60 protein-coding genes and 1 pseudogene (1 of these 61 only partly in view) are annotated in these 53,871 nt (G+C 64.2%); 49 read left to right on the top strand and 12 right to left on the bottom strand.

The features are described from left to right. On the bottom strand, nt 1-859 hold the 5' portion of the coding sequence (locus tag IM760_RS14890; RefSeq protein WP_204430794.1) for an isocitrate dehydrogenase. The gene continues 149 nt to the left of window position 1, outside the view; the window shows 859 of its 1,008 coding nt (coding positions 1-859); its start codon is at nt 857-859; its stop codon lies off the left edge, out of view. A gap of 234 nt (nt 860-1,093) precedes the next feature. Between IM760_RS14890 and crcB the strand changes: the two genes are divergently transcribed. Next, the gene (gene crcB, locus IM760_RS14885; protein WP_204430793.1) at nt 1,094-1,486 is read left to right on the top strand and encodes a fluoride efflux transporter CrcB; all 393 of its coding nucleotides are present in this window, start codon (nt 1,094-1,096) and stop codon (nt 1,484-1,486) included. A gap of 3 nt (nt 1,487-1,489) precedes the next feature. Here crcB and IM760_RS14880 read toward each other — a convergent pair whose 3' ends face one another. Next, complete coding sequence (locus tag IM760_RS14880; protein WP_204430792.1) at nt 1,490-2,458, bottom strand: AraC family transcriptional regulator N-terminal domain-containing protein; 969 nt, start codon at nt 2,456-2,458, stop codon at nt 1,490-1,492. Between the two features lie 372 nt (nt 2,459-2,830). On the opposite strand from IM760_RS14880, the gene IM760_RS14875 reads away from it, so the two are divergent. The 12 genes from IM760_RS14875 (at nt 2,831) to IM760_RS14820 (ending at nt 18,492) form a co-directional block, all read left to right on the top strand. Continuing rightward, the gene (locus tag IM760_RS14875; RefSeq protein WP_204430790.1) at nt 2,831-4,015 is read left to right on the top strand and encodes an efflux RND transporter periplasmic adaptor subunit; all 1,185 of its coding nucleotides are present in this window, start codon (nt 2,831-2,833) and stop codon (nt 4,013-4,015) included. A 102-nt stretch (nt 4,016-4,117) separates the two neighbouring features. Beyond that, complete coding sequence (locus IM760_RS14870; protein WP_204430788.1) at nt 4,118-7,303, top strand: efflux RND transporter permease subunit; 3,186 nt, start codon at nt 4,118-4,120, stop codon at nt 7,301-7,303. After that, entirely contained in the window at nt 7,296-8,735 is a 1,440-nt protein-coding gene (locus IM760_RS14865) for an efflux transporter outer membrane subunit (protein ID WP_228235227.1), read from the top strand. Before IM760_RS14870 ends, IM760_RS14865 begins: the two co-directional genes overlap by 8 nt. 92 nt (nt 8,736-8,827) lie before the next feature. Continuing rightward, nucleotides 8,828-9,676, top strand: a complete 849-nt coding sequence (bla, locus tag IM760_RS14860; RefSeq protein WP_204430846.1) for a class A beta-lactamase — start codon at nt 8,828-8,830, stop codon at nt 9,674-9,676. An 82-nt stretch (nt 9,677-9,758) separates the two neighbouring features. Further along, on the top strand, nt 9,759-10,331 hold the full coding sequence (locus IM760_RS14855) for a TetR/AcrR family transcriptional regulator (protein WP_204430785.1): 573 nt from the start codon (nt 9,759-9,761) through the stop codon (nt 10,329-10,331). 352 nt (nt 10,332-10,683) lie between these two features. After that, complete coding sequence (locus IM760_RS14850; protein WP_204430783.1) at nt 10,684-12,036, top strand: short-chain fatty acid transporter; 1,353 nt, start codon at nt 10,684-10,686, stop codon at nt 12,034-12,036. Between the two features lie 31 nt (nt 12,037-12,067). Further along, a complete protein-coding gene (locus IM760_RS14845) occupies nt 12,068-14,032 on the top strand; it encodes an acetoacetate--CoA ligase (protein ID WP_204430780.1) in 1,965 nt (654 codons plus the stop codon). Next, complete coding sequence (locus tag IM760_RS14840) at nt 14,029-15,183, top strand: thiolase family protein (protein WP_204430777.1); 1,155 nt, start codon at nt 14,029-14,031, stop codon at nt 15,181-15,183. The genes IM760_RS14845 and IM760_RS14840 overlap by 4 nt, the downstream gene beginning before the upstream one ends. A gap of 2 nt (nt 15,184-15,185) precedes the next feature. After that, nucleotides 15,186-15,611 (top strand): Zn-ribbon domain-containing OB-fold protein, encoded by a 426-nt coding sequence (locus IM760_RS14835; RefSeq protein WP_204430773.1) that lies wholly within the window; start codon nt 15,186-15,188, stop codon nt 15,609-15,611. Next, nucleotides 15,611-16,786, top strand: a complete 1,176-nt coding sequence (locus IM760_RS14830) for a thiolase family protein (protein WP_204430771.1) — start codon at nt 15,611-15,613, stop codon at nt 16,784-16,786. Before IM760_RS14835 ends, IM760_RS14830 begins: the two co-directional genes overlap by 1 nt. A 33-nt stretch (nt 16,787-16,819) precedes the next feature. Continuing rightward, a complete protein-coding gene (locus tag IM760_RS14825) occupies nt 16,820-17,281 on the top strand; it encodes a MaoC family dehydratase (RefSeq protein ID WP_228233647.1) in 462 nt (153 codons plus the stop codon). Then, complete coding sequence (locus IM760_RS14820; RefSeq protein WP_204430770.1) at nt 17,278-18,492, top strand: MFS transporter; 1,215 nt, start codon at nt 17,278-17,280, stop codon at nt 18,490-18,492. Before IM760_RS14825 ends, IM760_RS14820 begins: the two co-directional genes overlap by 4 nt. A gap of 179 nt (nt 18,493-18,671) precedes the next feature. On the opposite strand, the gene IM760_RS14815 is transcribed toward IM760_RS14820, so the two are convergent. Further along, complete coding sequence (locus IM760_RS14815) at nt 18,672-19,106, bottom strand: MarR family winged helix-turn-helix transcriptional regulator (RefSeq protein ID WP_204430768.1); 435 nt, start codon at nt 19,104-19,106, stop codon at nt 18,672-18,674. Nucleotides 19,107-19,217: 111 nt separating this feature from the next. Between IM760_RS14815 and IM760_RS14810 the strand changes: the two genes are divergently transcribed. From IM760_RS14810 to IM760_RS14800, 3 genes are read left to right on the top strand one after another with little or no spacing between them, the layout of a single operon-like run. Next, nucleotides 19,218-20,000: a siderophore-interacting protein gene (locus tag IM760_RS14810; protein ID WP_204430767.1), complete on the top strand. Its 783-nt coding sequence runs from the start codon at nt 19,218-19,220 to the stop codon at nt 19,998-20,000. Between the two features lie 31 nt (nt 20,001-20,031). Then, nucleotides 20,032-20,310 carry a type II toxin-antitoxin system RelE/ParE family toxin gene (locus tag IM760_RS14805; RefSeq protein WP_204430766.1) on the top strand — a complete coding sequence of 93 codons (279 nt, stop codon included), beginning with the start codon at nt 20,032-20,034 and terminating at the stop codon, nt 20,308-20,310. A gap of 2 nt (nt 20,311-20,312) precedes the next feature. Then, complete coding sequence (locus IM760_RS14800; RefSeq protein ID WP_204430842.1) at nt 20,313-20,600, top strand: HigA family addiction module antitoxin; 288 nt, start codon at nt 20,313-20,315, stop codon at nt 20,598-20,600. A 161-nt stretch (nt 20,601-20,761) separates the two neighbouring features. On the opposite strand, the gene IM760_RS14795 is transcribed toward IM760_RS14800, so the two are convergent. Beyond that, complete coding sequence (locus tag IM760_RS14795; protein ID WP_204430762.1) at nt 20,762-21,238, bottom strand: YchJ family protein; 477 nt, start codon at nt 21,236-21,238, stop codon at nt 20,762-20,764. 142 nt (nt 21,239-21,380) lie between these two features. Here IM760_RS14795 and IM760_RS14790 point away from each other — a divergent pair, with 142 nt between their 5' ends. From IM760_RS14790 to IM760_RS14755, 8 genes are all read left to right on the top strand, one after another. Continuing rightward, nucleotides 21,381-23,009 carry an AMP-binding protein gene (locus IM760_RS14790; RefSeq protein WP_204430761.1) on the top strand — a complete coding sequence of 543 codons (1,629 nt, stop codon included), beginning with the start codon at nt 21,381-21,383 and terminating at the stop codon, nt 23,007-23,009. A gap of 51 nt (nt 23,010-23,060) precedes the next feature. Continuing rightward, entirely contained in the window at nt 23,061-24,284 is a 1,224-nt protein-coding gene (locus tag IM760_RS14785) for an ABC transporter substrate-binding protein (protein ID WP_204430760.1), read from the top strand. 65 nt (nt 24,285-24,349) lie between these two features. Next, a complete protein-coding gene (locus IM760_RS14780; RefSeq protein WP_204430759.1) occupies nt 24,350-25,222 on the top strand; it encodes a branched-chain amino acid ABC transporter permease in 873 nt (290 codons plus the stop codon). Beyond that, complete coding sequence (locus IM760_RS14775; protein ID WP_204430758.1) at nt 25,219-26,163, top strand: branched-chain amino acid ABC transporter permease; 945 nt, start codon at nt 25,219-25,221, stop codon at nt 26,161-26,163. Before IM760_RS14780 ends, IM760_RS14775 begins: the two co-directional genes overlap by 4 nt. Continuing rightward, nucleotides 26,160-26,939, top strand: a complete 780-nt coding sequence (locus IM760_RS14770; protein WP_204430756.1) for an ABC transporter ATP-binding protein — start codon at nt 26,160-26,162, stop codon at nt 26,937-26,939. The genes IM760_RS14775 and IM760_RS14770 overlap by 4 nt, the downstream gene beginning before the upstream one ends. After that, on the top strand, nt 26,936-27,640 hold the full coding sequence (locus tag IM760_RS14765) for an ABC transporter ATP-binding protein (protein WP_239549866.1): 705 nt from the start codon (nt 26,936-26,938) through the stop codon (nt 27,638-27,640). Before IM760_RS14770 ends, IM760_RS14765 begins: the two co-directional genes overlap by 4 nt. Nucleotides 27,641-27,725: 85 nt before the next feature. Beyond that, nucleotides 27,726-28,421 carry a TetR/AcrR family transcriptional regulator gene (locus IM760_RS14760; RefSeq protein WP_204430754.1) on the top strand — a complete coding sequence of 232 codons (696 nt, stop codon included), beginning with the start codon at nt 27,726-27,728 and terminating at the stop codon, nt 28,419-28,421. A 51-nt stretch (nt 28,422-28,472) separates the two neighbouring features. Beyond that, complete coding sequence (locus IM760_RS14755; RefSeq protein WP_204430752.1) at nt 28,473-29,315, top strand: hypothetical protein; 843 nt, start codon at nt 28,473-28,475, stop codon at nt 29,313-29,315. On the opposite strand, the gene IM760_RS14750 is transcribed toward IM760_RS14755, so the two are convergent. Continuing rightward, complete coding sequence (locus IM760_RS14750) at nt 29,272-29,895, bottom strand: flavin reductase family protein (protein WP_204430750.1); 624 nt, start codon at nt 29,893-29,895, stop codon at nt 29,272-29,274. The genes IM760_RS14755 and IM760_RS14750 overlap by 44 nt on opposite strands. Nucleotides 29,896-30,059: 164 nt before the next feature. Here IM760_RS14750 and IM760_RS14745 point away from each other — a divergent pair, with 164 nt between their 5' ends. Next, a complete protein-coding gene (locus IM760_RS14745) occupies nt 30,060-31,841 on the top strand; it encodes an alpha/beta fold hydrolase (protein ID WP_204430744.1) in 1,782 nt (593 codons plus the stop codon). Here IM760_RS14745 and IM760_RS14740 read toward each other — a convergent pair. The 4 genes from IM760_RS14740 to IM760_RS14725 all read right to left on the bottom strand — a co-directional run bounded on the left by IM760_RS14740 (nt 31,829) and on the right by IM760_RS14725 (nt 36,969). Then, on the bottom strand, nt 31,829-34,144 hold the full coding sequence (locus IM760_RS14740; RefSeq protein ID WP_204430743.1) for a TonB-dependent siderophore receptor: 2,316 nt from the start codon (nt 34,142-34,144) through the stop codon (nt 31,829-31,831). The two genes, IM760_RS14745 and IM760_RS14740, sit on opposite strands and share 13 nt — an antisense overlap. Nucleotides 34,145-34,211: 67 nt before the next feature. Further along, entirely contained in the window at nt 34,212-35,135 is a 924-nt protein-coding gene (locus tag IM760_RS14735) for a FecR family protein (RefSeq protein ID WP_204430742.1), read from the bottom strand. Continuing rightward, nucleotides 35,101-35,616 carry a sigma-70 family RNA polymerase sigma factor gene (locus IM760_RS14730; RefSeq protein ID WP_204430741.1) on the bottom strand — a complete coding sequence of 172 codons (516 nt, stop codon included), beginning with the start codon at nt 35,614-35,616 and terminating at the stop codon, nt 35,101-35,103. Before IM760_RS14730 ends, IM760_RS14735 begins: the two co-directional genes overlap by 35 nt. 150 nt (nt 35,617-35,766) lie before the next feature. Beyond that, nucleotides 35,767-36,969: an alkane 1-monooxygenase gene (locus tag IM760_RS14725; protein ID WP_204430740.1), complete on the bottom strand. Its 1,203-nt coding sequence runs from the start codon at nt 36,967-36,969 to the stop codon at nt 35,767-35,769. A gap of 146 nt (nt 36,970-37,115) precedes the next feature. On the opposite strand from IM760_RS14725, the gene IM760_RS14720 reads away from it, so the two are divergent. Beyond that, entirely contained in the window at nt 37,116-38,159 is a 1,044-nt protein-coding gene (locus IM760_RS14720; protein ID WP_204430739.1) for an AraC family transcriptional regulator, read from the top strand. Here the strand turns inward: IM760_RS14720 and IM760_RS14715 are convergent. Beyond that, nucleotides 38,120-38,680, bottom strand: coding sequence for a gamma-glutamylcyclotransferase (locus IM760_RS14715; RefSeq protein ID WP_204430737.1), 561 nt, complete (start codon nt 38,678-38,680; stop codon nt 38,120-38,122). The genes IM760_RS14720 and IM760_RS14715 overlap by 40 nt on opposite strands. A 204-nt stretch (nt 38,681-38,884) precedes the next feature. Between IM760_RS14715 and pdxH the strand changes: the two genes are divergently transcribed. From pdxH to IM760_RS14690, 5 genes are all read left to right on the top strand, one after another. Continuing rightward, the gene (pdxH, locus tag IM760_RS14710; protein ID WP_204430735.1) at nt 38,885-39,514 is read left to right on the top strand and encodes a pyridoxamine 5'-phosphate oxidase; all 630 of its coding nucleotides are present in this window, start codon (nt 38,885-38,887) and stop codon (nt 39,512-39,514) included. Nucleotides 39,515-39,797: 283 nt separating this feature from the next. Further along, nucleotides 39,798-40,616, top strand: coding sequence for a hypothetical protein (locus tag IM760_RS14705; protein WP_204430733.1), 819 nt, complete (start codon nt 39,798-39,800; stop codon nt 40,614-40,616). 90 nt (nt 40,617-40,706) lie between these two features. Further along, nucleotides 40,707-41,405 (top strand): hypothetical protein, encoded by a 699-nt coding sequence (locus tag IM760_RS14700; RefSeq protein ID WP_204430732.1) that lies wholly within the window; start codon nt 40,707-40,709, stop codon nt 41,403-41,405. Between the two features lie 465 nt (nt 41,406-41,870). Continuing rightward, complete coding sequence (locus IM760_RS14695) at nt 41,871-42,359, top strand: hypothetical protein (RefSeq protein WP_204430731.1); 489 nt, start codon at nt 41,871-41,873, stop codon at nt 42,357-42,359. Nucleotides 42,360-42,374: 15 nt separating this feature from the next. Next, nucleotides 42,375-42,785 carry a VOC family protein gene (locus tag IM760_RS14690; RefSeq protein WP_204430730.1) on the top strand — a complete coding sequence of 137 codons (411 nt, stop codon included), beginning with the start codon at nt 42,375-42,377 and terminating at the stop codon, nt 42,783-42,785. A gap of 76 nt (nt 42,786-42,861) precedes the next feature. Here IM760_RS14690 and IM760_RS14685 read toward each other — a convergent pair whose 3' ends face one another. After that, nucleotides 42,862-43,851: a LysR family transcriptional regulator gene (locus tag IM760_RS14685; protein ID WP_204430729.1), complete on the bottom strand. Its 990-nt coding sequence runs from the start codon at nt 43,849-43,851 to the stop codon at nt 42,862-42,864. 24 nt (nt 43,852-43,875) lie between these two features. Between IM760_RS14685 and IM760_RS14680 the strand changes: the two genes are divergently transcribed. The 17 genes from IM760_RS14680 (at nt 43,876) to map (ending at nt 53,277) form a co-directional block, all read left to right on the top strand. After that, the gene (locus IM760_RS14680) at nt 43,876-44,406 is read left to right on the top strand and encodes a DMT family transporter (protein ID WP_204430728.1); all 531 of its coding nucleotides are present in this window, start codon (nt 43,876-43,878) and stop codon (nt 44,404-44,406) included. Nucleotides 44,407-44,454: 48 nt separating this feature from the next. Then, on the top strand, nt 44,455-44,850 hold the full coding sequence (locus IM760_RS18920) for a VOC family protein (protein ID WP_239549865.1): 396 nt from the start codon (nt 44,455-44,457) through the stop codon (nt 44,848-44,850). A gap of 15 nt (nt 44,851-44,865) precedes the next feature. Further along, nucleotides 44,866-45,495 (top strand): type B chloramphenicol O-acetyltransferase, encoded by a 630-nt coding sequence (catB, locus tag IM760_RS14670; protein ID WP_204430727.1) that lies wholly within the window; start codon nt 44,866-44,868, stop codon nt 45,493-45,495. Then, nucleotides 45,492-46,034: a GNAT family N-acetyltransferase gene (locus IM760_RS14665; protein ID WP_338021405.1), complete on the top strand. Its 543-nt coding sequence runs from the start codon at nt 45,492-45,494 to the stop codon at nt 46,032-46,034. The genes catB and IM760_RS14665 overlap by 4 nt, the downstream gene beginning before the upstream one ends. 247 nt (nt 46,035-46,281) lie before the next feature. Continuing rightward, nucleotides 46,282-46,500 carry a hypothetical protein gene (locus IM760_RS14660; protein ID WP_204430726.1) on the top strand — a complete coding sequence of 73 codons (219 nt, stop codon included), beginning with the start codon at nt 46,282-46,284 and terminating at the stop codon, nt 46,498-46,500. 27 nt (nt 46,501-46,527) lie between these two features. After that, on the top strand, nt 46,528-47,076 hold the full coding sequence (locus IM760_RS14655) for a hypothetical protein (RefSeq protein WP_204430724.1): 549 nt from the start codon (nt 46,528-46,530) through the stop codon (nt 47,074-47,076). Between the two features lie 281 nt (nt 47,077-47,357). Continuing rightward, nucleotides 47,358-47,693, top strand: coding sequence for a hypothetical protein (locus IM760_RS14650; RefSeq protein ID WP_204430722.1), 336 nt, complete (start codon nt 47,358-47,360; stop codon nt 47,691-47,693). Nucleotides 47,694-47,786: 93 nt separating this feature from the next. After that, entirely contained in the window at nt 47,787-48,305 is a 519-nt protein-coding gene (locus IM760_RS14645; protein WP_204430720.1) for a YcxB family protein, read from the top strand. 72 nt (nt 48,306-48,377) lie between these two features. Continuing rightward, complete coding sequence (locus tag IM760_RS14640) at nt 48,378-48,872, top strand: NUDIX hydrolase (RefSeq protein WP_204430718.1); 495 nt, start codon at nt 48,378-48,380, stop codon at nt 48,870-48,872. Further along, nucleotides 48,869-49,435 (top strand): AAA family ATPase, encoded by a 567-nt coding sequence (locus IM760_RS14635; RefSeq protein WP_204430716.1) that lies wholly within the window; start codon nt 48,869-48,871, stop codon nt 49,433-49,435. Before IM760_RS14640 ends, IM760_RS14635 begins: the two co-directional genes overlap by 4 nt. 104 nt (nt 49,436-49,539) lie before the next feature. Next, nucleotides 49,540-49,911, top strand: a complete 372-nt coding sequence (locus IM760_RS14630; protein ID WP_204430714.1) for a hypothetical protein — start codon at nt 49,540-49,542, stop codon at nt 49,909-49,911. A 374-nt stretch (nt 49,912-50,285) separates the two neighbouring features. Further along, the gene (locus IM760_RS14620; protein ID WP_204430710.1) at nt 50,286-50,609 is read left to right on the top strand and encodes a hypothetical protein; all 324 of its coding nucleotides are present in this window, start codon (nt 50,286-50,288) and stop codon (nt 50,607-50,609) included. Between the two features lie 77 nt (nt 50,610-50,686). After that, a complete protein-coding gene (locus tag IM760_RS14615) occupies nt 50,687-51,115 on the top strand; it encodes a hypothetical protein (protein ID WP_204430708.1) in 429 nt (142 codons plus the stop codon). A gap of 151 nt (nt 51,116-51,266) precedes the next feature. Next, on the top strand, nt 51,267-51,722 hold the full coding sequence (locus tag IM760_RS14610) for a GFA family protein (RefSeq protein ID WP_204430706.1): 456 nt from the start codon (nt 51,267-51,269) through the stop codon (nt 51,720-51,722). A 39-nt stretch (nt 51,723-51,761) separates the two neighbouring features. After that, nucleotides 51,762-52,238, top strand: a complete 477-nt coding sequence (locus tag IM760_RS14605) for a GNAT family N-acetyltransferase (protein ID WP_204430704.1) — start codon at nt 51,762-51,764, stop codon at nt 52,236-52,238. A gap of 48 nt (nt 52,239-52,286) precedes the next feature. Further along, nucleotides 52,287-52,493, top strand: a complete 207-nt coding sequence (locus IM760_RS14600) for a ParD-like family protein (protein ID WP_204430702.1) — start codon at nt 52,287-52,289, stop codon at nt 52,491-52,493. Then, nucleotides 52,486-53,277: a type I methionyl aminopeptidase gene (map, locus tag IM760_RS14595; protein ID WP_204430700.1), complete on the top strand. Its 792-nt coding sequence runs from the start codon at nt 52,486-52,488 to the stop codon at nt 53,275-53,277. The genes IM760_RS14600 and map overlap by 8 nt, the downstream gene beginning before the upstream one ends. Here map and IM760_RS14590 read toward each other — a convergent pair. Next, entirely contained in the window at nt 53,260-53,586 is a 327-nt protein-coding gene (locus IM760_RS14590; RefSeq protein ID WP_204430698.1) for a nuclear transport factor 2 family protein, read from the bottom strand. The genes map and IM760_RS14590 overlap by 18 nt on opposite strands. 93 nt (nt 53,587-53,679) lie before the next feature. On the opposite strand from IM760_RS14590, the pseudogene IM760_RS14585 reads away from it, so the two are divergent. Next, a pseudogene (locus tag IM760_RS14585) lies at nt 53,680-53,871 on the top strand (hypothetical protein); the annotation flags it as partial.

Genomic DNA, 53,871 nt, shown 5'->3' with positions numbered 1-53,871 from the left:
TCATGCCGGCGCCCAGCATCAGCGCGGTGGGGTTGGCGACGCCCTTGCCGGCGATGTCCGGGGCGCTGCCGTGCACCGCTTCGAAGATGCCGCGGTGTTCGCCGATGTTGGCACCGGGGGCGAGCCCCAGACCGCCGGTGAGGCCCGCGCACAGATCGGAAAGAATGTCACCGAACAGGTTGGTGGTGACGATCACGTCGAAGCGGTGCGGGTTCATCGCCAGCTGCATGGCGCAGTTGTCGACGATCATTTCCTCATGCTCGATGTTCGGGTATTCCTCGGCCGCCGACCGGGCCACGCTGAGAAACAGGCCGGAGGTGGATTTCATGATGTTGGCCTTGTGCACCACCGTGACCTTGCGACGGCCCAGGCGTTGGGCGGCTTCGTAGGCGAAACGCATCAGCCGCTTGGATTCCTTGCGGGTGATGACGCTGCGCAGCTCGGCCCGTTCGCCGTCGTCGCTGACCATCTGGCCTTCACCGGAGTAAATGCCCTCGATGTTCTCGCGGATCGTCAGGATGTCCACGTTGTCGTAGCGCGAGCGCACCCCGGGGATGGACAGCGCCGGGCGCAGGTTGGCGAACAGGTCGAAGTGCTTGCGCAGGGTCACGTTGACCGAGCGGAAGCCCTTGCCCACCGGCGTGGTGATCGGGCCTTTCAGGGCCACCGTGTTCTTTTCGATCATGTCCAGGGTTTCCTGGGGTACCAGGTCCAGGCCCTGATCCAGCGCGGTCTGACCGGCGATGGCCCGGTCGTAGGCAAAGTCGCACTCCAGGGCGTCCAGCAGGCGCAGGGTGGCCGCTACGATGTCGGGACCGATGCCGTCGCCGGGGATGACTGTTACGCGTGTCTGCGCCATGGAAGAACTCCTTCGATTATCGGGTTGGATAATGGTTTGGCTGGCCTTCACCGTCGATACGACTTTCGCATCGCCGGGTGAACGGGCCGGGTCTGGGATCACCAGGAGGGCGCCAGTCTACCAGACCGGGGCCCCTTCGTGGGGCCGTGAAGGCAAGCTTCGTGCCAGAGGTTTCATAGCGCGGACTTCGGCGTCATCATATCCGGGTATTTTCGGTGGCAAGGGGACGGCCTGATGTGGTTATCGGTGGTGGCGATCTCGGTGGGGGCGGCGCTGGGCGCCAATCTGCGCTGGCTGTTGAGTCTGGGGCTGAATGCCCTGTTTCCCGCCATTCCCCTGGGCACCCTGGCCGCCAACCTGCTGGGCGGCTGGCTGATCGGCGTGGCGTTGGGCGTGTTCGCCGGCCTGCCGTCGCTGACCCCGGAATGGCGGTTGCTGGTGGTGACCGGCTTCCTTGGCGCCCTCACCACCTTCTCCTCGTTTTCCGCGGAGATGTTCATCAATCTGCAGGCTGGCCGCTGGGGGATGGCGGCGGCGGGCATCGCCGCCCATGTGGTGGGGTCCCTGTGCATGACCGGGCTTGGCCTGGGCATGGTGGCCCTGGCCCGCCACTGGCTGGCGCGCTGAACCTCAGGCGCGGGCGGTCTCCGGGTACTCGCCGCGCAGCTTGACCACGTCCGCCCGGGGCGGATTGCCGAACAGACGGCTGTATTCGCGGCTGAAATGGGACGGGCTTTCATAGCCCACCCGGAAACTGGCGGTGGCCGCCTCCAACCCTTCCGAAAGCATCAGACGGCGCGCCTCGTGCAGGCGCAGCTTCTTCTGGAACTGCAGCGGCGACATGCGCGTGACCTGTTTGAAGCTATGAAACAGGGACGACTCGCTCATGTTCGCCATGTCCGCCAGATCGCGTACCCGCAACGGTTCGGTGAAGCGGTCCTTGAGCACCGCGATGACCTTCGAGATGCGGTGCACCTGGCTGTCGGCCACCGCCAGCTTGCGCAGGCGCGGGCCGATCTCGCCGGTCAGCGCCCGGTAGAGAATCTCGCGCCGCGCCAGGGGCGCCAGAATCGGCGCGTCGGCGGGGCTGTCGAGCAGATTCAGCAGCCGCAGCATGGCTTCCACCTGTCCCTTCTCCGCCTGCACCCGCCCCAGCCCGCAGGCGCTCTCGGTGCATTCCGGATCGTCGTCGATCTCCAGGGCAGCCTCGCCCAGTTCCAGCATCAGGTCGGTGACTTCCTGGGGCTCGATGGTGATTTTCAGGCCCAGGTAGGGCTCCTCCGGCGACGCCCGGGTGACCTTGCCCAGCACCGGCAGGTGCACCGACGAAACCAGGCAGCTGAGCGGCCCGTAATCGATCTCCCGGTCGCCCAGCCAGATCGTCTTGGCGCCCTGGGCGATCAGACACAGGGACGGGTCATAGATCGAGGAGCCCATGCAACTGGTGGTGGAGTCGGCCCGGAACAGGTCCAGGCCGGCAATGGCCGTGGCATTGACGCCCTCGTTGGGGGTCCACTTCTGGATCTGACGGGAAAGAGTTTTCGCCAAGCGGTCGAGATCGGCGTCGGGCAGGTTGTGGACAGGCGGTCGGGCAGTCACGGGGGCATCCTCCGGTTGACGGTCAAGCGGTGGCTGGGTCGCGAAGCGCTGAGTATACGCCCGTATTCAGCGGCTTTTATGACAAAAAGACGGATGCTTGCAGGATTGGGCAAGCACCGCGCAGGAACGGGCAACCCACCTTCATGATGCCCTGAAACGGGGCCCGATGTCCGCGGGCCCGTACTCCCTTCCGGCACGGACTTTACAGGATCGGGCAAGTAAGCGGCAGGAACTCGATAACGGGGTGGCGGCCGCCGCCGCTACAGTACGCCTCCATAACCTCCCTCTCAGAACAACAAACGCTTCGGGCTTGACCTGAACTTAAGTTGAGGAATTACCGTTCATCGCTTAACGCATACGGAGTACGACACCATGGAAAATCTCAACGACGCCCCGGCGGCGAGCGCGGGCCTGTACTGGGGGCTGGCCACGCTGCTGATGGCGGCCCTGCTGGTCCTGGCCGGCTGCGACGCCCGCGGTGAAGCCGACGCCGCCGCCGCGCCGCCCGCCCCGGAGGTGGACGTGGCCCGGGTTCTGGTGGAACCGGTGACCCTCTGGGAAACCTTCACCGGCCGGGTGGAAGCCCCACAGACGGTGCAGCTGCGCCCCCGGGTCAGTGGCTATATCGATGAAGTGGCCTTCGAGGAAGGCGAACTGGTGGAGGCCGGCGCGTTGCTGTTCCGCATCGATCCGCGCCCCTACGAGGCGCGGGTGCGCGCCGCCCGGGCCTCGGTGAGCCAGGCCCGCAGCCAGCGTCAACTCGCCGAGGGCGAAGCCGGCCGGGCCCGCAAACTGCTGGACGCCCGCGCCATCTCCCGGGAGGAATACGACCAGCGTCAGGCGGCGCTGCTCAACGCCCGCGCCCTGGTGGACGAGGCCGAAGCGGCCCTGGCCAGCGCCGAGCTGGACCTGCAGTACACCCGCATCACCGCGCCGGTGGCCGGCCGCGCCGGTCGCGCCCTGGTCACCAAGGGCAACCTGGCCAGCGCCGACCAGACGCTGCTGACCACGGTGGTGTCCGTGGACCCGCTGCACGTCTATTTCGACAGCAACGAGTCCGACGCTTTGGGCGCCCAGAACCTTCTGCAAGAGGGAAAGAGCGCGCCGCTGCGCATCGGTCTCACCGGCGAGAGCGGCTTTCCCCACTCCGGCACCCTGGACTTCGTGGACAACCGGCTGAACCCGGACACCGGCACCCTCCGTTACCGGGCGGTGCTGCCCAACCCGGATGGCATTTTTAAGCCGGGCCAGTTCGCCCGCGTGGAGATGCCGGTGGCCCGGCTTGAGCAGGCGGTGCTGATCAACCGCAAAGCGGTGATGGCCGACCAGGCGCGGCGCTTCGTCTATGTGGTCGGCGACGACAACACCGTGGCCCGCCGCCCGGTGGTCACCGGTCGTGAAGTGCACGACCTGATCGTGGTTCGCGAGGGCCTCAAGTCCGGCGACCGGGTAATCGTCAACGGCACCCAGAAGGTGTTCGCCCCGGGCCAGCCGGTGGCGCCCAACCCGATCGCCATGGGCGCGCCCACCGGCGCCGGTGAAATCGCCAACCGCTGATCCCCGTTTCAGGCACTTAACCCAGGCACTTACCCAGGCAAATAACCCAGGGAACGACGCACAGGCGGCGGACACCGGTCCGCCGTTCAGGAGCCCTTTGTCATGAATTTCTCCCGTTTTTTCGTGGACCGGCCGATTTTCGCCGCGGTGCTGTCCATCATCATTTTCGCGGTGGGGGCGATTTCCATACCCAACCTGCCGATCAGTGAATACCCGGAGGTGGTGCCGCCCTCGGTGCTGGTGCGCACCGTCTACCCGGGCGCCAACCCCAAGGAGATCGCCGAGACCGTGGCCACGCCGCTGGAGGAAGCGATCAACGGCGTCGAGGACATGATGTACTTCAAGTCCGTGGCCGGTTCCGATGGCGTGCTGCAGATGACCATCACCTTCCGCCCCGGCACCAACGCGGAGGACGCCACGGTGCGCGTGCAGAACCGGGTCAGCCAGGCGCTGGCGCGGCTGCCGGAAGCGGTGCGCCGCCAGGGCGTGACCACCCAGAAGCAGTCGCCCACCTTTTTGATGGTGGTGCATCTGGTGTCCCCGGACGCCCGCTACGACACGCTCTATCTGCGCAACTACGCCCGTCTGCACGTGCGCGACCGGCTGGCGCGCATCAGCGGCGTCGGCGAAGCGCAGATCTTCGGCGGCGGCGACTACGCCATGCGCGCCTGGCTGGACCCGGAGCGCATCGCCGCCCGTGGGCTCACCGCCGGTGACGTGGTGGAAGCCATGCGCGAACAGAACGTGCAGGTGTCCGCCGGCCAGATCGGCGCCGAGCCGATGCCGGACAGCGACTTCCTGACCCTGATCAACGCCAAGGGGCGGCTGACCAGCGAACAGGAATTCGGTGACATCGTGCTCAAGGCCGGCGCCGACGGCGAGATTCTGCGCCTGCGCGATGTGGCGCGGCTGGAGCTGGGCGCCGGCGACTACACCCTGCGGGCGCGGCTGGACGGCCAGGACGCGGTGGCCATCGGCATCTTCCAGGCCCCCGGCGCCAACGCCCTGGACATTCGCGAGCAGGTGGTCGCCACCATGGACGAACTGTCCGAGCGTTTTCCCGAAGGCGTGGAATACCGCACCGTTTACGACACCACCATTTTCGTCAGTGATTCCATCCGTTCGGTGATCCAGACCCTGCTGGAAGCGGTGCTGCTGGTGGTGCTGGTGGTGACCCTGTTCCTGCAGACCTGGCGGGCGTCCATTATTCCGTTGCTGGCGGTGCCGGTGTCGGTGGTGGGTACCTTCTCGGTGCTGTACCTGCTGGGCTACTCGATCAATACCCTCACCCTGTTCGGGCTGGTGCTGGCCATCGGCATCGTGGTGGACGACGCCATCGTGGTGGTGGAGAACGTGGAGCGCAACATCGAGGAGGGCCTGACCCCGGTGGCCGCCGCCCATCAGGCCATGAAGGAAGTGTCCGGGCCCATCGTCGCCATCGGCCTGGTGCTGTGCGCGGTGTTCGTGCCGATGGCATTTCTGTCCGGGGTCACCGGTCAGTTTTATCGCCAGTTCGCGGTGACCATCGCCATTTCCACGGTGATCTCCACGATCAACTCGCTGACCCTGTCGCCGGCGCTGGCGGCCCGCCTGCTGCGCCCGCACGACGCGCCCCGGGACCGGCTCACGCGCATTATCGATGCGCTGTTCGGCTGGCTGTTCCGGCCGTTCAACCGCTTCTTCAATAAAAGCTCCGACAAGTACCAGGGCGCGGTGTCGCGCAGCCTGCGCCGGCGCGGCGCCGTGTTCGTGATCTATCTGGTACTGCTGGCCGGCACCGGCGCGCTGTTCAAGCTGGTGCCGCCGGGCTTTATCCCGATCCAGGATAAACAGTATCTAGTGGCCGGGGTGAAGCTGCCCGAGGGCGCCTCGCTGGACCGCACCGACGCGCTGCTGCGTCAGGTCACCGACATCGCCATGGAGATCGACGGCGTGGAGCACGCCATTTCGTTCCCGGGCCTGAACGCGCTGCAGTTCACCAACACCTCCAACACCGGACTGGTGTTCCTGACCCTGGCGCCGTTCGGCGAACGGGCGCTGAGCGCCGAGCAGATCAACGCCGAGATCGCCGCCCGCATCGGCGGGCTCAAGGACGGCATCGCCTTCTCGTTCATGCCGCCGCCGATTCAGGGGCTCGGCAACGGCTCCGGCTATCAGCTGTTTATCGAGGACCGGGACGGGCTCGGCTATGGGCCGCTGCAGGAGGCGGTCACCGCCTTCCAGGGCGCGGTGATGCAGACCCCGGGCATGAGCTACCCGATCACCAGCTACCAGGCCAACGTGCCGCAGCTGGACGCCGAGGTGGACCGGCTCAAGGCCAAGGCCCAGGGCGTGGCGGTCACCGATCTGTTCATGACCCTGCAGACCTACCTGGGCTCCACCTACGTGAACGATTTCAACCAGTTCGGCCGCACCTGGCAGGTGATCGCCCAGGCGGACGCCTCCTACCGCGACAGCGTGGAGGACATCGCCCGTCTGCGCACCCGCAACAACCAGGGCGAGATGGTGCCGATCGGTTCCATGGTGGACGTGCGGCAAAGCTTCGGCCCGGACCCGGTGCTGCGCTTCAACGGTTACCCGGCGGCGGATCTGGCCGGCGAAGCGGACCCGCGGGTGCTGTCGTCGGCCCAGGCGATGAGCGCGCTCACCGACATCGGTGAGCGGGTGCTGCCCGCCGGCGTGGACTTCGAGTGGACCGACCTGAGCTATCAGCAGCACACCCAGGGCAACGCCGCGCTGGTGGTGTTCCCGCTGGCGGTGCTGCTGGTGTTCCTGGTGCTGGCGGCCCTGTACGAAAGCTGGACCCTGCCGCTGGCGGTGATCCTGATCGTGCCCATGTGTCTGCTGTCGGCGTTGGTGGGCGTGTGGCTGATGGGCGGCGACACCAACATCTTCGTGCAGGTGGGTCTGGTGGTGCTGATCGGTCTGGCCTGCAAGAACGCCATTCTGATCGTGGAGTTTGCCCGTGAGCTGGAGCTGCAGGGGCGCGCCACCGTGGACGCCGCGCTGGAAGCCTGCCGCCTGCGGCTGCGCCCGATCATCATGACCTCGATCACCTTCACCGCCGCCGTGGTGCCCCTGGTGCTGGGCCACGGTGCCGGCGCCGAAGTGCGTCAGGCCCTGGGCGTGGCGGTGTTCGCCGGCATGCTCGGCGTCACCCTGTTCGGGCTGTTCCTGACGCCGGTGTTCTACGTGGCCCTGCGCAAGCTGGCCGGGCCGCTGAAGAGCGATCATGTCTCAACGATGGACGGCGAGGCCCATGGCCTGCCGGGAGAAAACCATGCGTAATGTATTATTGTCCGGCGCGGCGCTGCTGTTGTTGAGCGCCTGCGCCGTGGGGCCCGATTACCAGGCCCCGGATCCTCAGGCGCCGGCCCGTTTCGAGGAGGCCCGCGACAGCGGTGCCTTCGACGGCGAGCAGCGCCGTTTCTGGCAAGGGTTCCAGGATCCGCTGCTGGCGCAACTGATCGAGCAGGCCCTGGACGCCAACCAGGATCTGCGCGCGGCGCTGGCCCGGCTGGACCAGGCCGGGGCGCTGCTGCGCGGCGCCCGCGCCGACCAGTACCCGACCCTCAGTGCCAATGGTTCCGCCGGTGAACAGTATCTGGCGGAGGTGGAACGGATGGACCCGAACCAGGAGCGGGTCACCCGCTACCAGGTCAATGCCGCCGCCCGCTGGGAATTGGACCTGTTCGGCCGCCTGCGCCGTGGCCGCGAGGCGCGCCAGGCGGACCTGGACGCCGCCGGCGCCGACCTGGCCACCCTGCAGGTGGCGCTGGTCGGTCGCCTGGCCAGCGACTACTTCGAACTGCGCGGGCTGCAGCAGCAGCTGGCGGTGGCCCAGCGCAATGTGCGCAACCAGCGGGAATCCCTGGACATCGTGGCGGCCCGCCTGGACGCCGGCCGCGGCACCGAGTTCGACCGGGTGCGCGCCCGCGCCCGGCTGGACGCGATCCGCGCCACCCTGCCGGACCTGGAGGCGGGCATCCGTGAGCGCATGTACCGCATCGCCGTGCTCACCGGCCAGACCCCGGGGGCCCTGGTGGGGCAGCTGACACTGCCGGGGCCGCTGCCGGAGAGCCTGCCGGCGATTCCGGTGGGCAGCCCCGGCGACGCCCTGCGCCGGCGCCCGGATATCCGCGCCGCCGAGCGGCGACTGGCCGCCGCCACCGCGCGCATCGGCGTGGCCACCGCCGATCTGTTCCCGAGCTTCAGCCTGGATGCGCTGATCGGCTCGGTGGCGGCGGATTCCTCCGATCTGTTCAGCGGCCCGGCGGAGTCCCGCGCGGTGGCCCTGGGCGTGGACTGGACCTTCCTGGATTTCGGCGGCGTGCGCAGCCGCATCGACGCCGCCGACGCGGCCAGCCGCGCGGCCCTGGCGGACTATCGGCAGACCGTGCTGGAAGCGCTCGCCGAAACCGAGACCCAGCTGGTGCGTTACCAGCGCGCCCAGGTGCGCAGCGCGCGGCTGGAAGACGCCACCGAGGCCGCCGGCCGCGCGGCGGAGCTGGCCCGCACCCGCTATGAGCAGGGCTACATCGGCTACTTCGAAGTGCTGGCCGCCGAGCAGGAGCTGATCGACACCCGCGATAATCTGATCGAGAGCCGCACCGCCGAGACCCTGGCCATGGTGGGCATTTACCGGACCCTGGCGGGTGCGCCGCTGCCGGCTGACGACAATGAGACGCAAGCGGTTGAGGCGGTACCGGCAGGAGGGTAATTTGACCGCGTTGGCGCCACCCAGGACCGCTCGGAGGTAGCTTGCCGGGGTGGGTAAATCGTTATGAAGAAGGAGTGTTTGTGAGGGGTGATATGCGCGGTGTGGTGGTGGGTTTGGGATTGTTGTTGCTAGCGGCCACGGCGCGGGCGGACGATGCTTTGATCGCCACGGTGAAGCAGGTGGAGAACCGGCTGCAGGCCCGGGTCGGCGTGGCCGTGTCGGATCTGAGTACCGGCCGCGCCTGGCGCCACAACGCCGATCAGCGTTTCCCCCTCGCCAGCACCTTCAAGGTGCTCGCCTGCGGCGCGCTGCTGCATAAGGTGGACGCCGGCGAGGAGCGCCTGGACCGGGTGATCCACTACGGCGAAAAGGATCTGGTCACCTATTCGCCGGAAACCAGCCAGCATGTCGACACCGGCATGAGCCTCGGTGCGCTCTGCGAAGCCGCCATCACCCTGAGCGACAACACCGCCGCCAATCTGGTGCTCGGTCGCATTGGCGGCCCGGCCGGCCTGACCCTGTTCCTGCGCGGCATCGGAGACGACAACACCCGCCTGGATCGACGGGAGACCGAACTGAACGAAGGCACGCCCGGTGATCCCCGCGATACCACCACCCCCGACGCCATGGTCGCCACCCTGGGCGAACTGCTGTTTGGTGACGTGCTTGGCGAAGACTCTCGCCGGCAACTGCTGCAATGGATGAAGGACGACAAGGTCGCCGACGCCGTACTGCGCGCCGGTATTCCCGGCGACTGGACCATCGGCGATAAAACCGGCACCGGCGGCCATGGCACCCGGGGGATCATCGCCGTGATGTGGCCGCCGGGCCACGGCCCGGTGCTGGCGGCCATCTATATCACCGAAACCGACGCCACCCTGGAGCAACGCAACGCGGCCATCGCCGACATCGGTGAGGCGCTGGCCGGCGTGCTCCCCTGACCGCCGATGCCCGCCATGGACCCGGCGGGTGTTGGCCTTATAATGAGCGGCCGTGATTCTTCAGCGACCACCTCGGGGGCCCATGAACGACAATCGCACCCGGCTGCTGCGCGCGGCCGCGGATCTGTTCGCCCGCAAGGGCTTCCACGCCACCGGCATGAGTGACCTGGAGAAGGCCACAGGCCTGGGGCGCAGCTCCCTGTACCACTATTTCTCCAACAAGGAGGAAATGCTGTTCGAGATCACCACCCGCTATCTGCGTGAGCTGGTGGCGCTGGGGGAGCGGCTGCTGGGCGAGGAGATGCCCGCCGAACAGCGGTTGCGCCGCTTTTCCCGGGCGGTGATGCGCAGTGTCGCCGACGACCTGTCGGAGCTGACCGTTTGCTTCCGCGAGATGCACGCGGTGACCGGGGACAACCGGCAGGCGCTGCTGGACCTGCACCGCCAGTACGAGGGGGTGTGGGCGCGCATCCTGAGCGCGGGCTTCGACAGCGGCGAGTTCGAGCAGACCGATGCCTTGTCGGTGAAGGCGGTGCTGGGCATGCACCACTACAGCTACCTGTGGCTGCGCCCGGATGGCCATCGCAGCCCGGAGGCGATCGCGGAATCGTTCTGCGATCTGATACTGAACGGCCTGAAAAACCCCGACGCTTAGACTCTTTCGCTTTTAGATTTCCTTCCTTTATCGCCTTTTTGTGTACTGTGCGGTACAGGCGATTTCCTCTCCAGCCCGGTGATTCCGGGCGCTTCAAGGGCTTCCATTGGTAAAGCCGATGGAGCCGAAGCTCTTCATTGTTTTTCTTTATTTTTATTGAAAATCAGTAACTTAACCTGATTCTTCTGCGCGACTTCACGGTATTGGTGCACCGCAGGGGCGGGCTTTACAGCGACCGATCGGTCATTCTAGTGTATGGACCAGTCGGTACAGTCCCGTGTTTGTCGGGTCGGCCGACCGCAACGAAAGCGTTCGAATAATAAAACCGACACGACAGGTGGAGGACAACAACATGCTGCAGACCGCCGGCGCGATATGCGCGCGCGTTTCCCGTCAATTCATTCCCAACCCTTTTATCTTCGCCATTCTGCTGTCCGCGGTGGTGTATCTGCTGGGCATCGTCATTACTCATCAGAGCCCGGCGCAGATGGTCGGCCACTGGTACGACGGCTTCTGGAATCTGCTCCAGTTTTCCATGCAGATGGTGGTGATCCTGCTGTTCGGCTATGTACTGGCCAGCTCGCCGCCGGTGCGCCGGGCGGTGCGCCGTGCCGCCGCGTTGCCACGCAGTGCCGGCCAGGCGGTGATGCTGGTGACGGTGCTGGCGGTGGTGTTCGGCTTTCTGAGCTGGGGCCTGGGCTTGATCGTCGGCGCCATCGCCGCCCGCGAGGTGTGCAGCCAGGCCAAGGCGCGCGGCATCAAGGTGCACTATCCGCTGGCCGCCGCCGCCGGCTTCTCCGGGCTGATCATCTTCAACTTCGGGCTGTCCGCGTCGGCGCCGTTGCTGGTCAACACCCAGGATCACTTCCTGATTGACCAGGTCGGGCTGATTCCGGTGTCCGAGACCATCTTCTCGCCGGCCAACCTGATCACCTTCCTCGCCTATCTGATCGTCATCCCGCTGATTTACCGGGCCATGCATCCGAACCCGGACGACGTGCAGGAGGTGAGCGACGATGAAGCGGAGCCCGAGGCACGGAGCGAAGCGCGCCAGGAGGACGGCGAGACCACCCTGGCGGAGAAGTTGGAAAACGCCGCCATCCTTAACTGGATGCTGGTGATTCCCGGCCTGGGCTATCTGGTCTGGCATTTCTACAGCAACGGCTTCGACCTCAACCTGAACCTGGTCAATTTCGCCCTGCTGGTGTTCGGCCTGATCGCCTACCGCACGCCCATGGCCTATGTGAACGCCATCGACGACGGCATCCGCGCCTGCGGCCAGATCGTTCTGCAGTTTCCGTTGTACGCGGGAATCATGGGCATGATGGCCGGCTCCGGGCTGGTCACCGTGTTCGCCAACTGGCTGGTGTCGATCTCCACGCCGGGCACCTTTCCGCTGCTGGCCATGATCAGCGCCGGGGTGGTCAACCTGATGGTGCCGTCCGCCGGTGGCCAGTGGGCGGTGCAGGGGCCGCTGCTGATCCAGGCCGGCCAGAGCCTGGGCGTGGACAACGCGGTAACAGTGCTGGCGTTCGGCTACGGCGACCAGCTCACCAACGCCATCCAGCCCATGTGGATGCTGCCGCTGCTTGGCGTCACCGCCCTCAAGGCCCGTGACGTGGTCGGCTACACCGCGGTGATGATGCTGTTCGCGTTCGCCATCTTCGGCCTCGGCATCACCGTGCTGCCGCCGCTGTTCGGTTAAGTCTCCCCTGAGAAAAAACAGGAGTGCATCAATGAGCTACACGGACAACCTGGCGCCGCTGTGCTGGACGCCCACCCCCCAACAGGCGGCGGACACGCAGATCGCGCGCTTCGCCCGGCAGGTGGGTCTGGAAGGCGCCGGCTACGCCGACCTGCATCGTTACTCGGTGACCTGCCTGGAGGATTTCTGGGCCGAGTTCTGGCGCTTCGCCGCGCCCCTGGCCAGCGACTACGACCAGGTGCTCAGCCGCGACGGCGAGGCACGCATGATCGGCGCCCGCTTTTTCGTCGGCGCGCGCATGAACTTCGCCGAGAACCTGCTGGCCGGTGATGACACCGACATCGCGGTGGTGGAAACCGGCGAGGACGGCGTCGGCCGTGAGGTGACCCTGGCGCAATTGCGTGAGCGGGTGGCCGGCGCCCAGCAGGCGCTGCGGGCGCTGAACGTGGGCGAGGGCGACCGGGTCGCCGGGCTGATGCCCAACACCCTGGATACCCTGGTGCTGGTATTGGCCACCGCCTCCATCGGCGCCATCTGGTCGGCCTGCGCGCCGGAGTTCGGCGTCAACGGGGTGCTCGACCGCTTCGGCCAGATTGAACCCAAGGTGCTGGTGGCGGTGCCGCGCTACCGCTACAACGGCCGCCAGCATGACATCGGCGAGCGGGTGGCGGAGATCGCCAATAAACTGAACGTGGCCCAGCTGCTGCTGTGCGGCGACGGCGAGGCGCCGGGCGCCCGCGTCCCCGGCCAGCGGCTCGACGACCTGGCCCGGGGCGCGCCGGCGCGGCCGGACTATGTGGCGCTGCCGTTCAACCATCCGCTCTACGTGATCTATACCTCCGGCACCACCGGGCTGCCCAAGTGCATCGTGCACAGCGCCGGCGGCACTCTGATCACCCATCGCAAGGAGCACATGCTGCACTGCGACATCGGCCCCGGTGACCGCGTCCTCTATTACACCTCCACCGCCTGGATGATGTACCACTGGATGATCACCGCCCGCGCCAGTGGCGCCACCCTTGTGCTCTATGACGGCGCCGCCCTGCCCAAGCGCGACGGCGCCCTGGACCACGACATCCTGTGGCGCATTGCCGCCGAAACCGGCACCACCCACTTCGGCACCAGCCCCAAGTATCTGTCGTTGCTGGAGCAGGACGGCCGCCGGCCTGGCGACGACCATGATCTCTCCGCCCTGCGCATGGTGATGAGCGCCGGCGCGCCGCTCACCCAGGAAAACTTCCGCTGGGTCTACGGCGCGGTGAAGGCGGACCTGTGCCTGGCGTCGATCTCCGGCGGCACCGAAATCATGGGCTGCTTCGTGATGGGTAACCCGGCGGGGCCGGTACGCGCCGGCGAGATTCAGGTGCCGGCGCTGGGCATGGCCATGGCCATGCTCGACGAACGGGACATTCCGGTGCTGGGCCGCCACGGCGATCTGGTGTGCACCGAGCCGTTCCCGTCCATGCCGCTGGGATTCTGGGGCGACGACGGCTGGCAGCGTTATCTGGACATCTACTTCGGCGAGCGCGCCGACATCTGGACCCACGGCGACGTGGCTTACTTCACCGCCAGCGGCGGCATCGTCATCACCGGCCGCAGCGATACCTTGCTCAAGCCCGGCGGGGTGCGCATGGGCCCCTCGGAAATCTACCGGGTGGTGGAGGCTCTGGACGGGGTGGAGGATTCCCTGGTGATCGGCTACCCGGCGGAGGGTGGCGATATGGACCTGTGGCTGTTCGTGGTCACCGGCCCGGACCAGGCCATGGACGACGGCCTGGAAGAGCGTATTCGCTCCTCGCTGCTGCGCGAGGCGTCGCCGCGCCATGTGCCTAAACGCATCTTCCCGGTGCCGGAAATTCCCTACACCCTGAACGGCAAGAAAGTAGAGAAAGCGGTGCTGCAACTGCTCACCGGCAAGCCGGTGAAAAACAAAGGCTCACTGCTCAATCCGGATTGCCTGGATGAGTTCGTGGCGGTGGCGGAGGTCCGGGCATGAGCCACTGGGACTGCGCCATCGCCGGCATCGCCGAGCTCACGCCCAGGCGCCGCACCGAGGGTGAAACCACCCTGGGCATGATCGCCCGGGTGAGCGCCGAGGCGGTGGCCGACGCCGGTCTGGAGCCGGCCGCCATCGACGGCCTGCTGGTGGGCCCGCAGGTGGGCGAGACGCCCCAGCACGTGCCGGCCACGGTCAGCGAGTACCTGGGGCTGCGGCCCACCATGAGCAATGTGGTGGACCTGGGCGGCGCGTCCGGCGCCGGCATGGCCTGGCGGGCGGCGGCGGCGATCAACGCCGGCATGTGCGAGGCGGTGCTGTGCGTGCTGGCCAACACCCGCGAGCCGACGCCGCCGCGCTCGCCCAACCGCAATCCGATCCGCGAGTTCGATGTGCCGTTCGGCGCCTCCGGCGCCAACGCCGCCTACGCCATGATCGCCCAGGCGCACATGCACCATTACGGCACCACCAGCGAGCAGTTGGCCACGGCGGTGGCGGCGCAGCGCCGCAACGCCGCCCGCCATCCGCAGGCGATCTTCCGCGATGCGCCGATCACCGTGGACGACGTGCTCAACTCGCCCTGGGTGGCGGAGCCGCTGCGGCTTTTGGAAGTGGTGATGCCCTGCGCCGGCGGCGCCGCCTTCGTGGTGACCTCGGCGCGGCGGGCCAGGACCCTGGGCCAGCCGCCGGTGTTGTTGGCCGGCGCTGGCGAAAAGGTCACTCACCGGGCCATTTCCGGCGCGCCGGACCTGCTCTCCGGCCCGCTCAAACCGGCCATGGCGCGGGCCTTCCAGCAGGCCGGCGTGGACGCCGGGCAAATGGACCTGCTGTCGCTGTACGACTGCTACAGCATCATGCTGGCGGTGACCGTGGAAGACGCCGGCCTGTGCCCGCCGGGGCAGGGCGGCCCCTGGCTGGCGGCCCACGACCTGAGCGCGGAGGGCGACCAGCCGCTCAACACCCACGGGGGCCAGCTGTCGTTCGGGCAGGCCGATCTGGCCGGTGGCATGTCGCACATCATCGAGGCGGTGCGGCAACTGCGCCACCAGGCCGAAGGCCGGCAGATCGCCGACGCCCGCCACGCCCTGATCACCGGCAATGGCGCCACCATGAGCGAAGCCACCGCTCTGGTGCTGCGCCGGGAGGACTGACCATGACCATCGTCAAACCCGGCCCCCAGGCCAGCCCGCTGTCGCAACCGTTCTGGGACGGTTGCAGGGAGCGCCGCCTGCGCTTGCAGTACTGCCCGGATTCCGGCCAGTGGGTGTTCTACCCCCGCGCCCTGGATCCGCGCAGCTGGTCGACCCACCTTGAATGGCGCGATGCCAGCGGACGGGGCACCGTGGCCTCGTTCATCGTGGTGCACAAACCCGGCCACCCGGCGTTCCAGGAAGACACCCCCTACGTGGTAGCGCTGATCGACCTGGAGGAAGGCCCGCGAATACTTTCCAACGTGGTGGGCTGCGCGCCGGAGCAGGTGCGCATCGGCCAGGCGGTGCGCGTGCACTGGGTGGAGCAGGGCGGTGAAGTGCTGCCCAAATTCGTTCCCGAAGAGTTCGCTCACAAGGAGAAAGACTGATGGACGCCCATCTGGAACCGGTGCTGCTGGACGGCATCCGCACGCCGTTCGGCCGCTATCTGGGTGCCCTGGCGTCGGTGCCGGCGCGCGCGCTCAGTGCCGCGCCGGTGGCCGAACTGATTCGCCGCTATCCGGCTTTCCAGCGCGCCGATGGCGTGCTGCTCGGTCAGGTGCTGCAGGCCGGCCAGGGGCAGAACCCGGCCCGTTTGATCGCCGCCGAGGCCGGCGTCGACTGGCGGGTGCCGGCGCTGACCCTGAATAACGTTTGCCTGGCCGGCCTGGCCAGCGTCGCCGATGCCTCCCGACGTATCCGCCTGGGCGAGGGGCGGCGCTATATCGTCGGCGGCGGCGACTCCATGAGCCGCGCGCCCCATGCCCGGCTGATGCGCCAGGCGGAACGCCGTCCCGGAGAGCTGGCGTTCACCGACATCATGATGAACGACGGCCTCTGGTGTTCGCTCACCGACGAGGGCATGGGCCCGCTGTCGGAGCGCGCCAACCGGGATCTGGGCATCCGGCGTCCGGAGCAGGATGCCTACGCCGCCGCCTCTCACCAACGCGCCGCCGCCGGCGTGGAAAGCGGCTTCTTCGACGGCGAGATTCTGCCGTTCGACAACGGCTCGGCGCGGCTGGATCGGGACGAGGGCATTCGCGCCGACAGCAGCGAAGAGAAACTGGCCGGGCTGCGCGCCGCCTTCGAGGAGGGCGGCACCATCACCGCCGGCAGCGCCTCGCAAATGACCGACGGCGCCTCCGCCGGCCTGGTCTGTTCCCTGGCCGAGGCGGAGGCCGCCGGCGTCACGCCCCTGGGCCGGATCCGCGCCTGGGCGGAAGTGGCCGGGCCGGACAACACCCTGCATCTGAAACCCGCCGCCGCCATCGAGCAGGCGGTGGCCCGCGCCGGCCTGCAACTGGGTGACATCGATGTGTTCGAGATCAACGAGGCGTTCGCCGCCGTGGTGATCGCCAGTTGCCGGCACCTGGATCTGCCCGCCGACAAGGTCAATGTGAACGGTGGCGCCATCGCCCTGGGTCACCCGCTGGGCGGCACCGGTTTCCGGTTGCTGCTCACCGCCGCCCGGGAACTGCGCCGCCGCCAGGGGCGCTACGCCGTGGCGTCCCTGTGCGGCGGCGGCGGCCAGGGCTACGCGGTGGTGCTGGAACGACTTGCCTGAACAACACTGAATCATGAATGAAAAGGAGTACCCATGAGCGCCAATGATCAAGCCAAGGCCGTTAACGGCTGGACCGAGACCCGTCACGGCATGCCCCGTGAAGGCCAGATCGCCGAACGCAAAAAGGACGTCACCGAGAAAGACATCGAGCTGTTCAGCGAAATGAGCGGCGACTACAACCCGCTGCACACCGACAAGGCGGCGGCGGAAGCCTCCCGCTTCGGTGGCCTGATCGTGCAGGGCGGGGTGACCACCGGCATTCTCAACGCGGTGGTGGCCGAGGACCTGCCCGGCCCGGGCAGCGTGTTCCTCAGCGTGGAATGGAAATTCTCCAAGCCGGTGTACGTGGGCGACACCATCACCGGCCGGGTGGAAGTGCTCAATGTCCGTGAGGACAAGCCGTTCTGCACCATCCGCACCACCGTGGAAAACCAGGACGGTGAAGTCTGCATCAGCGGTGAAGCGGTGACCTACACCGCCGCGCTGCCACGATGAACAAGGTGGATCCGGCCGCCGTTGTTCGCCGTGATCCGCACGGCTGCTGGCGGGGACTGACGATCCTCGCCGGCGCTATGTTGCTGGGCATGACCACCTGGTTTTCCGCCACCGCGGTGGTACCGCAACTGCGTGAGCTTTGGTCACTGACGCCGGGCCAGTCGGCGTGGATGACGATCAGCGTGCAGCTCGGTTTCGTGGTCGGGGCCCTGGGCTCGGCGCTGTTCAATCTGGCCGACCTGATCCCGCCCCGGCGGCTGATGCTGTTCGGTTCCCTCGGCGCGGCGCTGGCCAATCTGCTGCTGCTCACCGAACCCGGGGTCACTGGCGCCATGCTGCTGCGCGGGCTCACCGGGCTGTTCCTGGCCGGCGTTTATCCGCCGGCGATGAAGGCCATGGCCACCTGGTTCAAGGTCAAACGGGGCACCGCCCTGGGCATCATGGTGGGCGCGCTGACGCTGGGTTCCGCCACCCCCCATCTGGTCAACGGCCTGGGCGGGCTGGACTGGCGGCTGGTGATCGTGGCCACCTCGGTGTTGACGTTGGCCGGCGGCCTGATCGCCGAGTTTCTGGGCAGCGACGGGCCCTTCGATTTTCCGCGCGCGCCGTTCAACCCGGGCCAGGCGCTGCGGGCGTTCTCGGACCGGCCGGTGCGGCTGGCGTCGATCGGCTACTTCGGCCACATGTGGGAGCTGTACGCGATGTGGGCCTGGTTCTCAGTGTTCATCACCCAGGTACTGCGCAACGACGGTTGGGCGGAGCCCGGCGGCACCGGCGCGCTGCTGGCGTTTCTGGTGATCGCCATCGGTGCCGTGGGCTGCTGGGTGGGCGGTGAACTGGGCGACCGCTGGGGGCGCGGCAACACCACCTCGGCGGCGATGGTCGTGTCCGGCGCCTGCGCGTTGCTGATCGGCTTTCTGCACAGCGCGCCGCTGCCCCTGGTGCTGCTGGTGGGCCTGGTGTGGGGCTTCGCGGTGGTGGCGGACTCGGCGCAGTTCTCAACCGTGATCACCGAGTTGGGCGATCAACAATACGTGGGCACCGCCCTGACCCTTCAGCTGGCCATCGGCTTCGTGCTGACGGTACCGACCCTGTGGTTGATTCCGGTGGTGCAGAACGCCTGGGGCTGGCCGGCGGCGTTCGGTTTGTTGGCCATTGGGCCGGTGGTGGGCACGGTCGCAATGCAGAAACTCAAGGAATACGAGCGCTAACTCGCGAAAAAAATTATGGTTCGGCGCGGCTACGGTCGCGCTTTTTTTAGTTGAAAGTTAAAAGTTGAAAGTTAAAAGGGGCGCCGATTTCTTGGCCCGCCCCCCTTTGGCTTTCGCTTCAAGCGCGGGCACGGCGGCTGGACCGGGACAGGCCCAGTGCGCGTTTCAACTTTTCACTTTCAACTTTCCTCCCGCAAGTTATCCAACATCCGGTTACCGGTCTCGATAAAGGCGTCCACCTCCTTTTTCGGGATGCCTTTTAGCAACGTTTTTGTGACTTCGTCCTCCGCCTCCTGGATGCGCGCCATCAGTCCCTGACCGGTCTGGCTCAGCGCCAGTAACTGGCTGCGGCGATCCTCCGGATTGGGGGTTCGGGTGACCAGGTCCATGGTCTCCAGTTCCTTGATCACCCGGGTGATCTGCCCCTTGTCGCGACCGGTAACGGCGGCGATGTGCTGGGCGGTGCAGGCGGGCTGGCGCGCGATCATTTGCAGCAGACGCACGTGCATGCCGTTCAGCGGCAAGTCGTAGTCGCGGATCGCCCGTTTGCTGCTGACCTTGAACTGGAAGGCCAGCTGCCAGAGCACCTGGCGGATATCGGCTTGGTGTGGCATGAGTTTTGGCACGAGGCTGTTGGTTGACAATATCAACCAATGAATTTATGGTTGATATTGTCTACTAATTGCCGGGGCGCCACAAGCGCCCCGTTATTCGTGAGGTGAACCATGCCCAGACCCGCGCCCCGTATCCTGGAGGTGCTGCGCACCGAGACCCTGACCCCGAACATGAAACGGGTGGTGCTCGGCGGCGGCGACCTGAGTGATTTTCCGGAAGGCCACGAAAGCGCCAATTTCAAACTGTTGATTCCCAAGCCCGGCCAAACGGACATCGCGCTGCCGCCGTTCAGCGACACCCCGGAGCAACAAAAGCCCTTTGTGCGGACCTACACCCTGCGCCACTTTGATCGCCCGCGCGGCGAGGTGATCGTGGACTTCATGATGCACGCCGACCACGGACCGGCCTCGGGCTGGGCCGCCGCCGCCCGACCCGGCGACCGCATCGGCTTCGCCGGCCCCGGCGCGCCCAAGTTCGTCGACTTCGACGCCGACTGGTTTCTGTTCGCCGGCGACATGTCGGCGCTGCCCGCCATCGGCGCCAACATCGAGCGCCTGCCGGCCCACGCGCGCGGCTACGCCGTGCTGGACGTCCTCGATCCCGCCGACCGGCAGCCGCTGCCGTTCCCGGACGGTATCCAGGTCACCTGGCGGGTCAATCCCTACCCGGAGCAGCCGGCGGTGGGGCTGGTGGACACGGTGCTGGCGCTGCCCTGGCTGGACGGCTCGCCGGCGGTCTGGGTGGCCGGTGAAAGCGGCGCCGTGCGCGCCCTGCGCCGCTACTTCACCCAGGAACGCCAGGTGGAACGCGGCCGCCTCTACGCCAGCGGCTACTGGCAGATCGGCCTCACCGAGGACCGCCACCAGCTCGAAAAGCGCAAGGATATGAATTGATGCGTGGTGCGCAACGCGCTATGATTCGCCCATGATTAAGACATTCCGCCACAAAGGATTGAAGCGGTTTTTCCTCAGCGGTAGCACGGCGGGGGTTCAGTCGCATCATGCCAAGCGCCTGCGTATGCAGTTGGCGGCGTTGGATACCGCTATGGCCATCAATGACATGGATATCCCCGGTTTCCATTTGCATCCGCTGAAGGGCCAAGAGAAGGAGCGCTGGTCAATCCGCGTCAGTGGTAACTGGCGGTTAACCTTCGAGTTCAGGGACGGTAACGCCTTTGTGCTGGATTACGAGGATTATCACTAATGATGCACAACCCTCCTCATCCCGGTGAGTTCATCCGTGAGGTGTATCTGACGCCGTTCGGCCTCAGCGCGCGCCAGCTTGCGGTTAAGCTGGCAGTGTCACCGTCCACTTTGTCCCGGGTTCTCAAGGGCGCAAGTGGCATCAGCCCGGAGATGGCGTTGCGATTGTCCAAGGCGCTGGGCCGGAGCCCCGAAAGTTGGTTGGCGATGCAGGACACTTATGACCTGTGGGAGGCGCGCCGGGCCGTGGACCTGAGTGGCGTGGAGTCCATCGATTTTGATGCGGCATGATTCGGTATTGATGAGCCGGCAGGATCGGGCAAGAAACGCGCGCGAACCGGCTATCGCCCCCGGCCCGGGGGCACCGATACTGAGCGCCACGATACAGACATGTCGTGATCCATTCTTACCCCCAGGGCCACGGAAGGCCCGCTCTTTTTTCCTTTCTCCCGTTACGCCGCGCAGCACTTCTTGAATTTCTTGCCGCTGCCACAGGGGCAGGGCTCGTTGCGGCCCGGCTTCAGATTGCTCACCTTGCTGTCGCCGTCCACATAGAACCAGTGCCCGTCCTCGCGCACGAAGCGGGAGTGTTCCTCCAGCACTGAAAATCCCTTATCGCGCCGGCGCAGGGCGCGGAAATGCACCCGCCCCCGGTCGCCGTCGGAGTCGCTGTCCAGCACCTTGAGTTCAAGCCAGTGGTCGCCGTCATCCAGCATCAGCCCGGTGGGGCGGGTATCCGGATGCCAGCTTCTGGCCACATAGGTGGTGTCGTTGCGCACGAAAGCACTGTAGCGCGAGCGCATCAGCGCCTCCGGCGTGGGCGCGGGCTCGCCGCGATGCAGGGGCGCGCAGCAGTCCTCATAGGGCCGGTCGGCGCCGCAGGGACAGGCGTCGGAAGGGGTCGGGTGTCGCGGGTCGATATCGGTCATGGGGCGCTATTCTGCCAGAACCGGAAAATTTCGCCTCCGGTGTGTTGAATATTTCGAGCGCTCGCTCTATTTTTAAGGGGCGTTGAAAAAAGAATCACGGCATCGCGCGGGCCCGGTAAAACCTCAGAGGTCGGTAATCGCCATGAACGATAAGTACAACAACGATAAGTATGAGAACGGGCTGGACAGGAACGCGGCCAACTACGCGGCGCTGACGCCCCTGTCTTTCCTGCGGCGCTCGGCCACCGTGTTTCCCGACAAGGTGGCGGTGATCGACGACGACATGACCCTGGACTATCGCACCTTCCTGGCCCGCTGCCGCCGGCTGGCGGCGGCGTTGGCGCAAAGCGGGGTGGGCCCCGGCGATACCGTGGCGGTGCTGGCGCCGAACGGCCATGAACTGCTCGAGGCCCACTATGGGGTGGCCCTGGCCGGCGCCGTGCTGAATGCGCTCAACAGCCGCCTGGACGGCGCCAGCCTGGGGTTCATCCTGGACCATGGCGAGGCCCGGGTGCTGATCTACGACACCGAATACGAAGCGGTGATCAAGGACGCCCTGGCCGGTCTGACGACACCGCCGCGAACCGTCGCCATCGAGCGCGACGGCGGCCCCGCCAGCCTGGACGGCGCGCGCTACGAAGCCTGGCTGGACACCGCCGGTGACCCGGACCAATGGCGCACGCCGGCGGACGAGTGGGACGCCATCACCCTCAATTACACCTCCGGCACCACTGGCAATCCCAAGGGCGTGGTCTATCACCATCGCGGCGCCTACCTGGCGGCCATGAGCAACGCCATGGCGTTCGAGATGAACGCCGACACCGTCTACCTGTGGACCCTGCCCATGTTTCATTGCAACGGCTGGGGCTACACCTGGGCGATCACCGCCGTGGGCGGCACCCATGTGTGTCTGCGCAAGGTGGACCCGGACCTGATCTACCGGCGCATGGAAGAGCGCGGGGTGACCCATCTGTGCGGCGCGCCGGTGGTGCTCAATATGCTGCTGGCGGACATGGACCAGCGTGGGCGGGCCCTGAGCCGGCCGGCGCGCTTTGCCCTGGGCGGCGCCGCGCCGCCCAGTTCGGTGATCCGCAAGGCCCGTGAGCTGGGCTTCGACATCACCCACCTGTATGGCCTGACCGAAACCTTCGGCCCGGCCACCCTGTGCGTGCCGCAACCGGACTGGGCGGCGCTGCCCACCGAGCAACTGGCCGCCCGCATGGCCCGTCAGGGGGTGATCAACTTCGCCGTCAACGACGCCCGGGTCTACGACCACGAACGCCGCCGGGTGGCGCCGGCGGACGGCGAGACCCTGGGCGAGATTCAGTTGCGCGGCAACACCCTGATGAAGGGCTATCTCAAGAACCCGGAGACCACCGCCGAGGCGTTTCGTGATGGCTGGTACAACACCGGGGACCTGGCGGTGATGCACCCGGACCACTACATCGAGATCAAGGACCGCGCCAAGGACGTGATCATCTCCGGCGGCGAGAACATCTCCAGCCTGGAGGTGGAGGAGGTGCTCTATCGGCATCCGCGTGTCTCGGAAGCGGCGGTGGTGGCCATGGCCGACGACAAGTGGGGCGAAGTGCCGTGCGCCTTTATCGACCCGCGGCCCGGTCTGGAGCTGGACGTGGATGACTTGATCGGCTTCTGCCGCCAGCACCTGGCCGGCTTCAAGATTCCCAAAAAGGTGGTGCTGGGCGCGCTGCCGAAAACCGTGACCGGGAAGATTCGCAAGAATGTGCTGCGCGACCGCCTTGCCGGTTAGCCACGGGAAAAAACATACGACAACAACACTGATAAAAAGAGAGGACCCGTCATGCAACTGCTCAAACCCGCACGACTCCTGATCACGCTGGTGGCCGTTACCGGCCTGGCCGGTGCCCCCGCCTGGGCGGACGACGATCCGATCCGCATCGGCGCCATCTATATTCTGTCCGGCAGCGCCGCCAACTACGGCAAGTTCGCCCAGCAGGGCATTCAACTGGCCATCGACGAAATCAACCAGGACGGAGGCGTGATGGGCCGCGACCTGGAAGTGATCACCGAGGACAGCCAGGGCAAGGCATCGGTGGCGATCCAGGCGGCCCGCAAGCTGGTCTACCAGGATCAGGCCGACGTGCTGATGGGCCTGGACAGCTCCGGCGTGGCCCAGGGCCTGGTGCCGGTGATGCCGGAACTGAAGAAGCCGCTGATCATCACCCACGCCGCCACCCCGGACGTGACCGGCAAGCTTTGTAACGCCTACACCTATCGGATCAGCAACAATGTGGCCCAGAACATGAAGGCCGCCGCCATCATCGCCGGCGAAACCGGTGCCAAACGCTGGACCACCATTGGCCCGGACTACGCCTTTGGCCATCAGTCCTGGGAGTTTTTCGGTAAGGCCCTCAAGGAAGCCAATCCGGACGTGGAGCTGATGAGCGACACCGCCTTCCCGCGCTTCGGCGCCGAGGACTTCACCCCGTTCATCAATGGCGTGATGGCCGCCAAGCCCGACGGCGTGCTGATCTCGGTGTGGGGCGGGGACCTGGTCAACTTCGTGCGCCAGGCCAACAACCTGGGTTTCTTCGAACAGGACATGGAAATCATGTTCACCGTGGGCGCCGCCACCGAGGTGCTTTCCGCCCTGGGTGAGCAGATGCCGGAAGGCGTCTGGCTGTCCACGCGCTACTGGTACGACGGCTTTGATAACGATGTGAACAAGCGCTTTGTCAGTGCCTACATCGACCGCTACGGCGTGCCGCCCAGCTACAACGCGGAAGGCGCCTACGCGGCGGTGTACGCCTACAAGAAAGCCATCGAGAGCGCCGGCTCCACCGACGGCGACAAACTGGCTCAAACCCTCAGCGGCATGAGCCTGGACGCCCCCAACGGCACCATCGCCTTCCGCGCCGGCGACCATCAGGCACTGGTCGGCCCCAACTGGGGCAAGTCCGGCCCGATGAACGACAAGCACGGCATCCGCACCCTGGCGGACCTGCGCATCTTCGACGGCGAGAAGGTTTCCCGCACCATCGAGGAAACCGGCTGCAAGCTCTGACCACCCTGATGCCGCCGGCCCCGGCCGGCGGTTCCCTTCCCTGAATTCCGTGTTACGGGGGTGTCATGTCCGGCTTTGGCGCGGCTTTACTCAATAGTCTGGATATCGGCCTGCTGCTGTTCGTCATCGCGGTGGGTCTGAACATCGTGTTCGGCGTGCTTAACGTGATCAATTTCGCGCACGGCGCGCTCTATATGCTCGGGGCCTATCTGGCCTATACCCTGATCAATCTGGTCGGCCTGTCGTTCTGGCCGACACTGCTGCTGGCGCCGCTGGGCGTGGCGTCGGTGGCGGTGCTGATCGACCGGCTGGTGCTGCGGTTTATCTATCAGCGCGACGTGGCGGACAGCCTGCTGCTGACCTTCGCGCTGCTGCTGATCATCAATGAATCGGTGCGGTCCATCTGGGGCTCCGGCATCCATGTGGTGGAACCGCCGCCGATTCTGCAGGGCACCGTGCGTGTGTTTGGTGGGCCCAGCTATCCCATTTACAGCCTGTTCGTGATTCTGGTCGGCCTGCTGCTGCTGGCCGGTCTCTGGTATCTGTTCAACCGCACCCGGGTGGGGCGCATCATGCGTGCCGCCGCCCTGGACCGGGACATGGCGGAGGCGTTGGGCATCAATACCAAGCTTGTGGTCACCGGTGTGTTCGCGTTCGGCGCCTGGCTGGCGGCGGTGGGCGGCACGGTGGCGGCACCCATGCGCGCCATCGACCCGGGCATGGGCGACAAGATCATTATCGAATCCTTTATCGTGGTGGTGATCGGTGGTCTTGGCAGCTTTCCCGGTGCGCTGATCGGCGCCCTGGCGCTGGGTTTGATGCACGGCTTCGGCGGGCGCTATATGCCCGAGATCAACATGTTGCTGCCGTTCGTGGGCATGGCGCTGGTACTGCTGTTCAAACCCACCGGCATCATGGGCAAGGGGGCCACCGCATGAAACAGATGATTCTGCTCGGCGCGCTGCTGGTCGCTCTGATCGGGCTGGTCGCGCTACCCTGGTTCGCGCCGTATTTCTATATTTTCATCGTCACCGAAATCCTGATCATGGGGCTGTTCGCCGCCAGCTTTAATCTGGTGTTCGGCTACACCGGCATGCTCAGTTTCGGCCACGCGGCGTTCTTCGGCGTCGGCTGCTATGCCACCGCCATGACCTTGCTGCATCTGAAATGGCCGTTTCTCTATTGCCTGTTGCTGTCGGTGGGCGCCGGCGCGCTGCTGGCCCTGGTGATTGGCTTTTTCAGCGTGCGCCTCAACGAAGTGTACTTCGCCATGCTGACCCTGGCGTTCGGCATGATGGTGTTCTCGGTGGCCCATCACTGGCGTTCGGTGACCAACGGCAGCGACGGCATCGCCGGCTTCACCCTGGGGGATTTCGGCCTGGGGCTGGACCTGACACTGGGTAATCCGGCGGTCTACTACCACGTGGTGCTGGTGTTCGTGGTGCTGGCCGCGGCGGTGCTCTACCTGATCGGCCGGTCTTCGTTCGGCATGATCCTGCAGGCGATCCGCCAGAACCCGGAACGGGTGGCGTTCTGCGGCCTGAATGTGCGCAGCTACCGGCTGGCCGCCTTTACCCTCGGCGGTGCCTTCGCCGGCCTGGCCGGCGGCCTGATGGCCCCGTTCCTGCGCGTGGCCAGCCCGGAAATGTTGCACTGGTCGACCTCGGCGGAACCGGTGCTGATGTCGATTCTGGGCGGCACCGGCTATTTTCTCGGTCCGTTCGTGGGCTCGGCCATGTTCATCCTGCTGGAGACCTGGATCACCAGCATTACCCAGGCGTGGATGCTGTTTCTCGGCATCGTGCTGGCCTTGATGGTGATGTTCTTCCGGCGTGGCCTGCTGGGTACCTTCCTTGACTGGTGGCTGGAACGAAAATGAGCGAACCGATTCTGAGCATCCAAGACCTGACCAAGCACTTCGGCGGTAACGCCGCGGTATCGGGCATCACCCTGGACGTACAGCCCCGCGAGACACTGGCGATCATCGGTCCCAACGGCGCCGGCAAGACCACCTTCTACAATATGGTGTCCGGCCGCATGACGCCCACCCAGGGCAAGGTGTTATTGGACGGCCAGGACATCACCGGCCTGCCGCCGCACCGCATCAGCCGGCTGGGCGTGTCGCGCTCGTTTCAGATCAACAATATCTTCACCGAGATGACGGTGCGCGAGAACGTGGAAGTGGCGCTGGCGGCGCTGCATCACCACAGCCGACGCTGGTTCAACCTGGCGTCCCGCGACACCGTGCTCCAGGAAGAAGCCCAGGCGCTGCTGGACCGGCTGTCCATCGGCGAGCTGGCGGAGCGCCGTGCCGGCGTGATCAGCTACGGCGACAAACGCCTGCTGGAAATCGCCGTGGTGCTGGCCACCCGACCGCGCCTGGTGCTGCTGGATGAACCCACCGCCGGCATGACGCCGGATGAAACCCGCCGCGTTACCGCTCTGGTGAAGTCCCTGGCCGACAGCGGTGACTACACCTTCCTGATCACCGAGCACGATATGGAGGTGGTGTTCAGCCTGGCCGATCGCATCCTGGTAATGCACCGGGGTGAGGCGCTGGTGGTGGGCACGCCGGAGGAAGTGCGCAACCACCCGGAAGTGCGGCGCGCCTATCTGGGAGAAGAAGACCAGGAAGAACAGGAGGCCGGCGCATGATTCTTCAACTTGATGACGTCCACACCTACTACGGCGAGAGCCAGGCCCTGCAGGGCGTGACCCTGGCGCTCAACGAGGGCGAGACCGTGTGCCTGCTGGGCCGCAATGGCGCCGGCAAAAGCACCACCCTGAAAAGCATCGTGGGGCTGACGCCGCCGCGCGCCGGCACGGTGACCTGGCAGGGCCGGGACATCACCCGCCTGGCGCCGCACCGCATCGCGCGGCTGGGCATCGGCTATGTGCCGGAGGACCGGCGCATCTTTCCCGGCCTGAGTGTGCGTGAGAATCTGGACGTGGCGGACCGGCGCGGTCCCGGCGGCGAGAACGCCTGGAGCGTGGAAAGGATCTTCGACGAGTACCCGATGCTGGCGGAGCTGGCCGACCAGGACGGCGCCACCCTGTCCGGTGGCCAGCAGCAGATGCTGGCGGTGGCGCGCTCGCTGATGATTGAGCCGCGTCTGCTGTTGCTGGACGAGCCCAACGAAGGGCTGGCGCCGGTGATCGTGCAGCAGATCGGCCGCCTGATCGACGATCTGTCGCATACCACCACCATCCTGTTCACCGATCAGAGCGTGCACTTTGCCCTCAAGCACGCGGACCGCGCCTATATTCTGGAAAAAGGCCGGGTGGTCCACGAGGCGCCCAGTGCCGAACTGAAACAGGACGTGGACACCCAGAACCGTTTCCTGTCGGTCGCCTGAGGGCCGGCGGCGAATTGGCGGCGGGGTTTGGTGCAACCGGCCCCGCCTCTTTTATACTCACCGCTTTTCAGCCCATTGACGACCCATGATCACCGATTACGACGCCTTTAAAGTGGACCTGCGTCTGTCCAAGGAAGACATCTGCCGGGAGCTGTTCCGGCAGAACCAGGACAAGATTCGCATAAAGAAGGAAGCGGTGGCGGTGCGCAATTTAGTGCGGATCATCGATTCCACCCTGCGCCTGGCCAACTCGAAAGGCTTTCACGCCATGAGCCTGCGGGACCTGTGCGCCGACTCCGGCCTCAGCATGGGCGGGCTGTACGCCTATATCCGCAACAAGGATGATCTGATCCACCTGATCCAGAGCCACGGCATCCTGCTCACCCGCCAGACCCTGCTCAGTCACACCCGGGACATTACCGACCCGCGCGACAAGCTGTTCACCGCCATCCAGGCGCATCTGTATCTCAGCGAAATCATGCGCGCCTGGTTCTATTTCTCCTACATGGAAGCCAAAAGCCTGCCGGAGAAAGAGAAGCGCGACGCCGTCGCCATCGAGCGGGAAGTGGAAGACATCTTCCGTGCCATCATCGAGGAAGGCATCGCCGCCGGCGCCTACCGCGACGTCAACGCCCGCCTGCTCGCCTCGCTCACCAAGGCGATGCTGCAGGACTGGTACCTCAAGCGCGGCAAATACCGGGAGCAGAAGATCTGCGTGAACCATTACGCCGAGGTGATCCGCGACGTGCTGGAGCGCTATCTGAATATTTCTGATGATTGAACGGTACTCCGAAGTTAATGTGGACGATGGAACAATAAGAAGGGGAAGGATATGAAGAAGTCGGTCTGCTTTATTTGTGTTATCGGGGTGGTGCTGCTCGCGCTGGGCGGCTGTGCCAGCAAGGCACCGTTCGAGCACGATGATATGGAACGGATCGCGGTGCTGTCCTTAATGGGCGACGAGGTGGATATTGCTTATAAAGGCGCCACCAATTTCGGCAATGACCGGATCAAGGTGGATCTGTCGGAGGCAAATCTGGACCAGATCTATCGGACTCGTATCGAGGAGAGCCTTCGCGATCACTTCAATTATCAGTTGGTTCACGTGGACTATGACCGCCAAATCTGGTTGAACTCGGACATTGAACAGCCTTTTTTTAGTTTGAAGACTTGGGTGGAAACGCCCATCGACAGATACCGTCCGCTGGTAAGCGCCTTGGCCCGGGAGAACCGGTTGGACGCGGTTCTTTTGCTGATACCGCTGGATGCTTACACGGGGTTTATCGTAGAACCTCATGGGTTGGGTATTTACACCGGTGGATTCAACGGTGGCGTCACCCATGCCACGGCTGGCATTTTTGCGGGGCTGGGGTTATTCAACGGGCAGGATGGTAGCTTGGTCGAGATGGCCATTCTGGAAGCGAATCCCGAGAATCCGGTCCTGGATTTCTTCTCCATCAACATGTTCAAGGGGCGTCCGATAAAGAATCTGAAAGGCACGGACCTGTATCGCATCGCCCAGGAGCCGATCACGGACCAACACAAGCGTGAGCTCGTCCAGCTCTACGACGATCTCATGGCGGACCCTTATCTGGCCGACACCGTCAAGGACGTGATGGTGTCGGACTGGGCTAAGTCTTCGGACGGTACATCTGGAAGCGGGTCGTCTCGTTGACGGTGAAATAATCCGCCGGGCCGCCGGCACGCAGGATCGGCTCGGCGGCGGCGGTGTCGTAGATGCCGTCCTTGAGCAGGTGCCGGGCGATGTGCACGCCCACCACCTCGCCCAGCACCAGCCAGGTGTCGGTCTCGGCGCCGTCGGCGCCGGTCAGGCGCAGCACCTGGCTGAGGCGGCATTCGAAGGACACCGGGGTTTCCTTCACCCGGGGCACGTCGATAATCCGTGACGGCTCCGGCGTCAGGCCGCTCAGTTCGAATTCATTGACCTCCGGCGCCACCGCCGCGCAGCTCTGGTTCATGGCGTCCGCCAGGGGGCGGGTGGCCAGGTTCCAGCCGAACTCTCCGGTGGCCTGGATGTTCCGCACGCTGTCCTTGTAGCCGATGCTGGCGAAGCCGACGATCGGCGGCCGGTAGTTGAAGGCATTGAAGAAGCTGTAGGGCGCCAGGTTGAGGACACCGTCCGGGCTTTTCGAGGAAATCCAGCCGATCGGGCGGGGCGCCACCAGGGCGTTGAAAGGATCGTGGGGCAGGCCGTGGCCGTCGGAGGGCTGATAGAAATGAATGTCGTCGCTCATTCGCCAATGCTAGGGGCCGCGACGGGGGTGATCAAGCCGATCTTGGAGGGCGGAAGCCGTTCCCGGTTTCGTGCTGGTTGAGTAGACTGATCAGGTTGGCGGGCCGGCCAGGGTGACCGGGCCGTCGGCGCTTTGGGGTGAACAAAAACAAAGGAATTCATGCAATGAGCGCTTTGTCTTTCGCGCGCCGCCTGTCGGTGGTGTGCCTGTGTGCCGTGGTGGCCGCGTGTGGGGGTGGGTCGGATTCCGACGGGGCGGTGCCGCCGGATCCGCTGGCCGGGTACCGGCAGCAAACGCTGGACTGGCAGCCGTGCGATCCGTCCATCCTCGGGAGCCCCGAGGGGCTGCCCGCCGAGCTGGAGGACCGGGTTCGGTGCGCCCAGGTGCGGGCGCCCATGGACTACCGGGCGCCGCGCCGGGGAGAGGTGAGCCTGGCGGTGATGAAGGTGGCGGCGGAAGAGCCGGCCCGGAAACTGGGCGCGCTGTTCTTCAATCCCGGAGGCCCCGGTGGCGACGGCCTGGGCCTCGCCAGCCACTTTGGCGCGCTCTGGACCGGCGCGGATCCGGCCACGCCCGGCGGCGCGCTGCGCCGCGAGATGTCAAAGCGTTATGACCTGATCGGGTTCTCGCCCCGGGGCACCGGCGCCAGCAGTGCGCTGTCGTGCGAGTCCAATGAGCTGTACCGGCCGGCGCGCTTCGCCTCCGACGACCGCTCCGCCGACAACATCGAGGCCCTGTTGTACAACGCCGGCCTGAAGGCGCGCACCTGCCTGAAGAATCCGCTGGCCCGCTACATCAACACCGAGCAGACCGTGCACGACCTGGATCTGATGCGTGGTCTGCTGGGCGACCCGAGGCTTAACTACATCGGCTATTCCTACGGCACCTGGCTGGGCGCCTGGTACGCGGCGCGCTACCCCCACCGCGTGGGCCGGATGTTGCTGGACAGCAGCATGGATTTCAGCGCCGATTTCGATGAGGCATCCAGGAGCCAGGTCCGCGCCTCCCAGCGGGTGATGGACCAGGTGCTGGCCGGCTATGCCAGCCGTCATCCGGACCGGTTTGGTCTGGGCGATTCGGAGGACGCCTTCCGGGACGTCTTCGGCCGCCTGCCCAGCGACCTGAAAGCGCTGGCCGCCGAAAGCCTGCAGCTGGGCAACCGCCGGCTTACCGAGGAAAATCTGCTGGCCTACAAGACCCTGTCGATATTGGGCGAACTGCTCGACGCGGCCCCGGATGCCGAGGCAGCGCAACTGCACCAGGCGCTGGACGACCGTGGCACGCTGGTGGCTCGCGCCGAGGACGATACCCGCCTCCGGGAGGCCACCCATCAGCTTATTGATACCTACCTCGAACGGCGGAGCGAGCCCCCGGAGCCGGTCGACCTGGGGCGCATGGCGGCCACCTTTCTCGCGGTGGTCTGCAATGACACCGCGTCACGGACGGAGCGGGATTACTGGGTGACCCTGGGCGACCAGTACGCCGTGACCTACCCGCTGCTGGGCGGCGGCATCACCGCCCAGCCCTGTCTGTACTGGGGCGGGCCGTCGGTGAGCAAGCCTTCGGCGGCGGCGGTGGCCGAGGCCGGCACCCTGTTGATGGTGCAGTCCCAGTACGACGCCCTAACGCTGACCGAAGGCGCAATGGCGCTGTTCGATCAACTCCCGGCGGCGCGCCTGATTTACGTGGAAGAGGAATACACCCACGGTGTCTTCCCCTACGAAACCGACTGCGTGGACCTGCCGGTGCTGCGTTATTTCATCGACGGCACGGTGCCGGCGCGGCGCACGGACTGCGCCGGCCGGCCCCTGCCCGGTGACGAACCGGCCGGGCGGTCATTGCGCGCCCTGGCCGCGCCGGCCTCGCCCTATCGCGACCCGGACCAGGCGGACCTCAGCGTACAACGCATCAAGGCGATCATCGCCGGGCGGCCCTACCAGCGGTAGGTCACCGTGGCGGTGTAGGTGCGTTCCTGGCCGTAGAAGCACAGGTAGGTGCAGGTGGCGTAGTCCTCGTCGGTCAGGTTCTGCACGTTGAGCGCCAGGCGCCAGTCGTTGAGCCAGTAGCCGACCAGGGCGTCGTACACGGTGTAATCCGGTACGCGCACGGTATTGCCCAGGTCATAGGTGCTGCCAATGTAGCGGGCACCGGCGCCCACGTTCAGGTTGCTGAGCGCGCCGCCGAAACGGTAGTCCGCCCACAGCGAGGCGCTGTGCTCGGGCACGGCGCCGGGCTCGTTGCCTTGGTTGCCGTTGTTGCTCTTGGTGACCTCCGCGTTGGTGTAGGCGTAGCCGGCGATCAGGCTCAGGCCATTGTCGAACTCCGCGCGGGCCTCCAGCTCCGCGCCCCGGGAGCGGACTTCCCCTTCCTGAATTTGCGGGCCGCCGGTCGGGTCGGTGGTGAGTACGTTCTGTTGGGTCAGGTCGTAGACCGACAGCGTCACCGACAGATTGCGACTATCCGGGGCGTAGCGCAGACCGGCTTCGTACTGCTCGCCTTCGGTGGGGTCGTAGTTGATGCCGGTACTGCTCTCCACCGGTTCGAAGGACTGCGAGTAGCTCAGGTAGGGCGCCCAGCCGTTGTCGAACAGGTACACCAGGCCGGCGCGGCCGGTGAAGGTGCTGTCGTCGTAGGTGGTCGCGCGGTCGCCGGTGAGCCGGTCGCGCTGTTCGTTGTCGAAGCGGTCGTAGCGGCCGCCCAGCAGGACCACCCAGCGGTCGTCCACCTTGATGTGGTCCTGGGCGTAGAAACCGATCTGCCGGTTATCGGATTCATAGTCGGTGATCGGCGCGTTGCCCAACGTCACCGGCGAACCGTACACCGGCGCGTACAGGTCCAGTGTCGCCACGGTGCCGCTGTACTGTTCGCGGGCGAAGCTCTGCTCGTTGTAGTCCACGCCGAACAACACGGTGTGGCGCACCCGCCCCAGGTCGAAGACGCCTTCGAGCTGGTTGTCCAGGCTCCAGCTGTGGTTGTCGTCCTGGCGGGCGTAGGCGCCGCGCGTGACGGTGCGCTGGTCGGCGGCGTAACCGCCGACGAAGATGTCGGCGTAGTCGGCGTCGGCGGTGAAGTAGAGGGCATTCTGCCGGAAGGTCCAGTTGTCGCTGACGCGATGGTTGAGCAGATAGCCCAGGGTGTAGCTCTCGGAGACGAACTCGTTGAAGCCCGGCTCGCCGGTGAAGCGGTCCCGGTCGATGCGGCCATTGGGGTTGGGCTGCACGGTGCCGGCGGCGGGCAGGCCGTAGACGTAGGTGGTGTCGTTCTTCTGGTAGGTGGCGAACACGGTCAGCCGGGTGGCGTCGGTGGGCTGCCAGGACAGCGCGCCCTGCAGGAAGTCCCGGTCATCGGGAATGTGGTCCACCATGGCATCGCTGTCCCGGGTCAGCCCGGTGACCCGATAGGCGAGGGTGCCATCGTCGGTGAGCGGGCCGCTCACATCCGCCGCCAGTTGGCGCCGGTCATGGCTGCCGCCCTGCAACCGGATCTCACGCAGCGGTTGCCGGGTGGGCAGCTTGCTGACCATGTTGACCACGCCGCCGGGGGCGGCGGCGCCGTACAGGATCGAAGCCGGCCCGCGCAGCAGCTCGATGCGCTCCATGCCGTAGGGCTCCACGGTGCTGCTGAAGGTGTTGCGGGCCAGTTTGGCGCCGTTCAGATAGAACGGGCTGGCCCCGGTCACGTTGAAGCCGCGGATCTGCAGGCCGTCGCTGGTGGTGCTGTTGGCGCCGCCGGTGAGCGATTGCACGCCGGGGGTGTAGGCCAGGGCCTGGTCCAGGGTCTGGGCGTTCTGGTTCTCCATCTGTTCGCGGGTCACCACCGACACCGACTGCGGGGTTTCCTTGAGCGCCACGTTGCTTTTGGTGGCGGTGATGCTTTGCCGGGCCACATAACCGTACACCGGCGCCAGGCCGGCGCGCTCCGCCTCGCCGTTCACCTCCACCGCTTCCAGAGTATTGCCCTGCTCCAGAATCACGCTGTCGTCGCCGGTCACCCGGAAGCTCACGTCGGTGCCGGCCAGCAGCAGCCGCAGAGCATCCAGCGGCGCGTAGTCGCCGTTCAGCGCCGGCGCCCGGTGGCCGCGCAGCAGGCCGGCGTCACCGCCGATGGTCAGCCCGGTCTGGCGGGCCAGTTCGGTGACCGCCTGATCCAGCGGCTGGGCGGGCAGGTCGAGGGGCGCGGCGCCGACGGGCATCGCCAGGGTGGCGATCAGGCAGGCACCGGCCAGCCGCGGGGTCGGAAAAGAAGGCATGAAGCGTCTCCTGTTGAGGCCTTTTACCTTCCATGACCGGCGAGGGAACAAATCGGGCAGAAAAAATTCAGCGGCCGCCGACCCATACCGCATAGGCGGTCAGCCGATGCACCCGCACCGGCAGCGCATCGGCCAGCACCGCCAGGGCCCGGTCGCTGTCGTCGGCGGGCAGCACGCCGGTGAAGTGCAGGCCCTCCGGCAGCGACGGGCTGGCCAGCAGCAGCCCGGGGCGGTGCCGGCCCAGCTCGTCGAGCACCCGGCTCAGCGGCGCATCGTTGAACACCAGCCGGCCCCGGCGCCATTCAAAGCCGCCCGGCGGCAGCGGCGCCGGCGGGCTCACCGTGCGACGGGTGAGGGTGGCGCCCTGGCCGGCCCGCAGCACCCGGGCGGCGGAGGGGTGGCCGGCCGGCGTGACCCGCACGGAGGACTCCTTCACCGCCACCCGGGTGGCGCCGTCCACCAGCCGCACGCTGTACTCGGTGCCCAGCGCCTCGGCGAGCCCATGGCGGGTGACGATCTGGAACGGCCGGTTGGGGTCCTTGGCCACCCGCGCGAACACCCGGCCCCGCAGCAGGTGCACCCGGCGCAGGTCGGCGTTCAGGTCCAGGCGCACGGCGCTGCCCGCGTCCAGAGTCAGGCGGCTGCCGTCGTCCAGGTCGATCACCAGGCGCTCGCCGGCGCCGGTGTGGGCATCGCCGCGCCATAGCGTCCACGGTAATTGCCAGGCGATCAGGCCGATCAGCAGCCACAGCACCCAAAGACCGGGCCGCGCCCGGCGCGGCGGGTCGGCGTCCAGGCCGTTCCACAGGGTTTGCATCTGGCGGAACAGGGTGCGGTGCCGCTCGTCCTGGTCCTGCCAGGCCTGGCAACGGCGCTCCAGCTCCGCCCGCTCCCGGCCATCGGCCTGGTGCAGGGCCACCACCCAGTCCGCCGCCTGGTCGCGCAATGCCGCCCGCTCACTCATGCCGGGCACCCTGCTCCAGGGCGTCATAGAGCCGCTCGTGGCAGTGCGCCAGGCAGCGGGCCAGATACTGTTTGACGCTGCTTTCGGAGACGCCCAGCCGCTCGCCGATGGCGCGATAGCCGAGGCCGTCCAGCCGTGCCAGCAAAAACGCCCGGCGTGGTTTCTCCGGCAGTTCCTCCAGCAGCAGATGCAGCACCCGGGAGAGCAGATCCCGGGCGCCCACCACCTGCTCCGGCCCGCGTCGATCCCGACCCTCCAGCAACACCGCCACGCTGTGCAGCGCCTCGCGCTCGATGCGCTGGCGCTGGTTGCGGTTGATCAGCAGGCGGCTGGCGATCACCAGCAAATAGGCGCGGGGCTCCACCAGCTGTGGCGGCGCGCCGGTGATCAGGCGGACGAAGGTGTCGTGGGAAAGGTCGGCGGCGTCCTGGGGGCAGAGCAGCTTGCGCCGCAGCCAGTTGAACAGCCAGCCGTGGTGTTGGTGGTAGAGCAGACCGATGTCCGGCATCGCGCCTGAGGGCGCCCCGGCGGTATCCCCTCGCCGGGGCACCGACAACGACCTTGATGTCATGCTCACCCCACCCCTTTTCTGATAATGCGAACAATTATCATTAAAAGGGGCGGGAGTGACAAGCGGCGCGCCGGCCGGTGGTGGGTGTCAGCTGGCGGCGATCTTCGCCGGCGCGTCCCCGTACTGGATGCCGTACTTGCGGATCAGCTTGTCACGCTTGGCCGGGTCGAAGTTGATATTGCGCGCGTCGTAGCCGGCGTGTTCCAGCAGACGCTTGTCCATCACCTTGTACCAGAGCGGCGGGAAGTAGCTGATAAAGAACATGCCGAAGTAGCCGTTGGGCAGGGTGGGCAGGTTCTCGAAATGGCGCAGGCTCTGGTAGCGCCGGGTCGGGTGGGCGTGGTGGTCGGAATGACGCTGCAGGTGGAAGGTGGCCCAGTTGGAGAACATGTGGTTGCTGTTCCAGCTGTGGTACGGCTGGGTGCGCTCGTAGCGGCCGCTGGCGGTTTTGTGGCGCAGCAGCCCGTAATGCTCGATGTAGTTGGCGGAGGTGAGCTGGAAGGCGCCCCAGAAGGCGGTGCCCAGAATGTAGGGCAGCAGGCCGATGCCGAAGATCGCCAGCACCAGACCCCAGGCCACGGCGGTGATGATGGCCGGCTGGATGATCTCGTTCTCCAGGGACCAGACCGACTTGCCCTGGGCTTCCAGGCGTTCCTTCTCCAGGCGCCAGGCCCGTTTGGCGGCGCCGGGGATTTCCCGCAGCACGAACTTCCAGATGCTCTCGCCCATGCGCGAGGAGGCCGGATCCTCCGGCGTGGCCACGTCCTTATGGTGGCCCTTGTTGTGCTCGATGAAGAAGTGGCCGTAGGCGCAGGGAGCCAGCACGAACTTGGCCAGCCAGCGCTCGCCTTTGCCTTTCTTATGGCCCATCTCGTGGCCCAGGTTGATGCCCACGCCGCAGGTGCCACCGATCAGGTAGATCATCGCCAGCACGCCGTACCAGGGCAGATCCTGGGTGCCCACGAACCAGGCGCCGAAGAACCAGGCGCCCCAGATCAGCGGCACCAGGGCATAGGTCACCCAGCGGTAATACGGGTCCGCCTCCAGCTGCGGCACGATCTCTTCCGGCGGGTTGCTCAGGTCCTCGCCGATGATCATGTCCAGCACCGGCACGGTCAGGTAGTAGAACACCAGCGGCACCCACAGCATCCAGGCGTTGTCGGTGGCGAAGTAGAGGGCCGGGCCCACGAACACGATCGCCGGCACGAAGATGGACGTGAACCACAGCTTGCGCTTGCGGTCCCGGTACACGACCCCGGAGGGTCCGGTGAAGACGCCTGCCTTGCTCATAGTGGCCTCGCTGTTGTTATTCGTTGTCGGATTGATCCATGGAAACAGAATGTCTCCTCCGGACCTTGCGAAGCACCGAGTAAGGTGGCAATAAATCGTCATAAAGTGACAGCCGTACGCGGCAACCGGCGAACAAGGACAGCCCCATGGCCGACACCGACCGTCTGCGCCCCGCCATCCATCCGGTCTACCCCCGGCTGATGTGTGCCTATTTGCATGAGAAGGGTTTCGACAACGAGGCCATTTTCGAGGGCACCCGGCTGCAATGGGAGCAACTGCTCGGCGAGCACCGCTATCTGAGTCTGGAGCAGGTCTCGCGCCTGGAACGGCGCGCCGTGGCGCTCACCGGCCAGCCGTGGCTGGGTCTGGAGATCGGCGCCGCCACCTCGGTGTCCGCCCACGGCCCCCTGGGCTACGCGGTGGTCTCCGCGCCGGACCTGCGCGCCGTGCTCAAGGTGGTGACCCGCTTCGTGGCGGTGCGCTTCCAGCTGGTGGAACTTCACTTCGAGGAGGATGAACGGGAAGGGCGGCTGACGCTTTACGAAAAGGTGGACCTGGGGGAGGTGCGGGAATTCAACGCCAGCTCGATCCTGGCCACTTACTTCCAACTGGTGGACACGGTCACCTCCCGGCGGCTGCGCGACGCCCGCATCCAGGTCCCCTTCGAGGCGCCGGCCTGGGCGGACCGCTACAGCGAACGGCTGGGCTGCCCGGTGACCTTTGGCGCGGAGCATCTCACCATCACCCTGCCCAAGGCGGTGCTCGACACCCCCTGCCTCACCGCCGACCCGGGCCTGCACCGCACCGCCCTGCGGGACTGCGAGCACCAACTCAAGCAACTGCAAAGCGGCGGCCCGCTCAGCCAGCGCATTGGCATCGAACTGCTCGACGGTGACGGCCGCTACCCGTCACTGGAAGACATGGCCGAACGTTTCGCCATGTCGCCGCGCACGCTGATCCGAAAGCTCAAAGCGGAAGGCACCCGCTACCAGGAACTGCTCGACGACGTGCGCGGCGAACTGGCCGCCTGGTACCTGCTGGAAACCACGGTGCCGGTGGAGCGCATCGCCGAACGCCTGGGCTACCAGGACCCCTCCAACTTCAGCCGCACCTTTCAGCGCTGGTTTGGCGTCACTCCCCGGGCCATGCGTCAAAGCGCCAACAAAAACCGCTCCAACGCGAACACGTGATCATCCTCCGCCCCCAGCTCCCGCAACGCCTCGGCCAGGTTCAACAGATAATCCCGATTCGGCCCACTGGGCCCATGGCTCCCGGCAATCTGCCGCGCGATCATCTCCTCCGACGCCGGCCCCAAAAAGGCCGCGTTGTCCTCCGTGGCGATGTACACCAGACCCTCCTCGTGCCCGCCATCGGCGAACGTCATCGGCGTGGAAAACCGCAAATAGCCGTTCTTTTCCCGCACGTCCAAATGATCGAACACCGCCGGCGCTACCCGGTAGGCCATGCCCGCGCACACCGTTCCCGGACTCTCCACCAGCGTCAGCACCCGGCCCGGCGATTCCGGCGTACCCCGGTGATCGTGGGACCCCTGCCAGAAACGCCGCGCCCAGCCGCGAATGCTCGCCGGCCGCCGCTCCAGATAAGGGAAATCCGCCTTGAAAATCAGCGACCCGTAGCCGAACAGCCAGACGCTCTCGCGCCCGCTCAGATCCTGCCGCTGTTTATTGATCTCGATGGTATTGAATGACATGCGCCCAGGATAACGAATCCCGGCCTGACCCGCCGCCGCCCACGCGCTTCGTTCACTCCGTGCCCCATCGAACCCACCGTAGGAGCGGCTTCAGCCGCGATCTCCCCCGGCACATACCCGCCCACCCTTGACCCCAAACAAGCAAAACCCCCGGCCATTTCCGCTACAATCCCCGACACCACGAACAAACGCACAAGGGCTCCCATGAAAGACGTACGCCAGGAATACCACGCCCCCGGCCTCACCGACGCCGACCTGCTGGCGGACCCGGTGGAACAGGCCCGCCGCTGGGTCGACGAAGCCATCGACGCCGACCTGCCCCTGGCCAACGCCATGACCCTGGCCACCGTCTCGGCCCACGGCCGCCCCTCCAGCCGCGTGGTCCTGCTCAAAGGCATCGAGGACGGCGGCTTCGTCTTCTTCACCCACCACGACAGCCGCAAGGGCGAGGACATCGCCGCCAACCCCAACGTCTCCTTCGTCATGTTCTGGGGCCCCTTCGACCGCCAGCTCATCGTCAACGGCCGCGCCGAAAAACTCCCCGCCCAACAAGCCCGCGACTACTTCGCCACCCGCCCCCGGGGGAGCCAGCTCAGCGCCGCCATCTCCCCGCAAAGCCGCCCCACCACCCGCGAACAACTGGAAGCGGACATGGCCAGCCTCGCCGAGCAATACCCGGAAGGCGAAACCATCCCCATGCCCGACACCTGGGGCGGCTACCGCATCACCCCGGAGGAGATTCAGTTCTGGCATGGTCGGCCGAGTCGCCTGCACGACCGCTTTCGCTACCTGAAGCACGGCTCCTCCTGGACTCGCGAACGCCTCGCGCCCTGAGGCGTTCCCCTCCCGGTGGGCCCCGATCACGCGCACCACACCCCTCTCGCGCGTTGTAGGAGCGGCTTCAGCCGCGATCACCCCCCGAATCACCCAAAAACCTCTCCACTTCAAAGCAGTAGGTCGGCGATCCGGCCCCTGGGCTGACCGCGCGGCAGGTTTGTCACCTGTTGGGTTTTCTGGTTTTATTCGACAAAGCTAAAAACTATAACCTGATATGACGCCGGCGCGTTCATTGGATATTCGAGCCGGCGTCCTAATACCTCTTAGCCCTATGATGCAGATGCTCCACTACTTGGCGAAAATTCCCGATGTTGTCTGGTCTGGCCTGCTTGCGTCCGCCTTGACACTGGCTGGTGTGATGCTCTCCAACAGGAGTAACACCAAGCGCCTTCTTAAGCAGCTATCTCACGACTCAGAAGAGAATGGGAAGAATCGGATCAACTTTTTACGGAAAGAGGTCTATCTAGAAGCAGCGGAGAAAATGGCGAAGGCAAACGGTTATCTGGGAAAGATCCCACAGATGGACCCGGTCAAGGATAACATTGCGGATGGTCTTTCTGACTTTTTTGCTGCGGCAGCAAAGCTTCAGCTCGTTTCTCAGCCGGATACCTCGCAACTGGCGGGCGAGCTTGTCACCCGGTATGGCGAGATCCTTCTTGGCCTTCTTGCCAAGGCAGCGCCGGTCCATAGCCTCAATACAGATATACGTATCGCAAGTGACTTTTATGATAGAAACCAAGCAGAGGTCACCCGTATTCTCGCTGAAATGACCCAACTAAACGAGTCCGGCCACCCAAACCCTATTCAATTTGCCGCGCTTCAACGCTCCTATGAGAGTGCACAAGAAGCCGCAAACCATTTTGCCGACGAACGATCAAGGGCCTATGAACAGCAAGCGTCTGCAATGCGTGACTACACAACCACGCTTCTTAACGAGATCCGGTCAGTAGGGGGCCTGCAGGTTCAGGTTACCGCCGCAATTCGTAGTGAACTGGGCTTAACAACGGACATAATCGAGTATGAGGCTCTATTGCAAAAGAATTCCTCGCGCATGGATAAGGCAATACAGGGCTTGCTGACGAAACTTGAAGAGAGCTAACAATTCGTTTAAGTGGACGCGCTGACGCGCGCCGCTTAATTCAGACTTTAGGTGACTTTCGTGCACGCCTTCCTTCAGTGGTTACGCAATATGCAGACCGCCTACCAAGTCCATCTTGCAGGTCTGTTCTTTATCGCTATTTTTATGTTGGCGGTATTTGTTTTTCCAGATTTTAAGGTTGCGCATCAGGTTTTTTTGTTCCTCGCGTCGCTGGCGTTTGCTATCGGCTTTTCGATATGGTGTTGGCCTACAGCTAGGAAAGTTTGGAGGCACCCTATTGGTAAGGCGCTTACTGTTATACTCCACCTTTTCGTTCTCTTGTTTGCGGCAATACTCGCTAGAAACGTTGTAGCTTCAGCGTTAGGCCTTCCGCCGCAAGATTTCGACGTGTCAGTTAGTTTTATTGCTCTTGTATTTTATATCCCGGCATGGTCGATAGTCGTATCAATTATCGTAGGGGTTGTCGCCTTCTTTTTGTCCTTCATCGGTCTCTTGATTGGTATGTTTAATCGACCTTTCAAAGAAACAGCCAAGCTCTTCGGGCACGCTGCCGGTGCTTTGGCAATTTGTGTCTATTCTTCCTCTGTTTTTGACTTTGCAAGTAACAATAAAAATTTTCTTTACCCGCTTGTTCGATGGGTGGCTTTTCTGGGGGACTTCCAAAACGCCGAGGCTTATCCAGGAGTCGGTGCCACAGAGCGGATTCGGTTCCATGAAAATGGAGTTATCTCTATTGCCACGGTAGAAGACAACACCGTGGTCATTCAAGTGCGAAAATATGACCTTTAATCCGTCATCTGGCTATGTAAAGCCACCAGGTTGTTTAGTAAAGGCAACTGGCTGACGGGCTGATACCTAAGGCTGGAATGAGGTCGATGCCAGTTGTTCCGCAGGTCCTCCACAAATCGGCCTGTTATACCGGCGTTAGCCCCGGCAAGTGGCGCGGACGGATTAGCCCTTGGCACGCTTGAATGAAGCCAGCCGCCAAGATATGGCGTATTTCTTGGCCTTTTTTTAACCTGGGGGTCTGTTTTCGGTGGCCATGCGATGGGTAGGTGGTAGCCATTCAGCCCGCCAGAGAAAATCTGTGGACACACAAGCCGAAATAAACTTATGCGGTTATGATGGTCCGGTTCCTGGGAATTCCCACGATCGTTGACTTTGCGATTAGGTCGCGTTTTTAATTTGAGCCCTGGGTGGCTCGGAATAATGATTGTTAACATTGGAGGGGTTGTGAGGATAATTATATTCATTGTGCTGGTGTCGATGTTTGGATCCGCTTCGGCTCAATGGGAACTGGATGAGTCAGTGGACGCCATGACCGATGAGGTTTCCAGGAAAGCGTATGTCGCTTCCGAGGATGGTCATGCCTTCGTCGTGGTACGAAAAAACGATGGCAAGGTGTGGGGCTACCTGATGCTCCCGGAGGGTGAGTTTTTCAAAATCAATGACGCCGTGATGTTGCGAGTGGATAAGAATAAGCCAAAGAATTTTGACGACAGATTGCAAAGAGAATTTGGCGTCGCTTCCTATGAGTGGAAACCGGACCTCTTGGGATTTCTCATTTGGCATGGTAAGGCCGGTGAGGGGTGTGGTCTTGTCGGTGAACTGTTGAAAGGGGATGAGATGGTGATTCGCTACCACCCCAGAGAGTCAACGCTCAAGGATGTGAGGTTTGATATTTCGGAAAATAGGAAAGCCGTCAGGGCGGGGCTTTGGCTGGAAGAGGGCCAGTGTGAATAGGCGATAGGAACTTCAATGGACATTCAATGCATTGCCGGCTTTGCCGTGATCACGAAGCAGCCCGATGCCAGCGCATCGCTGTACCAGGACACCCTCGGTCTGCCGCTGGAGCGGCAGGAGGATTACCGGTTCATGGGCGGGTTCCCCGGAGCCAGGCACTTCGGGGTGTGGCCATTGAGCATGGCCGCCCAGTCCTGCTTCGGGCAGGACCAGTGGCCTGCGCATGTGCCGGAACCCACCGCCACCATTGAGTTCGAGCTGGCGGATGCCGCCGCCGTGGAAGCGGCGGTGCGAGAGATGAAGGAGAAGGGACAGGTGTTTCTCCATGAACCCCGCACGGAGCCGTGGGGGCAGACGGTCGCCAGGTTCATGAGCCCCGAGGGCGTGTTGGTGGGGCTGAGCTACGCGCCGTGGCTGCATGAATGAACGTCTGGGAATGGACGTGGTGAGCCAGGTGGACTATCCGGCCCTCGGAAGAAGGAAGCCCCATGGCATTTCTGGCTCAGCTGGAGCAAGGCCCGGACCCTTGGTCTCCAAGCGTGGTGACGATGGTTTGCCGTAACCAGTTGTGCGCCGGGTCGCTCTCCCGTCGAGAGTGCCACACCATGGTGAAATCAAAGGGCGCGATCGGGAAGGGCGGAGTAAAGACCTGAAGCCGTGGCTCTTCCAGAAAGAGATCGAAGGTGCGGCGCGCCGCTGTCAGAACCAGATCCGTATTCGCCATCAGTCGGCCGGCGACGCCCCAATGGGGCAGGGACAGGGCCACCCGGCGGCTGACACCTTCCCGGCTCAGCGCGTTTTCGATTTCATTGTTCTCACTGCTTTGCATGGCCACCAGCACGTGCGGCCGGGCCAGCCATTGCTTCCTGTTGAGGCGGCCACTTTTCGGAAGGGTGTCCTTGTCCGCGGCACAGGCAAAGCGTTCGGTGAACAGCGCGTGGGTCCGTAACTCGTCCGGCAGGTCCTGGGGGAAGACGCCGAAAGCCAGGTCGGCGGTTCCTTCGTGAACGCTGGCGAGCATGGAGGTCCGGCTGCCCTGCACGATTTCAAGGTCGATGCCCGGGGCCTGTCCTCTCAACAGCCGGGCCAGGCCGGGCAGAATCACGCCGGCGCCGTAGTCCGACATGGCGAGCCGGAATGCGCGTTTCGCCTGGGCCGGTTCAAAGGCGGGTTGCTCGATCAGCGCGCCGAGCTGATCGAGCGCTTCGGTCAGGGGTTGCAGCAGCTCACTGGCACGGGCAGTGCGTTCCAGCTTGCCGGCGCGACGCACCAGCAAGGGGTCGTCAAAAATCTCCCGCAGGTTGGCCAGGGCGTGGCTGACCGCCGGTTGGCTCTTGTGCAGGCGCAGCGCCGCCCGCGACACGTGTTTTTCAATCAGCAGCGCGTGCAGAGTGACGAGAAGGTTGAGATCAATACGCCTCAATATATTCATCTCACGAATAGTATTTAATAAAAATTGTGATTTCAATTCGTTCAGGGAATCAGTGACCATGGCCCTGTCTTAGGGCTTTTCAGGATGCTCGCCGTGAATGTTTCTATTGCAGGTCTGGCGCTTGCCGCCGTGGCGGTGGTGGCCGGTGCTCTGGTGCCGCTTCAGGCAGGCAGCAACGCTGAACTGGGCCGGGCGCTGGGCCACCCGCTTTGGGCCACACTGGTGTCGCTCGCCGTCAGCGCGCTGATCGTTGTTCCGATCCTGGTCGCGACCCGGGCGCCGCTGCCGGTCCTGGGGGAACTTGGGCGCTTGCCTGTCTGGGTGTGGTTTGGCGGGGTCGCCGGTGCGGTCTATGTCTCGTCCGCGCTGATACTGGTGCCGCGTGTCGGCGCCACCAGCTTTATTGTGTGCGTGGTCGCCGGGCAGTTGATCGCTTCCCTGCTGCTGGATTACTTCGGCTGGATGCACCTGCCGGTGAGAGAGATCGGCGTCGGGCGGCTGGTGGGCGTGGCACTGGTGCTGACGGGCATGCTGACCGTGCAGTGGTTTTCCCCGGTCACGCCGACAATCAAAGGCACCGCCGAGGTGACCGTAAGTGCTCCCGAGCCGCGCTGAAGCGCTACAATGGCACTGAACCGGTCATCGTTAACGCAGGGAGAGAGCATGTTCGACCATATCTATACGTACGCCAAGGATTACCCGGCGACCAAGGTCTTTTACGAGGCGGCGCTTTCCGCCTTGGGATACTCGATCCAGGCGGAGTTCGTGGCGGAATGGAACCAGGACTTCCCCACCCAGAGGCGGTGCGGGTTCGGCAACAACGGCAAGCCTTCCTACTGGATCATCGAAAGCCGGGAAGCCGTTACGCCAAGGCATCTGGCGTTCGCCGCCGCCTCCCGTCGGCTGGTGGATGATTTTTATAAGCAGGCCATGGCATCCGGCGGCGCGGACAACGGCAAACCCGGTCTGCGCCCCTGGTATCACGAAAATTACTACGGCGCCTTTGTGATCGATCCGGACGGAAACAATATCGAAGCCGTCTGTCATACACCGGCGTAGAGGACAGGCGGCGCCATGAGCAACTATTTCGAGAGCCCTTTCAAGGGCAAGTTTCTCTCCGATCAGATCACCAACCCGAACATCAGGGTCGGCCGTTATAGCTACTACTCCGGCTATTACCACGGCCATTCTTTCGATGAGTGCGCGCGTTATCTGTTGTCGGATCGTGACGACGTGGACCGGCTGATCGTCGGCAGCTTTTGTTCCATCGGGTCCGGGGCATCCTTCATCATGGCCGGCAATCAGGGCCACCGCTACGACTGGGCGACCGCCTTTCCTTTCTTCTATATGCAGGAAGAGCCGGCGTTCGCCGGCGCAAGCGACGCCTTTCAGCGCGCCGGCGATACGGTCATCGGCAGCGACGTGTGGATCGGCTCGGAGGCCATGATCATGCCCGGCGTCCAGGTCGGCCATGGGGCGGTCATCGGCAGCCGCGCCCTGGTGGTCAAGGATGTGGAGCCCTGTGCCATCGTGGGTGGCAACCCGGCGAAGCCGATCAGAAAGCGGTTCTCCGAGGCGGAGATTGAGATGCTGCTGGAGATGGCCTGGTGGGACTGGCCCCTGGAGCGCATCAAGGAGGCCATGCCGTTGCTGTGTTCGTCCGATATCGCCGGCCTGTACGGCTTTTGGAAAAGCCGGCCGTGAGCGACATCATTCAGCCGGAAACCCGGCGTTTGCGACTGCGTCAGTGGCGCACCGGTGACCGGGACGCCTTTGCCGATATGTGCGCCGATCCCGAGGTGATGAGGTATTTCCCCGCCACCCTGGACCGCGCGCGCAGCGACCTGATGGCGCGAGCGTGCGAACAGTTGCTCGCCGAGCGAGGCTGGGGAGTATGGGCGGTGGAGCTGCTGGAGAGTGGCGCATTCATCGGCATCGCCGGCCTGAACATCCCCGATCCGGATTTGCCGTTCTCACCCTGTGTCGAAGTCCTCTGGCGCCTGGCCCGGCCATACTGGGGGCAGGGTTATGCCACGGAAGCCGCCGAGGCCGCCCTTCGGGTGGGCTTCGACCAGCTTGAACTGGACGAGATCGTGTCCTTCGCGGTGCTCGGCAATCGCCGTTCCCGAGCGGTGATGGAAAGAATCGGCATGGCGGATACAGGTCGGACTTTCGATCATCCACGGTTGCCCGAAGCCAGCCCTTTGCGGGAACACTGCTTATACACCATCTCACGGCCTTAAAAACCTGCCGCGCTTACAGCCCGCATTTGTCATGCGCCCGGGTTTCTGGTTCTATCTGCCCATACAAAAATGAAGAAATGCCGGCCTCTTCGGGTGGTTTCGAGCCTGACTGCGGCTGCTTTTATAAGAGGGTAAAGCGGTGAGAGGTGTTCTGTTCGTGGGGCTTTTGCTGTCTTGTAGCGGGCTGGTTCACGGGTTGGAAGTGACCACATTAGAGTACGAGTCCAATTCCGATGATATCTATAAGATGAAAGACGGCACCGTTTTCGAGAAGACTGGCTACGGGTATATCGGTTATTTCGGCTATAACCCGGATGTGATTTTTCTCGATGATCGGACGGTTTGCATGAGGGGTGAAATTTACTCCTACAGAATGCAGAAAGAAGGGGCGCACTACCATTACTCCAGGAAAACCTATTTCGGCCGGGAGGCCTATGCCAAACTCAGGAAAACGTGTGGCGACTGACACTTTGTCATCGATATGGGGCGGATCTTGAAGAACCGTCTGGTAGACCCCTCTTGGGTCACAGTGATGGCCTGGGTACTCATTGGGCTGAGTGCGATTAGCGTCCTGATTGCGACTTTTCAAAGCGCTTTGTTCTTTTCTTTTTTTTCGTTGTCGGAGCTGCAGCAGGCTCTTCAGGAAAACTTGAAGGGCGAGAAGGCGACTGAGATGGCGTCTTTCATCGTTTCGAGTTTGCACTTCGTGCTTCCCACATTTTTCGTGGCCTCCCTGGCCCTCTTCATCGGCGCGGTGGGCTTGCTCAGGCGTCGGGGTTGGGCTCGCATGATGTTGATCGGAATCTTTGTGCTTGGCATTGTTTGGAGCATCGCGGTCTTCGTCTTTCAGCAGGTCCTGATCGGGCTTCTCTTCCCGTCGGGCGCGCCTCTGGATCCGCACATAGACGCCGAGGCCATGCAACTGGTGGCGCGAGTTGCTAGCGGGCTCGTAATGCTCGTCTTGATCGGTATCCTGGGTGGATTGATCGGGTGCTTGCTCTCCGCTCGCGTAAAGGCCGAGTTCGAACCTGAATCTGAATGACTTGCCCCTCCAGCCACGGGCTGGGTTTTCAAGGAGGAATGATGATGTCTTTTCCCCGGCGTGCGGCTCCGCTTTCCTGCGCTTTGTCCGCCTGTGCTCTGGCCCTCACCCTGATGGCTGGGTGCTCGGACTCGGCCTCGGAGGCCGGCTCGGAGCCGGCGCCCGAGTCCTCGCCCAAGGCACCGGCCGATACGACAATCCAGGAACCGGCGGCCCCTTCCGGGGAGACCACCGGAGGTGACGGTTCAGCGATCACGCTCAATGTCCTGGCGGCGGAAGATATGCGCCAGGCGGACCTGCCCGGCGAACTGGGCTGCCAGTTCACCACGGAGGACGGCGAGGTGCTGTTGATCGCCATGGGCAATGTGGCGTCGTCGGAACCGGCCCGGGGCGTGGTCAAGGTGGCCGGCTACGTGGAACCGGTGTCGGCGCCGGGCGGCTTCGACGGCATCACGGACTCCCCGACGTTCAATGGCAAGGGCAAGACGGTTCGCATCCAGGTCACCGGCGAACCTACCGAGGGCGGCGAGTCTCCGCCACGGCCGGCCACTTTGACCTACGACCGGGCCGATGGCGCGCAGCGGGCCTGGCCGGGCGAGTGGCGGTGCGGGCCTTAGCGTGCCCAAGTCCGGGCGCGGTTTTTTCCGGGCAAAAGGGGTGCTCTAGCCCCACAGAGAGGCCTTTTGGGCGCAGGTAGGGGAACAAAATCAATGAGTTATGATGGTCCGACCCCGGGGGCTCGGGCGGTTTACCGGATTTCCAGGCAAGACTACATCGCGGCGGGCCGGCTGTACGCCCGGCCCACCCGGAAACTGCTGGTCATTTCGGCCTCGATTCTCGGTGCCTTGGCGGTGGTGGCCTGCTTCGTGCCTCCCACGGTGGCCGGTGCCATTGTCGGCGGTATGGTCGGCTGGGTTTTGTTCTTTTCGGCCGTGCAGTTGTTCTTGACGCCGCTGATGCTGGGGCGCCATTACGACAACTATAAGTCGATGCAGGAAGAAGAGTTCACGGTGGAAATGAAGGACGAGGGGCTGCTGCTTTCTTCCGCGGACGGCGGCGGACTGACCCGCTGGGACACGATCTACAAATGGCGTAGGAACGACCAGTACATACTTATCCTTATTATGCCGAAACTCTTCTACGTGATTCCGACGTCCATCGGCGACCGTGGCTTCGATCTTCCCCGGCTCCTTGAGGCGTTGCGGAGTAATGCGCCGGAGATCAAGTAGCCTCCCGCTGCCCGCCGCCGATCCCCGGACCTTGCCTGAACCCACCGCCCTTTTCGTTGGAGCTTGAGAAGAATGCACGTACGTCACTGTTCCAGACTCATGGTTCTGGACGAGCGGAATGCCTTGTTGCTGTTCCAGTATCAGGATGAACATACGTCGAGCCCTTTCTGGGCCACGGTAGGCGGCGAACTGAAGCCGGGGGAGTCCTATTTGGAAACGGCCAGCCGGGAGCTGTACGAAGAGACCGGTTTGCGCGAGGAGATCGGGCCACTGGTGATGGAGCGCGAGGCGGTGTTCGCCGTGGCCCGTTCGCAGCCGGCACTGTGGCGGGAGCGTTATTACCTGGTGCGCTGCCCAGGCGCTGCGCGGGTGTTCGCGGCGGATTGGACCGAGGAAGAAAAGGCCACCATCCAGCGATGGAAGTGGTGGTCGCTGGAGGCAATGCGGGCCGAGGGCCCCCAGTCTTTCAAACCCGAGAACCTGGCGGATCTTCTGGCGGATATCATCAAGGATAAACCCGCACCATGGATCTCCCTGGCAAAGCACGAACATGGAGAGCAAGGATGAACCAAGCCTTCGTAATCACCGGAGGGCCCGGCGGCGGTAAGACCACCCTGCTGGAGGCGCTGGCGGAGCGAGGCTATCGGGTGGCGCCCGAGGGCGCCCGGCGGATTATCCGCGCCCGGCTGGCGCAAGGACTGTCGCCCCGGCCGGACCCGGCCGCCTTCGCCCGGGAAATCCTGGCCTCGGACATGGAGCAGTACCGGGCCGTCCAGGCTCTCGACGGCGTGACCTTCTTTGATCGCGGCGTGCTGGACGCGCTTTACATGCTTGATCAGGCCCGCGCCATTACGCGGGAGGAAGTGGACGCTCTGGTCCGGCGCTTTCCCTACAGCAACATCGTGTTCCTGCTGCCCCCCTGGGAGGCCATCTACGGCACCGACGCGGAGCGGGACCAGAGCTTCGAGGAGGCGGTGGAAGTGTTCCAGGGAATGAGCCGCTGGTACACGCAGTGGGGCTACCGGACAGTGGAAGTACCACGGGTTGCCGTGGCGAACCGCATCGCCTTTATTCAAAAAATCATCGGACCGGATTCCACCCAAGCCGGGTTTACAGGTGTTGACTTGTGAAGCCGGTCACGTCTTTAATCTGCCCCGGGCGTTTTGCCTGGAAATCAGATTTGGTCAGGCCTTAAAAGCACGGCTTGGCCGCCAAGGGTAGATTGGGGAGAAAAATGAAAATAGTTGGTGGGAATTTTGGGGTGAGTGGCTCGGCGTCTGTCAGCAACAATGACACGCTGGTGATCAAAGGCGCGAACAAAGTGACCTATCGCGCGGATCAGGTTGCGTCAGTATCAGCCCGTGTGGTCAAGGAAAGAAAGTTCGGTGTAGTCGGATTTATTATCGGCCTGCTGCTTTTTAGTGTGCTGCTGGGGCTGCTGTTGAATGTGATCGGCGTGATTATCGCCATCGTCCTGGCGGTCGCCGGCTCGTTCTACTCGAAAAAACGCAATATCGCCGAAGTCCGATTCAACGACGACCAGGTGGTGGTCCTGGAGTGCAGCGGTAGGGAGATCAAGCGGCTGTACCTGTTGTACCGAGGTTAGAAACAGGGCCGCGCGGTCTGGCGTTGCTGGCGAAAGAACTGCTTGAACCGGCTGAGCGGGCCGAGTCCGGTGACTTTCCCCACAATCATTATTTCACCGAACAGTGGGGTGGCTACCAACTATCTTCGGAGCAACAGTCGGAAAAAGACCGGTTTGTAAACCACGTCAAGATTTATGGTTGGCCCACCAAAGAAGGTGGCAAACCTTATCGTTAGCCGGGGGCTCCATCTCTTGATGCTGTCTTTTCAGGGGCTCGCCGGTATCGGAGCGAACCTTGCCGCTTTAGAATTTTCGTAAAGCAATGCGCATGGTCTGGCTCTGGGATTTGGTCGTGGACTTATTCAAAAGGGGGGGGGCGGATGATCGGAGAATTGATGGACTACGAGCCTCTTTCCCAGGTCTGGTTTGTGCACGATTATATTCAATTGCAGTTTCAGGACCGCACCCTGACCATCCTGAATGAGCCCCGGCTTCATCTACCGTCCGGAGAAGCCCTGGCGCGGTGTGACAGCGGCTTCTGCGATAACCTGCTGCTTCAGATCGGTGAGAGTATCGAGGGTGCCGTTCTTGAGAAGCAGTCCCATTTCACTCTGCAGTTCAGCTCCGGCGTGGTTTTGAATGTCCCTCTTACCCGTGATGCGGCGCGGTGCGCCGAAGCATTGGAGCTGCCCGGTGCCTGGATTATTTTCAACGAATAATGGAGCACATGTAGGCGCAGCGGTAGCGCGGGACCGGCCCATCAAGTGGTTCAAGAAGATTGTAGGAGCAGGTTTCATTGTTCACTTCGGTTATACAGGAAGAAGTCTCCGGCTGCGGCATTGCCTCCGTGGCCAATATCCTCGGTAAGAGCTATGTGGAGATGAAGGCCATCGCCAACGGCATGGGCATAGAGGCGGAGGATGAACGTCTTTGGTCGGATACCCGCTATGTGCGGCGAATGCTGTCGCGGTTTGGCGTCGAGACGTCTGACAATGAGCTGCCTTTCGAGTCTTGGGATAGTCTGCCGGATTGCGCCTTGCTGGCGATCAAACATCACCGGGAGGGTGGCCGCGATTTCTGGCACTGGGTGGTGTTCCGTCGCCAGGACGGTAGGGTGGCGGTGCTGGATTCGGCGGCCTACCTGCCGAAGAACGTTCGTACCGATTTCGAGTCGATGCAGCCGACCTGGTTTATCGCGGTGCGGCCGATTCAAGGGCGCCCGTGAGACTGATTCTGGAGCGAGCCAGGCGCCGCCATGCGAAAAATGACGGGCAGTCATGGCTGAAGAGCCGCCACGACAATCCCGCAAGCGGTTCCTGATATTTCTCTGAGAATGGTTATGATGGCTTCTCCACCCAACAGCGAGGTCCATCGTTATGTCGGACGTTTCCTCCAGCGCCAAGGGGCGCTGCCGTTGCGGACGGGTTGAATTCGAAGTCCATGCCCGCCCTCTGGTCACCATGGCCTGCCATTGCACCGGTTGTCAGCGCATGTCCTCCAGCGCGTTCAGCCTGAGCGCGCTGTTTCCCGGCGAGGCGTTCAGCGTCACGCGGGGGGAGCCGGTAATCGGTGGCCTGCACGGCGCCACGCGGCATTTCTTCTGCGATTACTGCATGAGCTGGCTGTTCACGCGCCCGGAGGGCGTGGGCGATTTCGTCAATGTGCGCTCGACCATGTTTGAGAACGCCGCCGACTACCGGCCCTTTATCGAGACCTTCACCAAGGAAAAGCTGGCGTGGGCAAGCACCGGCGCCACGCACAGCTTTGACGGCTTCCCGCCCGAGGATCGGTTCCCCGCTTTGCTGAGCGAATACGCGAGCCTGTCGGAGTAGAGCGCTTTGCGTTTAATGGCGGGTGGGAAAGGAACGGTTATGAAAAACCTGGAGTTCGTCGCGCTTGACCGGGTCGAACCGGAAGCGCTCCTCGGCCTGATGAACCAGGAGCCACTTCGCAGGCATTTGGTGAATCATGCCTATTTCGATTCGGCCGGTATCAGAGGCTGGGTGCAAGAAAAGCTGGCTGTGGACGCGCTGCCCGGTTGCCGGGTTCGCGCGATTCGTGTGGATGGGAACCTGGCGGGCTGGTGCGGAATTCAGCCGGACGACCATGGGTTCGAACTGGCGATTGTGTTGTCCCATAAGGCCTGGGGGCTCGGAATAGCCGTGTTCAGGACCCTGATGGACTGGGCCAGCGAATTCGGCCACGAGGACGTGGTTTTTCATCTTCTCGGTAGCCGACCCGAATACCGGTCGCTGGCCAGAATGGCTCACAAGGTGCACGGGAGCGAGCTGTCGGGCCGGCGTTTCACGACCTACCATTTGGCGGTGGAGCGCCCTGTTGCCACCTGAGGTTTTGCTATATATGATCCATATACGTTTCATATATAGAGCCAGTCCATGGGCATCGTAAAGATCAACGACGACCTCCACGAGGAGATCCGCAAGGCCAGCTCGGTGATGGTGCGTTCCATCAACGCCCAGGCCGAGTTCTGGATCAAAATCGGCATGCTGGCGGAGGCCAATCCGGAGCTGTCTTTTTCCGGGATCGTGCGCGAGCAGTTGAAACTGGCCGAGGTGGATATCCGGCGGGTGGCCGGTGGCTGACGCGATTCTGAAGACCGAGGCCGAGCTGGCGCTGATGCGCGAGTCCGGGCGGCTGCTGGCGTCGGTATTCGCGTATGTGGACGGTTGGATGGCCGCGGGGCTCTCCACCCTGGAGATCAACGACCGGGTGGAGCGTTACATCGTCGATGAGCTGGGCGCCCGCCCGGCCAGCAAGGGGCAGTACGGCTTCGAGTATGTGCTCAATACCTCGGTGAATCAGGTGGTGTGCCACGGGGTGCCCTCGGCGAAGAAAATCCTCAAGGCCGGCGATATCATCAACGTGGACATCACCCTGGAGAAGGGGGGCTTTATCGCCGACTCCAGCAAGATGTATCTGATCGGCAAGGTCTCGCCCCACGCGCGGCGGCTTGTCGACGCCACCTATGAGGCTATGTGGGCCGGCATCCGCGCGGTCCGACCCGGCGCCACCCTCGGTGATGTGGGCCTCGCGATTCAGGCCCACGCGCAGAGCTACGGTTATTCCGTGGTCCGCGAGTATTGCGGCCACGGCATCGGCCGTGAAATGCACGAAGCCCCGCAGGTTCTCCATTACGGCCAGGCCGGCACCGGCATCGTGCTGCGCGAAGGCATGACCTTCACCATCGAGCCGATGATCAACCAGGGCAAGGCGGCGGTGCGCACCCTGCCCGATGGCTGGACCGTGGTCACCCGCGACAAACGCTTGTCCGCGCAATGGGAGCACACCATCGCGGTGACGGCGGACGGCTTCGAGGTGCTGACGCTCCGGGACGAAGAGCGCTTTCGGTTAGCCGATGGCGAGTGACTGAATCCTGCCGTCGCGCAGTTCGAAGACGTAGCGCAACACCGCCGGGCTACCGGGAAAGTTGCCCGAGACCCGGGCGCGCACGGTAACGGTTGCCTCATCGTCTTCCATTTCCAGCGGTTCCGCCGTATAGCTGTACTTCTTCTTGGCTTCGATAAACCAGTTTCTGATCTCGGTGATCCCCCGGTGGGTCCGCTTTTCGTCATGCACACGCGCATCGGTTGCGAAGCAGCGTTCCAGTGACGTGCTGTCTTCCTTGTTGCTCAACTCAAAAAAAAGAGCAATTGGGGCGGGGAGTGGTATGGCCATGGTCGGTTACCTGGGCGATGACTGGGAGGCCTTGAAGTTTGGTCATGACGTTTCCGTTCATCAAGAACGCACTAGAAAGTAAGTGGGTTACCTATGGGTAAGGAATACACACCGGAAAGCGCGGCAGCGGATGTGGCGGCGGCACTGAGCGTGCTGGAGGGGCGCTGGAAACTGATTTTGCTTTTTCATCTTTTTGGCGGGCAGGTGCGGCGCTATTCCGAGCTGGAAAAAAGGGGTATCCGGATTATCTGGTTGGTATGCGAGAGAGAAAGGTGGCCGACAAAC

This window comes from Alloalcanivorax marinus (assembly GCF_016906305.1).
Taxonomy (GTDB): Bacteria; Pseudomonadota; Gammaproteobacteria; order Pseudomonadales; family Alcanivoracaceae; genus Alloalcanivorax; species Alloalcanivorax marinus.
The sequence above is the reverse complement of the archived record's forward strand: the minus strand, read 5'-3'. Positions and strand labels throughout refer to the sequence as shown.

What these genes read in the sequence shown, in the direction of transcription:
- IM760_RS14845 (WP_204430780.1), top strand. Translation starts at nt 12,068, where the DNA reads ATGAGCTACACGGACAACCTGGCGCCGCTGTGCTGGACGCCCACCCCC.
- IM760_RS14755 (WP_204430752.1), top strand. Translation starts at nt 28,473, where the DNA reads ATGAAGAAGTCGGTCTGCTTTATTTGTGTTATCGGGGTGGTGCTGCTC.
- IM760_RS14630 (WP_204430714.1), top strand. Translation starts at nt 49,540, where the DNA reads ATGAAAATAGTTGGTGGGAATTTTGGGGTGAGTGGCTCGGCGTCTGTC.
- IM760_RS14840 (WP_204430777.1), top strand. Translation starts at nt 14,029, where the DNA reads ATGAGCCACTGGGACTGCGCCATCGCCGGCATCGCCGAGCTCACGCCC.
- IM760_RS14735 (WP_204430742.1), bottom strand. Translation starts at nt 35,135, where the DNA reads ATGACGCCCTGGAGCAGGGTGCCCGGCATGAGTGAGCGGGCGGCATTG.
- IM760_RS14740 (WP_204430743.1), bottom strand. Translation starts at nt 34,144, where the DNA reads ATGCCTTCTTTTCCGACCCCGCGGCTGGCCGGTGCCTGCCTGATCGCC.
- IM760_RS14690 (WP_204430730.1), top strand. Translation starts at nt 42,375, where the DNA reads ATGGACATTCAATGCATTGCCGGCTTTGCCGTGATCACGAAGCAGCCC.
- IM760_RS14795 (WP_204430762.1), bottom strand. Translation starts at nt 21,238, where the DNA reads ATGACCGATATCGACCCGCGACACCCGACCCCTTCCGACGCCTGTCCC.
- IM760_RS14805 (WP_204430766.1), top strand. Translation starts at nt 20,032, where the DNA reads ATGATTAAGACATTCCGCCACAAAGGATTGAAGCGGTTTTTCCTCAGC.
- IM760_RS14705 (WP_204430733.1), top strand. Translation starts at nt 39,798, where the DNA reads ATGCTCCACTACTTGGCGAAAATTCCCGATGTTGTCTGGTCTGGCCTG.
- IM760_RS14745 (WP_204430744.1), top strand. Translation starts at nt 30,060, where the DNA reads ATGAGCGCTTTGTCTTTCGCGCGCCGCCTGTCGGTGGTGTGCCTGTGT.
- IM760_RS14760 (WP_204430754.1), top strand. Translation starts at nt 27,726, where the DNA reads ATGATCACCGATTACGACGCCTTTAAAGTGGACCTGCGTCTGTCCAAG.
- IM760_RS14825 (WP_228233647.1), top strand. Translation starts at nt 16,820, where the DNA reads ATGAGCGCCAATGATCAAGCCAAGGCCGTTAACGGCTGGACCGAGACC.
- IM760_RS14765 (WP_239549866.1), top strand. Translation starts at nt 26,936, where the DNA reads ATGATTCTTCAACTTGATGACGTCCACACCTACTACGGCGAGAGCCAG.
- IM760_RS14700 (WP_204430732.1), top strand. Translation starts at nt 40,707, where the DNA reads ATGCAGACCGCCTACCAAGTCCATCTTGCAGGTCTGTTCTTTATCGCT.
- IM760_RS14650 (WP_204430722.1), top strand. Translation starts at nt 47,358, where the DNA reads ATGCGCCAGGCGGACCTGCCCGGCGAACTGGGCTGCCAGTTCACCACG.
- IM760_RS14815 (WP_204430768.1), bottom strand. Translation starts at nt 19,106, where the DNA reads ATGCCACACCAAGCCGATATCCGCCAGGTGCTCTGGCAGCTGGCCTTC.
- IM760_RS14660 (WP_204430726.1), top strand. Translation starts at nt 46,282, where the DNA reads ATGAAAGACGGCACCGTTTTCGAGAAGACTGGCTACGGGTATATCGGT.
- IM760_RS14750 (WP_204430750.1), bottom strand. Translation starts at nt 29,895, where the DNA reads ATGAGCGACGACATTCATTTCTATCAGCCCTCCGACGGCCACGGCCTG.
- IM760_RS14835 (WP_204430773.1), top strand. Translation starts at nt 15,186, where the DNA reads ATGACCATCGTCAAACCCGGCCCCCAGGCCAGCCCGCTGTCGCAACCG.
- IM760_RS14610 (WP_204430706.1), top strand. Translation starts at nt 51,267, where the DNA reads ATGTCGGACGTTTCCTCCAGCGCCAAGGGGCGCTGCCGTTGCGGACGG.
- IM760_RS14785 (WP_204430760.1), top strand. Translation starts at nt 23,061, where the DNA reads ATGCAACTGCTCAAACCCGCACGACTCCTGATCACGCTGGTGGCCGTT.
- IM760_RS14645 (WP_204430720.1), top strand. Translation starts at nt 47,787, where the DNA reads ATGAGTTATGATGGTCCGACCCCGGGGGCTCGGGCGGTTTACCGGATT.
- IM760_RS14770 (WP_204430756.1), top strand. Translation starts at nt 26,160, where the DNA reads ATGAGCGAACCGATTCTGAGCATCCAAGACCTGACCAAGCACTTCGGC.
- IM760_RS14775 (WP_204430758.1), top strand. Translation starts at nt 25,219, where the DNA reads ATGAAACAGATGATTCTGCTCGGCGCGCTGCTGGTCGCTCTGATCGGG.
- IM760_RS14725 (WP_204430740.1), bottom strand. Translation starts at nt 36,969, where the DNA reads ATGAGCAAGGCAGGCGTCTTCACCGGACCCTCCGGGGTCGTGTACCGG.
- IM760_RS14635 (WP_204430716.1), top strand. Translation starts at nt 48,869, where the DNA reads ATGAACCAAGCCTTCGTAATCACCGGAGGGCCCGGCGGCGGTAAGACC.
- IM760_RS14715 (WP_204430737.1), bottom strand. Translation starts at nt 38,680, where the DNA reads ATGTCATTCAATACCATCGAGATCAATAAACAGCGGCAGGATCTGAGC.
- IM760_RS14820 (WP_204430770.1), top strand. Translation starts at nt 17,278, where the DNA reads ATGAACAAGGTGGATCCGGCCGCCGTTGTTCGCCGTGATCCGCACGGC.
- pdxH (WP_204430735.1), top strand. Translation starts at nt 38,885, where the DNA reads ATGAAAGACGTACGCCAGGAATACCACGCCCCCGGCCTCACCGACGCC.
- IM760_RS18920 (WP_239549865.1), top strand. Translation starts at nt 44,455, where the DNA reads ATGTTCGACCATATCTATACGTACGCCAAGGATTACCCGGCGACCAAG.
- bla (WP_204430846.1), top strand. Translation starts at nt 8,828, where the DNA reads ATGCGCGGTGTGGTGGTGGGTTTGGGATTGTTGTTGCTAGCGGCCACG.
- IM760_RS14870 (WP_204430788.1), top strand. Translation starts at nt 4,118, where the DNA reads ATGAATTTCTCCCGTTTTTTCGTGGACCGGCCGATTTTCGCCGCGGTG.
- IM760_RS14830 (WP_204430771.1), top strand. Translation starts at nt 15,611, where the DNA reads ATGGACGCCCATCTGGAACCGGTGCTGCTGGACGGCATCCGCACGCCG.
- IM760_RS14600 (WP_204430702.1), top strand. Translation starts at nt 52,287, where the DNA reads ATGGGCATCGTAAAGATCAACGACGACCTCCACGAGGAGATCCGCAAG.
- IM760_RS14855 (WP_204430785.1), top strand. Translation starts at nt 9,759, where the DNA reads ATGAACGACAATCGCACCCGGCTGCTGCGCGCGGCCGCGGATCTGTTC.
- IM760_RS14780 (WP_204430759.1), top strand. Translation starts at nt 24,350, where the DNA reads ATGTCCGGCTTTGGCGCGGCTTTACTCAATAGTCTGGATATCGGCCTG.
- crcB (WP_204430793.1), top strand. Translation starts at nt 1,094, where the DNA reads ATGTGGTTATCGGTGGTGGCGATCTCGGTGGGGGCGGCGCTGGGCGCC.
- IM760_RS14605 (WP_204430704.1), top strand. Translation starts at nt 51,762, where the DNA reads ATGAAAAACCTGGAGTTCGTCGCGCTTGACCGGGTCGAACCGGAAGCG.
- catB (WP_204430727.1), top strand. Translation starts at nt 44,866, where the DNA reads ATGAGCAACTATTTCGAGAGCCCTTTCAAGGGCAAGTTTCTCTCCGAT.
- IM760_RS14680 (WP_204430728.1), top strand. Translation starts at nt 43,876, where the DNA reads ATGCTCGCCGTGAATGTTTCTATTGCAGGTCTGGCGCTTGCCGCCGTG.
- IM760_RS14810 (WP_204430767.1), top strand. Translation starts at nt 19,218, where the DNA reads ATGCCCAGACCCGCGCCCCGTATCCTGGAGGTGCTGCGCACCGAGACC.
- IM760_RS14875 (WP_204430790.1), top strand. Translation starts at nt 2,831, where the DNA reads ATGGAAAATCTCAACGACGCCCCGGCGGCGAGCGCGGGCCTGTACTGG.
- IM760_RS14590 (WP_204430698.1), bottom strand. Translation starts at nt 53,586, where the DNA reads ATGGCCATACCACTCCCCGCCCCAATTGCTCTTTTTTTTGAGTTGAGC.
- IM760_RS14640 (WP_204430718.1), top strand. Translation starts at nt 48,378, where the DNA reads ATGCACGTACGTCACTGTTCCAGACTCATGGTTCTGGACGAGCGGAAT.
- IM760_RS14620 (WP_204430710.1), top strand. Translation starts at nt 50,286, where the DNA reads ATGGACTACGAGCCTCTTTCCCAGGTCTGGTTTGTGCACGATTATATT.
- IM760_RS14790 (WP_204430761.1), top strand. Translation starts at nt 21,381, where the DNA reads ATGAACGATAAGTACAACAACGATAAGTATGAGAACGGGCTGGACAGG.
- IM760_RS14850 (WP_204430783.1), top strand. Translation starts at nt 10,684, where the DNA reads ATGCTGCAGACCGCCGGCGCGATATGCGCGCGCGTTTCCCGTCAATTC.
- IM760_RS14720 (WP_204430739.1), top strand. Translation starts at nt 37,116, where the DNA reads ATGGCCGACACCGACCGTCTGCGCCCCGCCATCCATCCGGTCTACCCC.
- IM760_RS14685 (WP_204430729.1), bottom strand. Translation starts at nt 43,851, where the DNA reads ATGGTCACTGATTCCCTGAACGAATTGAAATCACAATTTTTATTAAAT.
- IM760_RS14865 (WP_228235227.1), top strand. Translation starts at nt 7,296, where the DNA reads ATGCGTAATGTATTATTGTCCGGCGCGGCGCTGCTGTTGTTGAGCGCC.
- IM760_RS14800 (WP_204430842.1), top strand. Translation starts at nt 20,313, where the DNA reads ATGCACAACCCTCCTCATCCCGGTGAGTTCATCCGTGAGGTGTATCTG.
- IM760_RS14730 (WP_204430741.1), bottom strand. Translation starts at nt 35,616, where the DNA reads ATGCCGGACATCGGTCTGCTCTACCACCAACACCACGGCTGGCTGTTC.